Source organism: Paenibacillus sp. CCS19 (assembly GCF_033239625.1).
GTDB lineage: Bacteria > Bacillota > Bacilli > Paenibacillales > Paenibacillaceae > Paenibacillus_T.
Genome location: NZ_BTCK01000010.1, coordinates 57,672 through 115,342, shown reverse-complemented (window position 1 = coordinate 115,342; position 57,671 = coordinate 57,672). Strand labels below are relative to the sequence as shown.

Below are 57,671 nucleotides of genomic sequence, written 5' to 3'. Positions count from 1 at the left end.
GAGACGCCAGTCCATTATGGGGCAAGCTTCTTCTACTCGCAGGCGCGCAATCAATATAAGCTTGGGCGATACGACAGCGCATCTAAGGAGCAAGTGGCGCAGCTAAGAGCGCAGGCGGAGAAGGCATTGAATGACGGTGCGCTCGGTATCTCGTTCAGCCTCGAATACGTGCCAGGGGTCCAGGCATCGGAGATTGTGCCGCTGATGGAATTGGCGCATGAATACAATGTGCCGGTATATTTTCATGCTCGTTACTCCGATATGGAAGAGCCAGGGACGAATATTGATGCGTTGAACGAACTGATAGGCTATGCCCGTCAGACAGGAGCGGCGGTACATATTGATCACATCAACAGCACGGGCGGCACATTCTCGATGAAGCAGTCGCTTGCCCTCGTCGAGAAAGCGCGAGCTGAAGGACTGGATATTACAGCGTGTATCTACCCTTATGATTATTGGGGCACCTATTTGAACTCGGCAAGGTTCGATGAAGGCTGGCAGAGCCGATTCCATATTACGTACAAAGATCTGCAGCTGGCAGGCTCAACGGAGAGGCTGACAGAAGAGTCGTTCGCGCAGTATCAGAGGGAAGGCAAGCTTGCAGTCGCCTATGCGATTCCGCCTGAAGACATCGTTGAATCCATCAAGCCGAGTTATGTAATGATTGGAAGCGACGCGATTCTAGAGCCGGGATTGAACAACCATCCTCGTGCATCGGGCACCTTCGCGCGGACGATTGGGTTATATGCTCGTGAGCGAGGCGTCATTACATTGATGGAAGCAGTCGAGAAAACAAGTCTTCTCCCCGCGCAGCGTCTGGAGAAGGAAGCACCGATGCTTAAGTATAAAGGCAGAATCGCCAAAGGAATGGATGCCGACCTAGTCGTGTTCGATTATAAGACGATCATCGATCAGTCGACGGTTGAGCATCCGGAGTTGTACTCCTCCGGTATTCGATATGTGTTGATCGGCGGTCAGACAGCGCTAGATGATGGCAAGCTGAACCGCAGAGTCCATGTCGGACAGCCTGTTAGGAGTGTGTTCACCCGTGTGGACGGCACAACAAGCGGACAGCTTGATTGGAATAAGAAAGAGTATCCACTACTTTCTTACGATGGACAGCAGTATGTCGATCTATATGCTGCAGCAGAACAAGGTTATAAGATCACCTGGGATAAGATAAAACACACCTTTGACATTAGTGAAAAGGCAGAAGAGCAACAAGCAATTACAGCTGCAGCTGATTCTATAAAACTGGCGAAACAAATGCCCGCGGCTAAGACTTTGATGCTGGAGCGGGGTTATCTAGCAGTGAAGAACGAAGCGAAAGTGCAGCTGTTATCCATTGGGGAGCGGGTATTCGCGCCAGTCGAACCGCTAATGAAAATGCTAAATGTGAGTGTCGCAAATAATGGCATTACTTGGACGGCCACTGACCCGTCCTGACCATAAGCAAGGCTATAAAAACCGATAATCGCGAACAGGCAGGAAACAAGTACCTGTATGCGATTATCGGTTTTTTTGGCTGAACAAGGCTCGTCCGACATATCCTATAGCCATCAAGGTAACAGGGTGTTCAAATGGATTGAAATGTAAATATTTATACATTGATTTGTGATTATTCATAATTGTATAGTGAGAAATGCAGGCTAAATTCGAGGAGTGTAGGCGAATTAATTAGCAATAATTTACTGTAAATATTATATAAATAAATATAACTGAATATTTATCGGAATTATTGTCTATTTATTCAGCAGATGTTGTTCCGTCTCCTTGAAGTACTTGCATCAACGCAACTCCGCAACATCATGCAGTACACTACAGACCATTGGAGGATGTGTGACAATGAAGTTCAAGTTAGGGCTATCATCGCTCGCTGCAGTAATGGCGGTCGTCCTGCTCATCAGCGGATGTACGCCGAAGGATGAGAACAAAGGTACGGAGACTGGGGAGTCTGGTGCTGCTACAAGCAAAGTGTTCCGCATGAACATCTCGACCGAACCACCAACGCTTGACCCGGCACAATCGCAAGACCAAGTATCGTTCACGGTATTGAACGGCCTGTACGAGGGTCTGACTCGTAAAGATGAGAATGGTCAGAACGTACCAGGCATCGCAGAGAAATGGGACATCAGCGAAGATGGCAAAACGTACACGTTCCACCTCCGCACTGATGCAAAATGGAGCAACGGGGATCCGGTAACAGCAGGCGACTTCGAATTCGCGTGGAAACGCGTGCTTGATCCGCAGCTGAAACCCGAGCCAGCATCGTATGCTTACCAACTGTACTACCTCAAGAACGCTGAATCGTACAACACGGGCAAAGGCGCAACGGCTGATGAAGTAGGCGTAAAAGCGACAGATGAGCATACGCTCGTCGTTACGCTCAACTCGCCGACGCCGTACTTCCTGAGCCTGATGTCGTTCCAAACGTTCTTCCCGGTTCACCAATCGGTGAAAGACAATGAAGCATGGGCAGCTAGCGCATCGACGATTATTTCGAACGGTCCGTTCAAAATGGGCGACTGGCAGAAAAACACGTCGATTAAAATCGTACCTAACGAGAACTACTACGCGAAAGATCAAGTGAAGCTTGCTGGCGTAGAATTCTACGAAGTTGCAGACTCTGCAACGGAGCTGAGCATGTATCAAACGGATCAGCTCGACTGGGCAGGCAAACCGACAGGTGAAATCCCAGCCGACCAGCTGGCATCGTTGAAATCGAGCAATCCAGACGAGTTCAACCAAAAAGGTATCGCAAGCATGTACTACTATCTGTTCAACACGACGGAGAAGCCATTCAACAACGAGAAAATCCGTAAGGCTTTCTCGATGGCGATTACGCGTCAAGACATCACAGATAAAGTAACGCGCGCAGGCGAAATTCCAGCGTACGGCGTCGTGCCTCCGGGCATTGCAGGCGAGAAGGAAGAATTCCGTAAGGAAGTATCGGACAAGTACTTCGAAGAGAACTTCGACGAAGCGAAGAAACTGCTTGCTGAAGGCATGGCAGAAGAGGGTATGACGAAACTGCCAGCAATCAAGCTGACGTTCAATACGAATGACAACCATAAGAAGATTGCTCAAGCAATTGCTGATATGTGGCGTAAAAATCTTGGCGTAGAAGTTTCGATCGAGAACCAAGAGTGGGGCGTGTTCCTCGAGAACCGCAACAAGCTGAACTATCAAGTTGCACGTGCAGGTTGGGGCGCTGACTACAATGACCCAATGACGTACATTGACCTGTTCACATCGAAGAGCGGCAATAACAACACAGGCTTCGCAAGCAAAGAGTACGACGATCTTGTAGCGAAAGCATATGCGTCGACAGACCAAAAAGAGCGCATGAGCCTCATGGCTCAAGCTGAGAAGATGCTGATCGACACGCGTGCGATTCTGCCGATCTACTACTACAGCGACGTGTTCCTGGAGAAGAAAGGTTTCAAAGGAATTTTTATCGACTATAAAGGCGATATCGATTACACGCGCGGATACTACGAAGGCTAAGAGGGACGATCACTGATCGGACCATTGATTAGGTCATGTTCAACAGAGCGGGATATGTGCGAGTACTGAGCATATATCCCGCGGCTGTTTGAACGACCATTTTTGGGGAGGCATTGCCCACATGATACGTTACTTGCTGAAGAAGCTGCTCTATATGGTCGTATCTTTATTCGTCCTTGCTTCGGCAACCTTTTTCTTAATGAAAATCATCCCTGGTAATCCATTCATGTCGGAGAAAGAAATTCCGAAGGCGATTCGGGCCATGCTCGAAGCGAAGTATGGATTGGATAAGCCGCTATGGTCGCAATATCTCACGTATATCAACAACCTCATCCATCTTGATCTCGGGATGTCGATGAAGCAGCAGTACACTACTGTCTCTAGCATTATTGGAACCGGTTTCTTGTATTCCCTGCAGCTTGGCATTTTCGCCATCATTCTGTCGGTTACAGCCGGTATCGTGCTTGGTATTATTGCAGCATTGAATCATCGTAAGTTTCTTGATACGTTCACCATTTTCCTTGCCGTATTAGGTGTATCGATTCCGAACTTCGTCGTCGCATCCGGATTGCAGTATTTCTTAGGTGTAAAGCTGCGCTGGTTCGATGTTGCGGGATTGAACGATATCACCGACTATGTAATGCCGACTATCGCGCTGGCGGTGCTCCCGGCTGCATTCATCGCGCGCCTTACGCGTTCGAGCATGCTGGAAGTGCTGACGGCTGACTATATCAAGACCGCTCGTGCGAAAGGGATGTCCGGACGCATCATTCTGTACCGGCATGCGCTTCGCAATGCTATTCTTCCTGTTGTTACCTACATCGGACCGATGACGGCCAACATTATTACGGGTTCCGTTATCGTAGAGCAGATATTTGGTATCGGCGGCCTAGGCAAGTTCTTCGTTAACAGCATTACGAACCGTGACTATACGCTTATTATGGGTCTTACGTTGTTCTACGCTGTCATTCTGATGCTTGCACGTTTCGCTACGGATATTGCTTATGCATTCATTGATCCACGCATTAAGCTGAACAGCAGGAAGGAGGGGTAAGCGATGGCAACGATCGAGACAAAGCAAGGACAAGCCGTTGATGCGCAAGGGCTGACGAAGGCTGATTTTCAGAAGCTGGACCAGTCGGAGAAGAAAGGCGAGCTCGTTGTCCGGGAAAGCATTTCGGCTTGGAAGGACGCATGGCTGCGTCTGCGCTCTAACAAATATGCGATGGCGAGCCTCATCATCCTGCTGATCATCGTATTCATGGCAATCATCGGTCAATCGATCAGCGGTCATGACTATCAGTCGAACGATCTGATGGCAACGAACGAGAAGCCATCTTCGAACCACTGGTTCGGTACCGACGACCTCGGTCGCGATATGTTCGCTAGAACGTGGATGGGTGCAGGCATCTCGCTTCAGGTCGGTTTATATGCAGCACTCGTGGACCTTATTATTGGTGTCATTATTGGCGGTATTATGGGTTACTTCGGCGGCAAGGTCGATGAGATTCTAAACCGTATTTGCGATATTCTTTACTCCATTCCGAACATGCTCATCGTCATCCTGCTCATTGTCGTGCTGGAACCGAGTATGGTTACCATCGTAGTCGCACTTAGTATAACGGGCTGGATCAGCATGGCTTGGATCGTTCGGGGACAGATTATGCAGCTCAAGAATCAGGAGTATGTGCTCGCTTCCCGCTCGCTTGGCGCGAGCGCTGGACGGATCTTGTTCCGGCATCTGATTCCGAACGCGATTGGTCCGATTATCGTTACGCTGACGATGACGGTCCCGAATGCAATCTTCGCGGAAGCATTCCTAAGCTTCCTCGGTCTTGGCGTTCAATCGCCTGCCGCATCGCTCGGCACGATGATCAATGATGCATTGAAAGCCATGACGATCTATCCTTGGCGGATGCTGTTCCCGGCTGTTCTGATCAGCTTGACGATGCTTTGCTTTAATATCTTCGGCGACGGTCTGCGCGACGCGCTTGATCCGAAGATGAAGAAATAAATCGCTGCAAAAGGCAGCTCAAATACAAAGTAGCTCGTGGAGAAACACAAATAAATAACTTTTAGGAGGTGGCAGCCATGGAACGAATATTAGAGGTTAAGGATCTGCGCGTGAACTTCAAAGTTCGCGGCGGAACCGTACAGGCGGTTCGCGGCGTTAACTTCCACGTCAACAAGGGAGAGACGGTCGCAATCGTCGGCGAGTCTGGCTGCGGCAAAAGCGTAACGGCTCAGTCACTCATGCGTCTAGTTCCTTCCCCTCCGGCTGTAACGACAGGTTCCATTACGTTCAAGGGTGAAGAGATTCTGACGAAGTCGCTCCGGCAGATGGAGAGTGTCCGCGGTAAAGAGATGGGCATGATCTTCCAGGATCCGATGACTTCCCTTAACCCAACGCTTACGATCGGCAAACAGATTGCGGAAGGTCTCGTTAAGCACCAAGGCCTGAGCGCGGCAGCAGCGAAGCAGCGTGCGGTCGAGATGCTCAAGCTGGTCGGCATTCCGAATCCGGAATCGCGGGTCAACCAATATCCGCATGAGTTCTCGGGCGGTATGCGTCAACGCGGGATGATCGCAATTGCGCTGGCGTGCAATCCATCGCTCTTGATCGCCGATGAACCGACGACGGCTCTGGACGTGACTGTACAAGCGCAGATCATGAACGTGATGAAGGATCTGCAGGTGAAGTTCGGTACATCGATCATTCTTATTACCCATGACCTTGGCGTTGTTGCTGACGTAGCGGATCGTGTCATCGTTATGTATGCAGGCAAGGTAGTGGAGTCGGGTAAAACCCGTGATATATTCAAAAATCCGAAGCATCCGTACACACGCGGATTGCTTGAGTCGGTACCTCGGCTTGACCAGAAGAAGGACGAGCCGCTTATTCCGATCTACGGCACACCGCCGGATCTGATCAAGCCGCCAGCAGGCTGCGCATTCGCTGCACGATGCAAAGAAGCAATGCGCGTCTGTCTGCCCAACGATCCGGCACTCGTATCGGTAGAGGGTGAAGATCATCGGGCCGCATGCTGGCTCAATCACCCGCTCGCCGGTGAAGGAGGGGAAAGCGCATGAACAGCAGCGCTCCAGCACCATTCGTGAAAACATCGAACAGCGATGCGCTGATCGAAATTCACGATCTGAATAAGCATTTCAATCTCGGCGGGGGACAAATTCTGAAAGCCGTCAGCGATGTGAATTTGAAAATCGGCCGCGGCGAAACGCTTGGCGTCGTCGGCGAATCCGGCTGCGGCAAGTCGACGATGGGACGGACCGTCATGCGTCTATACGAGCCGACTTCCGGTAACGTTATGTTCGACGGCAAATCGCTGTATGATCTGAAGGGTTCGCAAATGAAAGCAGTCCGCCGCGATATGCAGATGATTTTCCAAGATCCGTACGCATCGCTTAACCCGCGGATGACGATTACCGATGTCATCGGGGAAGCGCTCGATATTCATAAACTTGCCGGCAGCCGTGCCGAGCGGAAGAAGAAGGTTGAGTCGCTGCTTGATGTTGTCGGTCTCAACCCGGATCACGCGACGCGTTATCCGCATGAGTTCTCCGGCGGTCAGCGCCAGCGGATCGGTATCGCCCGCGCGCTCGCGGTGCAGCCGAAGTTCATCATCGCCGATGAGCCGATCTCCGCACTGGACGTATCGATCCAAGCGCAAGTCGTGAACTTGATGCAGGACCTTCAGCGGAAGATGGGACTGACGTACTTGTTCATCGCGCATGACCTGTCGATGGTTAAGCATATCAGTGACCGAGTTGCGGTCATGTATCTTGGCCGAGTAGTGGAATTGGCGGAAAGCAGCGAGCTGTACGCGAACCCAGCGCATCCATACACGCAGGCGCTGTTGTCGGCTATTCCGATTCCTGACCCTGATATCGAGGCGGAGCGGGAGCGTGTGGAGCTTAAAGGCGAGCTGCCGAGCCCGATCAATCCGCCAAGCGGCTGCCCGTTCCGTACGCGCTGTCCGCTCGCAACCGAGAAGTGCGCCAAGGATACGCCGGCGCTCGCTGAAGTGAAGAAAGGCCATTTTGCGGCCTGCCATTATGCATCGGTATAATAACCAGCCGATACGGCTTAATATGGCCTGCCTTTAGGCGGCATAACGAAAACACCTTCAAGGATTGCATGTCCATGTCTGATGAAATGGAGATGACCTTGCAGGTGTTTTTATTTTGGACAATAGCAGGTATTGAAGAGGATTCGTCACTTCCATAGGGCAACGCTGCTATTGCCGCTCACTTACCTTCTAATGTGGGGAAAAAAAGTTTCAGGCACTGCCAATCATCATATTCATGTCTAAGTTGCTCGAATATGTACAGATGATGGTCGACATAGGAAAATAAGCAGGTTTGTTTTCGTCGAATGAAGCACAGTCATGACTGTTACTGGCTGAAGCGCCTAGCGGTGCGCCCCATGTGTACGATTTCGGATTTATGCTATAATGAGCTGTAAAGCTTTAGTGAATGCACACCCTGGAGTCTGACGCTTTGATCAAATCCAAGGAAGTATAAGTTTCACTCTATACTTGGACTTGGATTTCTCCCGAATGAAACAAACTGTGCCATTCAAATGGGCGACAGCCGTTTCACCTTGGAAAGTGGAGGAGGTTTCGGTATGCGAGGTACTGAACGCGAAATGGATGTGGCGAAGCGCGCACAAACAATCGACTGGCTGAAGACGGAGATCGTCGATCAGGTGGCTCGGCTGTTTCGGTCGTTGTGGGAGGGAAGTACGGTCAGGCTGACGGACAGTCTGGCGAGTCTGATCTCCAGCTGCTATGTTCTTGGACGGCGCTTAGGAATCTCCTACAAGGAACTCGATGACGCCGTGCTCGCTAAGCTTCGCAGGCTCTCACAGGAAGGCCATACGCTGGAAGACGATTATGGCGATTTATCGCGACTGGAAGATCATATTCGCAAGAGGTGAACGGGTTGAACACCGGCAAACATTCGCTGATCTGGAGCGCAGTACTTCTTCTGCTTATGCTCTCGATGGCTGTGCCCCTACTTAACGTTATTTCCATTCTGTTAATGATGGTTCCTTACGTGGTGCTGTACGCATCACTGTCACGCCGGTCTTTCGTGGTTCATATCGCGATCGTATGGGCCGTATCGTCCTTGCTGCTTGGCTGGGTCGCCCCGCTGCTCGGACTTTTCTTCATCGTACCGTCGGTCATTATGGGGCACTTGATCGTGAAACATTCTCCGCCGGGAAGAGTACTGGTATCCGGTATACTGTCGCTGCTCGGCATTATGCTGCTTGAGCTGCTCTTATTCAATCTAATCTTCGATCTGTCCCTGATCGGCGAGATGGGCAATGAGATACGGGAAATGACGAACACGCTGCACAATGATGGGTTGCTGCCAGCCGAGTGGTCGGCGGACCTGACGGATTCGCTCGTGAAGATGGTTACGCAATCGATTCCGGTTGTCATTATTACGGTATCGTTCCTCTATGCGGCCGTAACGCAATATATTAGCCACGTTGTGCTCAATCGATTAGATATGCGTGTGCCGTCCATGCCGAAGGCGCATGATTGGAAGCTGCCGCGCATCATGGTGTTTTACTATTTGGTCGCTCTAGTGCTTAGCATGATCATTGAGTCGGATGACTCGTTTCTGTCGGTTGCATTGCTGAATCTGGTGCCGCTGCTCAAGCTGGCATTCACGATTCAAACGATTGGCTTCTTCTACTTTATTGCGAAGCAGCGCAGCTGGTCGAAAGCCGTACCGTTCGTAATAGCGGTTGTCGTGTTCATGCTGCCGCCGCTCAGTCTTATTGGTCTGCTGGATACAGCTTTCCCGATTCGGAAGGCGTTCGAGAAACGATGACACAGGAGCGGAGAAGAAATGCCTAAGTTTCTAGTCAAGCGATGGCACGGCATGCACCAGCTATGGGCGTTCGTGCTGCTGCTGCTCCTGTCGGCCGCACTCACCTTCTTCAACTGGGTGATCGGATTGGCAGGACTGATCTTAACGATTGCGGTAGGCATCTACGCCGTCTATGCGGAGCGGGCATTCCGGCGCGACCTGAAATCCTACCTTGGGACGTTGTCCTATCGGGTGAAGAAAGCAGGCAGCGAGGTTATTAGCGAGCTGCCATTTGGTATTATCATTTATGATGATGAGCGTATCGTGGAATGGAACAACGCTTATGCGGCGCGCATTTTTGACCAGGATTCGGTCGTGGGCATGCCGCTCGGGGAATTGTTCCCTTCGAAGAAGGAGAGCAAGAACAGCGAAGGCATCTATGAAGTGACACTTGGCAATCGGGTGTTCGAGCTTAACTTCAAGAGCAAGGAACGAATGGTCTATATCCACGATATTACGCTTATGTGGCAGCTGGCCCGCAAGCATGATGACGAGAAGCTCGCGCTTGGCGTGGTGCTGATGGATAACCTTGATGAAGTGACGCAGGGGATGGACGATCAACAGCGGACGACGCTGTTATCGAAGGTCACAACGGAAATTACCGACTGGGCGCAAAAGTATCACACTTATTTGAAGCGTCTCAGCTCGGACCGTTTCCTCATTATTACCGATCAGAAGACACTGAAGCAGCTGGAGCAAAGCCGCTTCGAGCTGCTTGACGAGGCGCGTGAGATTACGGCAGAGAACAAAATTCCGGTCACGCTCAGCATCGGCTTCGCTGCCGGCGCTGAATCGGTGACGGAGCTTGGTCAGTGGATGCAGACGAGCCTTGATATTGCGCTTGGACGAGGCGGAGACCAGGCGGCTGTGAAGGTTGGCGAACGGCAGTCATTCTACGGCGGCAAGTCCAATGCGGTAGAGAAGCGTACGCGGGTACGCGCCCGCGTCGTCGCGCATGCGCTGCGGGATATGATTCGAGAGAGTAACAATGTCGTCATTATGGGCCATCGCATGCCGGACATGGACGCTCTTGGCGCAGCCATCGGCGTGCTGAAGGCGGCCCAGCTGTTCAATAAGGAAGCCTACATTGTGCTTGAGGGTATCAACCCGGCGATTCAGAGAATGATGGAGATGCTGAAGGAGGACGAGCGCATCATCAAGCGAATCGTCTCGCCGGAGCAGGCGCTTCATCTTGTTGAATCGAAGACGCTGGCAGTCGTTGTGGATACGCATAAAGCATCCATGGTGAAAGAGCCGCGCCTGCTGCAGCAGACCGATCGAATCGTCGTTATCGACCACCATCGCCGGAGCGAGGAGTTTATCTCCAAGTCCGTGCTCGTCTATATGGAGCCTTATGCTTCATCAGCATGTGAGCTCGTAACGGAGCTTCTGCAATACATTCATGAGCGGATATCGCTAGATGTACGTGAAGCAACAGCGCTGCTTGCAGGCATTACGGTTGATACCAAGAGCTTCTCGCTTCGGACAGGTGCCCGCACATTCGAGGCTGCATCGTTCCTGCGTCGCAACGGCGCCGATTCGATGCTCATTCAGCGAATGCTGAAGGAAGATCTTGAGGAGTACATTCTGAAGGCGGATATCATCAAGCATGCAGAGGTACTGTATGACCATATCGCGATTGCGGTGACGGAGCCGGGTCGCAAATATTCGCAGCTTCACATTGCGCAGTCAGCCGACACGCTGCTTAATATGACCGGTATCTACGCTTCGTTCGTCATCAGCGAACGGCCGGATGGTCTGATCGGCGTCAGTGCCCGCTCGCTCGGTGCGATGAACGTACAGGTCGTTATGGAGCGGCTTGGCGGCGGCGGCCACTTGACGAATGCGGCTGCGCAGCTGGAATGCGGCGTGCGGGAAGCATCGGCTCGGCTGCGCAGAATTCTAGAAGAGATCGAAAAGGAAGAGGGGTTATTCGAATGAAGGTTATCTTTCTGCAAGATGTAAAGGGACAAGGCAAGAAGGGCGAGGTTAAAGAAATCTCCGAAGGTTATGCACGCAACTTCCTGCTGCCTAAGGGTCTCGTAAAGGAAGCTTCGGCGGGCAACATTAATACGTTGAAAGCACAGCAGAACTCCGAGCAGAAACGCAAGGATAAAGAGAAGGAAGATGCGCAGGCACTTGGCGTTCGCCTTGCAGAGCTGACGGTTGTCATTAAGGCAAAAGCCGGCGAAGGCGGCCGACTGTTCGGTGCGATTACAAGCAAGCAAATTGCCGAGGCGCTTGAAGCACAGACAGGTGTACGGCTTGATAAACGTAAGATCGAGCTAGCGGATCCGATTCGTACGCTAGGCGTAACCCAGATTCCTGTGAAGCTTCACACGGAAGTGAAGACGACGCTGAAGGTGCAAGCAGCCGAAGAATAACGCTGAATGAAACCTGCCTTATGCAGGCTGTAATAGAAGGACAATCCGCTCGCGGAGTCAGGTGCATGAATGATTAGCGCCGGCCGCGGGCGGCTGTTCGTTTAAAGGGGACTAGAGAACACCATAGACAAGAGCGGAGTGGCTTTGAGCTCCGCTCAAAGACCCTGATGTAGCAGCGGAGTGGCTTTGAGCTCCGCTCAAAGACCCTGATGTAAGGAGTGATATCCCATGAGCATGAACCCGGATCAATTGGCATTTGACCGTATACCGCCGCAAAATCTGGAGGCGGAGCAGGCCATTCTCGGCGCCGTCCTGCTGCAGGGCGAAGCGCTGATTACGGCAATGGAGCGGGTGAAGAGCGACGACTTCTACAGCGCAGCGCATCAGCGCATATTCGAAGCGATGGTCGAGCTGGGCGAAAGCGGTCAGCCGATCGACCTTGTTACGCTGACCGCCTATCTGCAAGACCGTCAGATGCTCGAAGAGGCAGGCGGCATTACGTATCTCGCGAAACTGGCGAATGCTGTTCCAACCGCGGCCAACGTAGAGTACTACGCACAGATCGTCGAAGAGAAATCGATGCTCCGCCGCCTCATTCGTACAGCAACGAACATCGTATCGAGCGGTTATGCGGCAGAGGATGATGTCGGCTCACTGCTGGGCGAAGCCGAGCAGAAAATTCTTGAAATCTCAAACCGTCGTTCTAGCAGCGGCTTTATCTCGATCCGGGATGTGCTCATGGAGGTATTCGAACGGGTCGAGATGCTCTACTCGAATAAGGGCGGTTCATCCGGTATTCCGTCGGGCTTCTCGGACCTCGATAAGATGACTTCAGGCTTTCAACGAAGCGACTTGATCATCGTAGCTGCTCGTCCTTCCGTAGGTAAGACGGCATTCGCGCTTAATATCGCACAGAACGTCGGCGTGCGGGCTAAGGAAACCGTGGCCATCTTCAGTCTCGAGATGAGCGCGGCGCAGCTCTGCCAGCGTATGATTTGCGCCGAGTCGAACGTAGACGCAGGCCGTATGCGGACAGGTTTCCTTGAGGGCGACGATTGGGAAAAGCTGACGATGGCGATCGGCTCGCTGTCGGAGGCGGAGATCTATATCGATGACACGCCAGGTATTACAGTAGCGGACATTCGTGCAAAATGCCGGAGGCTGAAGAAGGAACGCGGACTCGGCATGATTCTGATCGATTACTTGCAGCTCATTCAAGGCCGCGGCAAAGCAGGCGAGAACCGGCAGCAGGAAGTATCCGAAATCTCGCGTACGCTGAAGCAGATCGCCCGTGAGCTCGAAGTGCCGGTTATTGCACTGTCTCAGCTGTCGCGGGGCGTAGAGCAGCGGCAGGACAAGCGTCCGATGATGTCTGACCTTCGGGAATCGGGATCGATCGAGCAGGATGCCGATATCGTTGCGTTCTTATACCGTGACGATTACTACGATAAGGAATCCGAGAAGAAGAACATTATCGAGATCATTATCGCGAAGCAGCGGAATGGTCCGGTCGGTACGGTTGAACTGGCTTTCTTGAAGCAGTTCAATAAGTTCGTCGGTCTTGACCGAACGCATCAAGAACCGGCCTCATAACGACGCCATAGTTACAGTTATATAGGAATTGAAATTGAAACAAGCGGCCCGATGCATGCGATGCATCGGGCTTTTTTTGATTAATAGGCTGTATCCCGCTCATAAAATCAACATCGCCCGCAAATAATAATCCAGAATGCAATTCACTGGACGAAGAGTTGTATTATTTCCGAACATTCGCATAGGCCGCTGTATAATTGTTCGCGTTTTAATTGACTTTGAGCGGTGCGGCTGATACACTAGTCATGCTGCCTTCAGTTCGATTGCGGCCTTGGTTCTGCCTGTCCACATGACTGAAAGCTTACAGGTCGCGGACGAAGGACGAGCTGGGCGTCTGATCGGAGTTGGCAATCAATTTTCGGTGCAAGTCAGCATCGGGCGGGGGTATGATCATGTCTACGGTTGTTGTTGTCGGAACGCAGTGGGGAGACGAAGGGAAAGGCAAGATTACCGATTATTTGGCGGAAGGTGCCGACGTCGTCGCTCGTTACCAAGGCGGTAATAATGCGGGTCATACGATTCTGATCGGTAATAAAAAGTATAAATTGACGATGGTTCCTTCGGGCATCTTCAATGAGAATAAAATTTGTGTCATCGGCAACGGTATGGTAATCAATCCATCGGCTCTTATCGATGAAATTAACTATATTCATGAGAATGGTTTCAAAACGGATAACTTGAAAATTAGCGACCGCGCGCACGTTATTATGCCTTATCACCTCGTGCTTGACGGTCTTGAAGAAGAGCGCAAAGGCGATAACAAAATCGGTACGACGCGCAAAGGTATCGGCCCTGCGTATATGGACAAAGCAGCACGCAACGGTATTCGTATCGCTGATCTGATGGATGCAGAGGAGTTCACGCAGAAAGTGACTCGTCTCATCGCCGAGAAGAACCAAGTGATCCAGCAGGTGTACGGCGGCGAGCCGCTTGACGCTGCATCGATCATCGCAGAATATCTTGTTCACGCAGAGACGCTGCGTCCATACGTAACGGATACTTCCGTTGTACTGAACGACGCAATCGATTCGAACCAGAAAGTACTGTTCGAAGGCGCGCAAGGCGTTATGCTCGACATCGACCAAGGTACGTACCCGTATGTAACTTCGTCGAACCCATCGGCTGGCGGCGTGTGCATCGGCTCCGGCGTAGGTCCATCGAAGATCCAACAAGTTATCGGCGTAGCCAAAGCTTACACGACTCGCGTTGGCGACGGTCCGTTCCCTACGGAACAAGACAATGAAACAGGCGCATGGATCCGCGACCGCGGCCATGAGTACGGTACGGTTACAGGCCGTCCACGCCGTGTCGGCTGGTTCGATACGGTAGTTGTTCGCCACGCTCGCCGCGTGAGCGGTATTACGGGCCTGTCGCTCAACTCGCTGGACGTATTGTCCGGTCTTGAGACGGTTAAGATCTGCGTCGCTTACAAATGCCGCGGCGAAATCATTCACCACTACCCAGCATCCCTGAAACTGATCTCGGAATGCGAAGCGGTGTATGAAGAACTGCCAGGCTGGAGCGAAGATATCTCGAACGCGAAGACGCTCGAGGATCTGCCAGAGAACACGCGCCGCTACGTAGAGCGCGTATCCGAGCTGACGGGCATTCCGATCGCGATCTTCTCGGTCGGCCGTAACCGCGAGCAAACGAACATCGTAACGCCAATCTACAAGTAATTCGTAATTATAAAGAGGAAGGCAATCGAAGCGAAAGCTTTGGTTGCCTTTTTTGTTTGCTCGGGGTTTGTGAAAATATTATGGAAACTAAGACGGGTAAAAGCACACCTGTTGTTTGGTGTTGTATCTATGTCCATAAATAGATGCGGCAAAACGCCACTTAATCCGTTACTAGGCACGAATAGCTGCACTCCGGCTAATAGTAAGTGGTGAAAAGCTCCACTTAATCCTGATTTAGAGCAGTCAATATGGAAATAGGTGTGGTATACCAACGCTTATTTCTTAGTAAGCTCGAGAAAATAGGCTAACTTAAGCAGTACATATTGGCACTCGATCTAAGCATGCCATAGCTTGCCCGCCCTTCTTTCCGAGGCTCCATAGGAGGACCAAGGAGAGAAAATACACTCGAACAAAAGCTGTACCCCACAGGGGCACGCGACTCCCACCACGCAGTAACATATCCGCGTCTCTCTACTTCCCACGTTCCTCGAAGCGGAGGACGTGGGTGAAAAAACAAGCTCGAACAAGAGTTGTGCCCCCAAGGGGCACGCGACTCCTACCACGCAGTAACATATCCGCGTCTCTCTACTTCCCACGTTCCTCGGAGCGGAGGACGTGGGTGAAAAACAAGCTCGAACAAGAGTTGAGCCCCACAGGGGCACGCGACTCTCAGCACGCAGTAACTTAACCGCGCCTCTCTACCCCTTACGTTCCTCATACCGGGGTCCCGGGGTTGGAAACCCCGGGGGTCCTCCCTAGCAGGGAGGATTTAGGTGGGTAGAAAATTTGGTTTAAGCCGTTAAGAAAAATAAAGCAGTTAGATTCTCAAAATAAGGGGTCCCAGGGGACAACGTCCCATGGGGTCCTCCTTAGCAGGAGGATTTAGGCGGTGCAAGTTTACCTTCCTCTCTAGCTGACCATACTGGTTGTAGACAAGCCTAAGAGATAGAGAGTGTCGTCCGTAGGAGCGGTCACAAGAGGATACGGAGGGAATAAGCATGTGGAAAATGTTCGGCTGGGTCGGACGCGCGATAGCTGTCGGTCTGATCGCCAGCTTTTTGTCTATATGGACAACCGGCTATATCGTCAATAGTTACGTAGAGTCGCTGCTGAAGCAGTATAATATGCCGCTGGATGTGCAGCCGTTCGCGCTGTCAGGCGTGTGGGGCAAGCTGTGGGGAGCCGATCCGGTGACGGCCGATAACGCAGGAGTTGCCGATAAGGGCAGTTCTTCGAATGGCGATGATAGCAGCGAAAATGGCACGAACAGCACGAATGGCGTCGGCAACGGTACGGGTTCTTCGACAAATGACGGCAGTACCGGTACGAACGGGACTGGAGATGGAGCGGGTGAAGGGGCGAATGGGACATCAACCGGAGATGATAGTGCCACAGGGAGCAATTCGACAGAGGGGATTGGTGACGATCCAGTTGCTATAGACGCGTTCGGCCAGGATAAAGAAGGCGCAATAACAGGCAGCGGCGGCGGTACAGGACCAAAGACGGAAGCGGGCGGTACAGCGGTTACGACAGAAGAAATGACCGAAGCGAAAAACCAGCTTACTGACGCGGATAAAGACCAATTGTTCGAGTTGCTGGCAACGAAATTGCCGCAGGAAGCGTGGCAAACCATATCCACTTATACGGAGAACGGCTTGACGGATCAAGAGCTGACGAATATCCAGCAAATTGTCGCTCAGTATCTAACGGAGGAACAATATAAGCAGTTTATGGACATTCTGAAAAAATATTAATCCTTTTGTCGAACCGAATTATTTGCTTCCAACTTTTTTACTATGGTACAGTAAAGAGCGTAAACATTCCAAGCGAATGTTACGCTTTATTTGTTTTTAATTCCAAATATATCCAATCTATGCCAACGAGAGTATAAGAGGTTAGAAAAGAGAAGGAGATTGTCATGACCGTTAACAAGGATTCCAAGCCGGGCAATACCGGATTGCAAGCCGTATTACGGTTGTACCGGTATGTTCGGAAAGCAGCAGTATCGCTAGTTAGAGCCCCAGAGGGAGCATCCGGTAACCGATATCGCCGAGTCGCGTTGATTACGGCCGTGGTCGGTGTTGTTGGCGTGCTTGCAGTCGTAGGCGGCAAACAATACGTAGAGGCCAATACGGTAGATTACTATAATGTTAAGATGAACGACCAGCTGGTCGGCACAGTGGACAAGCCCGAGTCGGTAGAAGCTATGCTGCTCAGCAAGGCAGATGAAGTCAAGAAGGCTCACCCAGATGTGAATATGGTACTAGATACAGGCAAAGTGTCCTATGAGCCGGCAAGCGGCTATAAGGCAGAGCCGGAGACGGAAGCGACAATCGCGAAGCTGGAAGGTATGCTTACCTCCTATGCTACGGGCGTTGAAGTGAAGGTCAACGGTAAGGTTGTCGGCGTGGTGAAAGACCGTGAGACGGCCGATCGCATTATGGAGAAGGTAAAGAACAAGTTCACGCCACAGACCAAGGCGAAGTCGTCGGGGCAAGTAACGGCGCTCGCATACAGCGGTGATACGGACACAGGCTCGGATCGCAAGCTGAAGAAAGTCGAAATTATCGATGATATCGATAAGACAGCGGTCAATATTGACCCAACGAAGATCGTGGATGAGGCGACGCTGTATCAGAAACTCGTCGTTGGCAATCTTACAAGTACGAAATATACGGTCCGCGAAGGCGACTGTGTTGGTTGTATAGCAGATAGCATGAATATCTCGAAGCAAGTTATCTATGAGAATAACCCTTGGATCGTAGACGATCTGATCAAGGTCGGCGATGTGCTCGATCTGACGGTGAAGAAACCGGCAGTCACTGTTCGCACGGTGGAGAGCGTATCGGAGGTTGTGACGACTGACCCTCAGGTCGTGTATCGGACGAGTGCAAATATGCGCGTTGGCGAGTCGAAGGTGCTGCAGCAGGGCAGCGGCGGCAAGAAACGTCTGACGTACCGATTGACGAAGGACAACGGTTATCTGATGAGCGAAGAGCTGATCGGATACGAGGTGCTGAAGAAAGGTACACCGAAGATCGTTGTAAAAGGCACGAAGGTTGTACAAGGCGAAGGCTCGGGCGCATTCTCTTGGCCGATCAGCAGTCACACGCTGTCGAGCAGCTTCGGCAGACGTTGGGGCAAACTGCATGAAGGCATCGACTTGGTTGGCAGCAGCACGATTATGGCAGCCGATGATGGTGTCGTTGAATTCGCTGGACAGAAGAGCGGCTACGGCAATTGCGTTATCATCAATCATAAGAATGGTTACAAAACGTTGTACGGGCATATGAAGTCGATCTCTGTGAAGAAGGGCCAGATCCTGGAGAAGGGCGATAAGGTTGGCGTAATGGGCAATACGGGCCATTCGACCGGCACGCATCTTCACTTCGAGATTCAGAAGAACGGCGTCGTTCAGAACCCGCTCAAATATTTGTAAGACTCGTTAGCATCGCATAACCGGCAGAGCGCCGGCATGCGGTGCTTTTTTAATACGAATGGAAGTGTCAACGGGTGGAGGCAGAGCAAAGGACTATTCTGGGCGGAGTCAGCATGTATGGATTGGCGGGGGATAGTTGGCTGAAGGAGCGTTGGATGTGCGAGGCGAACGAGCATTCTTGCATCAGAACAGTAGGTTGGAGCACTTACTTATGGCAGAGGGCTGCGGACGGCGTGATTATCTGCGGGGATAGAGTTGAGTTTAGGAAAGGAATGCGAATGGGACTACACAGCGCTTTTGTCGAGGCCCATGGCATGCTGGGCGATGAGCACTGGCTTCGGTTGGACATCTTGTTGGTCACGGACGACGGGTCTTGCCGACAGCAGACTGCTGCTCTGGCTGAGTGCGGCTGCAAGTACGATGGCTGCGGCTGCGGTCTGGACGAGTCGGTTCTTCCGACGGCGATTCGTTCGGTTCATGAGGAAAGGTCACTCTCGCTTTCAATGGGTTAGATCATTTGTTTGACTGTGTTCATTGTAGAGCACAATGTTCAACAGAGTATGAAACGAATGTTAAATCTAGATTAGAATCGCCATCCAATTGTTTCTCCGATCATGAAAGAGTTTTCATTGGGACTGCAAGGGCGGGTATGGTAAAATGGAACTGTTAGACGTATGAGAAACTATTACGGGCGGGCGGTGAAGCCATGCACGGCAAAATATTAGTAGTTGACGATGAACAGCCGATTGCTGACATCTTGAAATTCAACCTCGAGAAGGAAGGCTACGAGGTCATCTGTGCTTTCGACGGCGGCGAGGCGGTACGTCTCGCTTATGAGGAGCGTCCGGATCTAATGCTGCTCGATTTGATGCTGCCAGTGAAGGATGGCATGGATGTATGCCGCGAAGTAAGAGCGAACCTTCAGCTGCCAATCATTATGCTGACGGCGAAGGATACGGAGCTCGACAAAGTGCTGGGCCTGGAGCTTGGCGCAGACGATTATGTGACGAAGCCGTTCAGCACGCGGGAGCTGCTGGCACGGGTGAAAGCACATTTGCGCAGGCAGAAGAAAGCAAGCGAAGCTGTGGCAGAAGCGCAGACGGCTGCTGCTGACGCGGCTGTTGCGAATGGGGCCGCCGAAGCGGAGCAGAGCAAGAATGGTCTGACGATTTTTAACTTGTTCATTGATACCGACATGTATGTCATCTATAAAGATAACGAACCACTCGACCTCACGCATCGGGAGTACGAGCTTGTCTATTACTTGGCACGCAACAGCGGCAAGGTGATGACACGCGAGCACCTGCTGCAGGCGGTATGGGGATTTGAATATTTCGGCGATGTGCGCACAGTCGATGTGACCGTACGTCGTATTAGAGAGAAAATCGAAGACGATCCGAGCCGACCGGAGTACATTCTGACGCGGCGCGGTCTTGGCTACCTGATGCGCAACCCCAAATCAGGCGGCTTCGGGTTTGCATGAACGGGATTCGGCTGTTCCGTACCGTTCAAGTTAAGCTGATTATTATCTATGTGCTGCTCATTCTTATTGCGATGCAGCTCATAGGTGTCTATTTCATTAGTACGGTCAAGAACTCGCTGACCGAGAGCTTCACAAGCAACCTGAAGGATCAGGCCAACCTGCTGTCCGAGATGGCGGTGCCGACCCTATCAGGCAAGGGAGTAAGCCGGGATGAGAAGACTTCGGATACAGCGGAGCTGAGCAACCTGGTGCGCAACCTGTTCTCCATTAGCGAAGCAGAGATTCAAGTGCTCGACAGCAGCGGCAAAGTTCTCGCGACTTCGGTAGCGTCGCATCAGTCGTACGTAGGCAAGAAGAACACGTCACTGGCGGTTACGCGCGCGCTGCAGTCGATTCGCGATAACGAAGAAGAAATTATCGATGAAGATAATGTTCGGAAGAAAATTATCGCCCAACCGGTCATCTATGAAGGCGGGCGAGTCATCGGCGCTGTCTATATTGTGGCGTCGATGAACGATCTGTACAACACGATGGATCGCGTCAACCGGATCTTCGTTACCGGTACGCTGCTCGCGCTTGGTCTGACAGGCGTGCTCGGCGTTCTGCTGGCGCACACGATTACGAGCCCGATCAAGACGCTGACGCGGTCCGCCGCAGCCATTGCTGAGGGTCGGTTCGATCAGCAAGTAAAGGTGCTCGGCGACGACGAGATCGGCCGATTGAGCGAAGCGTTCAACGATATGACGGATCGACTGCGCGAAGCGCTGTCGGTCAACGAAGAGGAGCGGGACAAGCTCGCGTCTGTCCTTGCGAATATGAGTGACGGTGTCGTGGCTGCCGACCAGAGCGGTCATGTCATCGTCTCTAACCGTCGCGCGCTTGAGCTGCTGGAAGTAGCGGAGTGCGAAGGCGAGCCGCTGACGAAGCTTCTTGGCCTATCGCATGACGATATGATCGAGCTGCAGAAGAGCGGCGGTTCGCGCTTGCTGCATCAAGAGAGCGAGGATGGCGAATGGCTGCTGCGTGTAACGTTCACGCCTGTACATCGCCGCGATAAGGGAACAACGAGTACGATCGTCATTCTTGAGGATGTAACCGAGCAGGAGAAGCTGGAGCAGTCACGCCGCGAGTTCGTCGCGAACGTATCGCATGAGCTGCGCACGCCGCTGACGACAATCAAGAGTTATGCCGAGGCGCTGGACGAAGGCGCGCTTGACGAGCGCCAGCTGGCGGATCGTTTCGTTAACGTTATTCGCAACGAGACGGAACGGATGATTCGTCTCGTGACCGATCTGCTGCATCTGTCGCGATTCGATTCGAATCAGGCGCCGCTGCGGCGGAGTGCGACGAATTTGCCTGATCTGCTCGAGGAAGCGGCGGACCGATTTGCTTTCCAGATGAATCAGAAAGAGATTCAATCCGAGGTGCGCATCGAGGACGGCGTTGGGTACGTCTGGCTCGATCGCGACGGCATCGACCAAGTACTTGATAATCTGCTATCCAATGCAATCAAATATACGCAGGGCGGCGGCAGCATTGTGCTGAGCGTTCGCAGGCCGGATGCACATTCGGTGTCCATCAGCGTCAAGGACGCCGGCATAGGTATTCCGAAGAAGGACATGGGACGCATCTTCGATCGGTTCTATCGGGTCGATAAGGCGCGTTCGCGCAATATGGGCGGTACCGGACTAGGACTTTCTATTGCCCGGGAAATCGTCCGTGCCCACGGCGGGAGTATCTCGCTCGACTCCGAACTGAATGTAGGAACGACGGTAACGTTCACGCTGCCGACGCCTGACATCCGGGAAGGAGGCGAATCGTCATGATCGAGAAGCTGAAGACGGTTATTCTGAGCGTGCTCATTGTGCTTAGTCTGCTGCAGAGCTACTGGCTCGCTTACAGCATGCCGGGTCTCGCAGCGAGAGTCCGCACCGGCATCGATTACGTGAATACGGAGCAGATGGGGCCGGTGGAGCAGATCGAGAACGTTATTTTTCCCGAGTCGATCGTGCTTCATATGGGGCAGTCCCAGCATACGGTGCTGTACCCGCCGACGAACTTCTATGATCTCGTGTTCCGCAAGATTCAAGCGGTCGGTTTCAAGAGCTTCACGCGTTATGCGAAGTCGAGCTATGACTGGAATCAGATCCGCGACAAGAAGAAGGGCGTCGAGCTCCGATTCGACGGTGTCCCGGTAGCGCTGCTCGGCAAGCTGATGAAGCTGGAGGGCGACCTGCTGTTCACGGCGGATCGAATCGATCGGATCTGGATCTACATGGACGAGGATACCGAATTGGTTCACGCGTTCTTGATCAGCTCCGACGGCCGTACCGTCTATGAAGCATCCCGTACCGATATTACGGCGCGCGATGTGGAGGAATATATCGGATTCGGTCAGTACGGGACATCGTATAAGCCGGATGGCGATATTTATTTGCCGGAGATATCGATCGAGGCGGTCGAGGCAGTCGTCGGCTACAAAACGTACACGGCGGAGCAAATGCAGCGCAGCCTGTTCGCTGATCCAGGTACGACGAGGACGCTGGAGAACTTGAATGGCGCATTGATCTTTACGGATGGCAAGCGTGGTCTGCAGATTGAGCAGAATGGCAAATGGGCGAGCTATACGAACCCGGCCGCTCCGCAGACAACGCAGAATGATACAACGGAGAACGTACTCGCTTCGCTGCAATTTATTAATGAGCATGGCGGCTGGGACGGCATGCATCGGTATGTGCCAGTGAACTCGACAACGGATACGGCTGGCGATGATGGGCGGATGGTATTGTTCCAACAGTATTATGGGGCCTATCCGATCGTATCGGACGAGTTGTACAAATTCGGCTATATGCAGTTGCTGCTTCAGCAGGGAATTGTAATGGAGTATGAGCGTTCGCTTATGACGCTGGACAGCGTTGCGCAGCTGAAGACGACGCGCTGGCTGCCAGGCGGAGAGCTTCTAAGGTCGACGCTGCAGGCGATGGACCGCAGAAGCGAGATTCGATCCGTGTACCCTGCCGTACGAGTCAACCCATCGTCGGACGGGCAGAGTCTATCGCTTGAACCTGTCTGGGCAGCTCGTTATGCCGACGGCACACAACGTATCGTTATGAGCGCACAGCCGGCCGGTTATGATGGTGTGGCTGAACGTCACCAATGGCAGCTGGAACAACAACAGAAGAATACAACCGCAAGCACGGACAAAGGGAATAGCGGAGCCGGCGTGACGGGCGGCAGCGGCCGCTCGAATACGTCGGTGAGCGGCTTGTCCGATCTGGAGGACAAGACGGCAGCGGTGGAGACGCCTTAAGGAGGCCAATCCATGCTGCCTAACGTTAAACGGACGTTGAACTTAAGGCGGAAGGTTTGATCATCAGCAATGGGCGCTTCTCAAGTCGGAGGTGACTGCGCATGGATTGGAGCCGCGCGAAGAGCGTGCTCATACTGGCTTTTCTCTTACTGAATGTCGTACTCGGCTATCAGCTGTGGGAGAACGTTAGTGAACGGTTGAATACAGGCCAGAAGCTGGGCGATCTGGACGCGGACACGCTCCGAATGATGAAGGAGCGGGGCATTGGGCTCGCGACATCCGCGAGCATTCCGTCGGAAACGCCGGAGATGCGTGATTTGACCTATCGGTTCAAAAGCACGGGCTTAGCGGAAGAGGTCAAGCTGGACAAGCCGGTGGACAGCCGGATTATTTTCGACGAGAAGGAACTGCTTGCTCAGCTGGGCGGCGTCATTCCTGATCTGGCGGAATATCAGTACGACCAGCTGGCTAGTACGGACAACGTCTTCGTCCTCTACCGGATGGCGGGCGGACGGCCGATGTTCGATGTGAAGCTTGAGCTGTTCTATAGCAATCAGAATCAGAAAATTACAGCCTATCGTCAGACGCAGGTCGAGCTGGTTGATGCCGATGGGTCGGAGGCGCATGAAGTGCTTCCGGCTTCGAAGGCGATCGTGCCGCTCGTGGATAAGTATCTCGAGGAAGGCTCGGTTATTAAAGAAATATCGCTCGGCTATCATGGCCAGCTGTTCAACTCGGAGACCCAGTATGCGGCGCCGTCCTGGCGTGTGCTGCTGGAGAACGGCAAGCCGTTCTATGTCCATGCGATCAGTGCCGAGGTTGTGCAGGAGAAGGCCGAGGATGCAGCAGCTGAACATTAGCATTGGGGAATGCTAGTGGGTTACACCAACTAAGGAAGCAATTGGGCGTGGCCATTATGGCCAGCTGAGAGTAAGGTTAGGTTGTTAGGGGAACGTGGGAGAAGGGACGTAAGAGACGTTATGGGATTTCGATTTACGGTGTTATCCAGCGGGTCGACCGGCAATGCGACTGTCATCCAGAACGATGAGCATACGGTGCTCGTCGACGCGGGATTGAGCGCGAAGCGGATCGACCAGCTGCTGGCGGAGCGCGGGGTGTCAGGCCATAGCATTGATGCCCTGTTCGTGACGCATGAACATTCCGATCATATCAAGGGACTTGGCGCCGTAGCGCGCAAATACAATCTTCCGATCTTCGCTAACGCAGCGACTTGGGAAGCGATGGAGAAGCATGTCGGTACGATCGCGCCGGAGAAGCGGACGATTATGGAATCCGGCGAGACGGTTTCCTTCGGCAATATGCGGGTGACGTCCTATCCGATCTCGCATGATGCGGCTGAACCGGTCGGATATTGTTTTGCCGAGGATGGGTATAAGTTGAGTCTAGCAACAGACCTTGGTTATGTGAGCGATAAGGTGAGACAGGCGATTATCGATTCGGACGTGCTTGTGCTGGAATCGAATCATGATACGGAGATGCTCCGAATGGGACGTTATCCATGGAACATCAAGCGTCGCATTCTAAGCGATGTCGGGCACTTGTCCAACGTTGCGGCGGGCGAAGCGCTCTGCGAGCTGATGACGGATCGGACGAAGCGCGTCTATCTGGCGCATCTTAGTCTCGATCATAATGTTATGGAGCTGGCAAAGCTTACGATCAATGGTATTTTTGAGAACAACGGCATATTCTTTAAAAGAGATGAGGACCCATTGCGCGAAACGTACTATGACCGTGCTACCCCATGGGACGAAGTGAAGCGTCGATAAGCGTCTCCAGCTCGTCATCGAGCAAAGAGGTGCGATTCTCAAGCTCTTCACGGGTAATTAGCCCTCGCTCGACTAGTACATCTAGCAGGACGCCAACGGTTAATAGGATGCGATATTGGTCGCGTCTAAGATCGGCTACAGCGGCATTAAGCTGAACAAAGTCCCAAGCGGGAGATGATTTCTTAGTCATACGAGATTTCACTCCTTCATCTCTATCATTTCGTCTTGCAATCTATTATTATTGTAGTCGCAATTACCGAAAATATTCCTATAAGTATATGTTCAAAAAGTTCGGTTTTCAGCACCGAGAAGATTGCGAGAACCTGAATAGCTTATGCTTACGAAGCAGTTATTTGCTCGCAGGATGGTCATTCGAAGTATCGCAAATAACTTCAAGAGGAACGGAGTGTAGGCCAAACCTACATGATACAAGGTTTCCAGCGGAAACCTGCATCGGAAGCATAATCTCCGGACTCCGAAGGTGAACGCAAGCTTCGACGCCGAATATGCTTCCCGAATCACTTCGTGATCAAAAGCGGACTTTTTGAACAACCATTATAATGAAATTTGTCTTAATGCGCTGCGGTGTATTGAGAGGAGAGATAGATATGAGCTTGTTCGACGACGATTTCTATTCGAGCCGGGTATCCCGGCGGAAAAACCGCTGGATTCAAGAGGATCCGAAGCAGTCGAAGGTGCTGCGGAGCAGGTCCAATTGGTCGAACATGCGGGTGGCTGTGCTATCGTCAACGGTTAGCGCAGCGGCAGCGGTGCTCTTATTCGGCACGCTGTTCTATCACGGAGGCGACAGCTCAGAAAGAGAAGCGACAGCATCATCAGCTGTGACGGCGACACAGACGGCAGATCCTTACGAGAAGACGATTACGGCGGCGGCGAAGGTTCGCCCCATGGTCGTCAGTGTTATAAATGAGCAGTATGGGTTAGGCAGCTTCGATGGCGAGTCGGGCGAAGATACGGAAATGACCGATGATCAGCTGCAGCAAGCGGGCGTTGGTTCCGGCGTTATTTTCGATAAGAAGGATGGCAAGGCGCTCATCGTAACCAATTATCATGTTATTGCAGGTGCAGAACGGGTACAGGTTGCGATGATCGACGGCACTTCGCGCGTGGCGACCATTGTCGGCGGCGACCAGATTACGGACCTTGCCGTGCTCCAGATCGATGACAAGGGCATTGGCGATGTAGCCGAGTTCGGTCAATCGAGCAAGCTGCGCAACGGCGAATGGGTAATGGCAATCGGCAGCCCGCTCGGACTGGACGACTCACTGTCGATGGGCATCATCAGCAAGACGACGCGGGTCATTCCGGTGTCGCTTAACCAGGACGGCAACTATGACTGGGAGCAGGAGTTCATTCAGGTCGATACGTCGATTAACCAAGGCAACAGCGGCGGACCGCTAATCGATCTGGATGGTCACGTGATCGGCATTAACAGTATGAAGATTGCGGACCTGGGCGTTGAAGGCGTCGGCTTCGCTATTCCGATCGACAATGCCAAACCGATTATCGACAGCCTGATCAAATACGGCGTTGTGAAACGCCCTTATCTCGGCGTGTACACGCTGGATCTGGATCAGTATCTCGCGCAGCAGGCGCTTACGAAGCCGAAGGACAGCTTGGATGTTCCGAATTCGGGCGTAGATGGCAATGCAGTAGAGCCTCAGCAGGGCGCTGGCGAAGTTGCGGAAGGCAATTCGGCGGATGATGTTGTGGACGGCACAGGCATTATCATTCCGGATGAAGTAGAGGATGGCGTTATCGTTCTCGAGGCGGTTGGTCCATCGCAGGAAGCGGGTCTGCAGTTCAATGACCTGATCGTGAAGCTCGATAAGACGCCGATCGGCAGCACGATGGAGCTCCGCAAATATCTTTATGAACATAAGAAGATCGGGGATTCGATCGAAATTACGTACTATCGCGACGGCGAGAAGCAGACGGCAAAGCTGCAGTTGTCGGAGAAGAGTAAGGACGACGAGTAATCTAGAGGGGCGGGCGCCGAGAGGCGTCCGTTTTTTGTGTTAGGTGGAGAACAAATCGAAGAGAACCACGTGGATGGTGCAAAATTGGAGCCCCGTACGATGTTTCGATGAACAAGTAAGGGCTGCCCTCTAGGATGAGGTGCAGCCCTTCTTCATTCCGGTTATTCGCTCGCTTGTTCAAGCTCGGCGATCTGGATTTTGTATTGCTCCATCAGTTGTTTGAGTGCGTTCTTGATCGATTGAGCGTCCTTGCTCTCAGCGGCCTTGGCAAGTGCGATCTCCGCTTTGATGAATGTCAGGTCGGGGTCATAGGTCTGAACCGTTACGGTGCCGGCTTCTTGAGCAATGAGCGTCTCAACTGCTGGCTGCGCTTCAACGGCTTCGATGCGGTTGAGCGTAAAGCTGGCATCTTCCTTATCTATGATTGCAATGCTGACAGGCTGAAGGGTTGGCGCAGGGGCGGACTTGGTCGCTTTAACTTCTTCCGAAATCTTAACGGCTTTAGCGGTTTCGGCTGCTGAACCTTTCTTCGTCGATTTGATTACCTCTACAGTCTCGATTAATTTGGCATCAGATGCAACAGGTGCAGGAACGGTGGAGACCGTTTCAATAGCTTCAACAGCTTCATTGGCTGTGAGCGTGGCAGCTGGAGAATGCTTCTGTACCAATTTATCATACTGCGTTAACGTTGACTTCCACTCTTCCACCGTATCGGGTGCATACTTCTCGGCAAGCTCGACCGGTGAAGTGAAGCTTGTGATGACAGGAGCGGCCTGTGCAGATTTGGATGTTGTTGTTATCTTCACAGTGCCTTCAGTTGCTGCTGTCGTGACGCTAAGCTCTTTCCCTGAAACGGGTGCTGACTTGAGTTCGGAGACGGCAATGAGCCTAGGGGCTTCGGCGGTTGTGCTGCTGGTCGTGTTTGCACCGTCTGCGTTAGTCACCGAAGGGAAAGCAACAGCGGACAGCAGGAAAGTGGAGAGAGCGAAACGGCTGATTAGAACTTTGCTTTTCATAAGGGGGATGCACTCCATTCGTGTTTGGCTGATTGTCTTGCGTTATGACTATCACTTTATCGAACAACAATGGCAGCACGTTGGTGACTTTGTGGAAAAACGATGGCAGAGGCCATGTCGTGCCCGCCTGCTTGTTATACTTGAGGGAGTGTAAGACGCGGGTAGAAGGCTGGAGGGATCGATCATGAACGCTAGCGAATACTGCATTGCTGTCGTCGACGATGACATGAATATAAGGGAATTGGTTGAGATTTACCTGCTGCGCGAGGGGTTCTGCACGATTGGCCTCGGCAGCGGCGAAGAAGCGTGGGAGCTGTGGAAGACAAGCCCGCCCGACTTATGGGTGCTCGATATTATGCTGCCAGGCATCGATGGTTACGAGCTGTGCCGACGAATACGGGCTGAAGCAGAAGTGCCGATTATGATGATTTCTGCGCGAGACACAGAAGTGGACAAAATCCTTGGGATCGAGCTCGGCGGTGACGACTATCTGGTGAAGCCGTTCAGTCCCCGCGAGCTGGTAGCTCGGATTAAACGGCAGCTTCAGCGTTGGTACGGAAGCACTCGCCGTTCGGAGGGGCAGGCATCGGAGCGGGACGAGGACCAATTTACTGGGCAGACGAGCCGTATCGAGCTTAATGAACTGGAGTTGGTCTCGGAGGAGCGGCGTGTGTTCTGGTCAGGCGAGGAGATTGACATGACGTATAAGGAATTCGAGATGCTGAAGGTGCTTGCCGAACATCCGAATCGTGCGTTCACGCGAGAGGAGCTGCTGACGCTCGTATGGGGCGAAGACTATTATGGCAGCGACCGGGCGGTCGATCATCTGATCAAGCGCATCCGGAAGAAGATCGAGCATCTGCCTGTTGAAGCGGTGTGGGGTCATGGCTACCGGATGAGAAGCGAAGGGAGCGCGATCTAGGATGAAGCTCGTGCATCAAATTAATTTGGCATTCGGTGCAGCGCTCATTGCCGTGCTGGTGGTAACCGGAGTGCTCATTCACTATGTGCTGCTCGATCATTTCATCGGGACGCAGAAAGCGGATATGAAATCGTATGGCAGTGCGCTTGCCGCAACGATGAGCAGCAAGGCGACGACGAATGCAGGAGTAACGAATGCTGGAACGGTCGCTTCGGGGAATAAACAGAATTCGCCAACGGGGAAGGATACAGAAGCTGCGGCTGAGGGACAATCTTTTAAGAAGGCAGAAACTTCGTCATCGGATCGGACTGAAGCGCAGGAGATCAAGAAGGAACAGGCAACGGTGGTGGCAGAGACGGTCTCGAGCACGCCTGAACTTGTTGCAAGTACGCAAGCAACGATTCCATCAGCAGCCGCAGCAATTGAGGTCATCTTTACGGACAATGAGGGAAATGTGCTGCAGAATGAAAAAGCGAAGGAAACAAAGACGGTTGAAGAAGATACGACTACTGTAGGAACGACGACGTTGACGACTGCGGCTTCGGAGCTGGCCAGCGCGGAGCAGATGCAGAAGCTGTGGACCGGCAACAATTCCAACTACCTATATGAGGTCAATACGCTGCCGCAAGGAACACTAACCTTAGTAACGCCGATGAGCAAAATCAAAGAGATTGAGATGGCGCTGCTGAAGCGGCTGCTTATTATTTTCGTCATTTGCGGCTTGTTCATTCTGCTGTTGAGCCATCTGATCACGCGGAAGCTGGTGAAGCCGCTGATGCGGCTGAAGGACGAGCTGAGTAAAATCAAAGCGCGTCAATTCTCTTCGGTGAACCTCGTGCAGACGGGCGGGGAGATCGGAGCAGTGGCGCAGACGGTATATGAAATGGCTGGCGAGCTGGATCGATCGAGCCGGGTACAGAAGCAATTTTTCCAGAATGCGTCCCATGAATTGAAGTCGCCCTTAATGTCGATCGTCGGCTATTCGGAGGGAATCCGGGATGGCGTGTTCGAGGGAGAGGCGATGCGCAGAGGGCTGGATATCATCATCGGCGAGAGCGGGCGGCTGAAGAAAATCGTGACCGAGATGACGCTGCTGGCTAAGCTGGACGGAGAAGAGGATATCTATCACCCTGCACCTGTGGAGATGACGGAGCTGTTAACGGAGACGGTGGAACGGGTCAACCCGGCAGCGGTAAAGCGCGGTGTGAAGGTTCAAGTGGCAGAAGGCGGGACGGGTGGGCTGGTTGTTCACGCAGATCGGGATAAACTGCTGCAGGCGCTGCTTAATGTGGCGACGAATGCGGTGAGGCATGCGGATACTGAGGTACGGATTCAGACGACTGTACGGGATGGACAAGTGAAGGTGGAAGTGATGGATGACGGGCAAGGCATTGAGGAAGGGCTGCTGCCTTATCTGTTCCATCGGTTCGTGAAAGGCAAGGATGGGGAGACGGGACTTGGCCTCGCGATTGCGAGGGCGATTGTAGAGCGGTGCGGCGGATTTATTACCGCTGGCAATCGGGGCGAAGGCGGCGCAGTTGTCGCGATTGGACTGCCTCAAGTGTCGACAGGTTGAAAATAAGACAAGAGGATGGTTGTCGAGGCGATGGATACGGTATAATAGAATATAGACTTTACAGCAGAGAACGGAGTAATGAACCTATGTACTGTGTTTGCAAAGAACATGTAGAACTCGCACTCGATAAATTCGTCGATGAATATGAAGACGCACCCGATATGGTCAACCTGAAGGACACGGAGTTCTCGGACTGGGACCCGCCGCGCCAATGCGATATGTGTGAAGCGCCAGCTGTGTTCCTAGTGGTGTAGTTAGAACGGCATAAATTGATTTCAGTAAGTTAGCCACGTACGGTGAGAGCCGCGTGGCTTTTGTCATTGCGGTTGGATATGTCTATTCTTTTATTCGTTCATATCGTTAGAGGAGGATATTAGAATAGGGAATCATCGTGGGAGAAAGGACAACCATCCATGCTCGGACCGAATAAGTCTGCAATGAAACAACGTTATTTTCAATATTATTGGGCAGTCAAAGTGTTGTCTTCATCTTCATTCCAGATGCTCTCCGTTGCGATTGGCTGGCAAATGTACGAATTAACGCATGATGCATACAGTCTTGGTCTTGTCGGGCTGGCACAGTTCCTGCCGATTGTACTGTTAACGTTCGTCGTGGGCCATGTGGCGGACCGTTTCGATCGGCGTATCATTGTCGCTATATGCCAACTGACCGAAGGAGCGGTTGCTGTCCTGCTCTTGCTAGGAAGCATAGCAGGTTGGCTGGGAAGGGCAGAAATAATGGCGGCGGCAGCCGTTCTCGGTGCTTGCCGCGCATTCGAGGCCCCTTCGTTCACGGCATTGCTGCCGCAGCTGGTCTCGAAGGAGTTTCTGCAGCAGGCGATATCATGGTCCACCTCGGCGGGGCAAACAGCTCAGATTGTAGGACCTGCGCTTGGCGGGTTGCTCATATCGGCGGGACCAAGCTACGCATACTCGACATCGGCTATCGCTCTACTGGCTGCCGGAACGTTAACCCTGCTCATCCGCGTAGAGCAGAGGGCTCGTATTATCGAGAAAGCTACGCTTAGGTCTGTGTTCTCGGGCTTGGAGTTTATTTTCCGTCGACGGATCATTCTGGGTACGATCTCGCTCGACTTGTTCGCCGTATTGCTGGGCGGGGCGACGGCGCTTCTGCCGATCTTCGCTCGGGATATTCTGCACTCGGGTGCATGGGGGCTGGGTCTGCTGCGTACCGCTCCGGCTGTCGGCGCGTTGTTGATGTCGATCGTCATCGCCAAGTTCCCGCTGAAGCGTGCCGTTGGGCGTACGCTGTTCGGAGCGTTAGCTGTATTCGGTCTGGCAACGATGCTGTTTGCCGTCTCAACTAACTTGGCACTATCGTTATTCGCTTTGCTGTTGATTGGGGGATCCGACGTGGTGAGCGTAGTCATCCGATCATCGCTCGTACAGCTGCATACGCCGGATGAGATGCGAGGACGAGTAAATGCGGTAAACTCCTTGTTCATTGGAACGTCCAATCAGCTAGGGGAGTTCGAGTCAGGAACGTTGGCCGGTCTCATGGGTACCGTGCCAGCCGCATTCATAGGCGGAGTCGGGACGCTTGCGGTCGCTGGTTTATGGATGGTGCTGTTCCCTTCCCTTCGGAAGCTGCAGAGACTTACGGAAAGCAAGGTATAATGTACATATCCGATCGGAGGCAATAACGTCATGCATGTTCAGATTATTACAGTCGGCAAATTGAAGGAATCCTATCTGGTCAAAGGCATAGCCGAGTACGTCAAACGTATGGGTCCTTACGCCAAGATTACCTCTACCGAAGTCGCTGACGAGAAAGCACCTGAAATTCTTAGCGCCGCTGAAGAGCGCCAAGTCGTCACTAAGGAAGGCGAACGTATTCTGGCTCAGATTAAGGATGACGCCCATGTCATCGCCCTTGCAATCGGCGGCGAGCTCTGGTCGTCGGAGGAGCTTGCTGGTCACATGGACAAGCTCGCCACCTACGGGAAGAGCCATGTGGTCTTCGTCATCGGCGGCTCCTTGGGCTTGTCCGAAGCGGTGTTGAAGCGGGCCGACAAGAAGCTGAGCTTCGGCAGGCTGACTTATCCGCATCAGCTGATGCGGCTCATTCTGGTGGAGCAGATTTATCGGGCGTTCCGGATTAATCGGGGGGAACCTTATCACAAGTAGGGCCAAATTTTATTGCGAAGAGCCAGTTTTCTGCTTTCCTAATCTCCAATAACTATTTGAGCTATTGCAGTTCGAAATAGGGTAAACTGATACAGACTATAGGGAATGAGGACTGAAACCATGGATAAAGATGAAGTAATATTGACGCAAGAGGGCTTGGAGCAGATTGAGGAAGAGCTCCGCGAGCTCAAGACGGTCAAGCGCAAGGAGTTAGCGGAGCGGTTGAAAGTGGCGATCAGTTATGGCGATCTTAAAGAAAACAGTGAGTACCATTCTGCCAAGGATGATCAGGCGCACATGGAAACCCGAATTTTGGCTCTGGAGCGGGTATTAAAGCGGGCACGGGTCGTGAATGCGGACAGTGTGGACTTGAATGAAGTCAGCGTAGGTTCTTATGTGATCTTGAATGATATTGAATTCGCCGAGAGGATTGAATACCGCATTGTCGGTCCGGCTGAGGCCAATGTAGCGGAGAACAAAATTTCTTACGAAAGCCCACTCGGAAAGGGTCTCTTGGGCAAAAAGGTAGGGGATATAATTAACGTAGACGCGCCAATGGGCAACCTTCAATATGAGCTGCTCGAAATCAAAATTTGAAAAGTGTTTCATTTCATGATGGTTCAACTTCGCGCTTTGGATGTTACGGTGAACCGTATCACAAGTGAAGCAAAATATTTTAGAGAGCAGTAAGTGGTCTTTCAGTCTAGCCCCCATCGCAAGATGGGGGTTATTTGATATTCAAGTACGGGTTAAACTTCGACAAGGTAAAGCGTCCTCCGATCAGCTTCCAAGATTTCCGTCACTGACAAATAAAGGGTTAATCCAATTGTGAAGGGCTGCTAGGGATCCTGTAAAATTATTTTAATATCCAGGCTAATTGAACCACATTCAGTCATATAAATAGGCGATAGCAGCCCGAACTTGTCGAGGGGGATTTTATACAAGTGATGTTACCGAGTGAAAAGTATTTCGGTAAATTTGAGGCGGTTTTTTTATTTTACGGAGCCATGCCTACAGGTGTTACTGTTTCGGAAACGGGGCGTATTTTCATTTGCTTTCCGAAATGGGGAGACGACGTTAAGTTTACGGTGGCTGAAATCGTTCACGGTACATTACAGCCTTATCCTAGTTTAGACGCCAATGTGGTAAGCCCTTCGAATATCACAACGTCCTTTGTTAGTGTCCAAAGTGTGGTTGCTGATGGAAAAGGAACGCTTTGGGTGCTGGATACGGGAGCGCCTAATTTCTCAGAACCCATCAAGGGTGGAGCGAAGTTAGTCGGTGTAGATTTAAATTCAAATTCCATAAGAAGTGTATATACATTTACGGATGATATTGTCCTGCCAACCACTTATCTGAATGATGTAAGATTTGATTTTCGTGTTGGTAAGGCAGGTTACGCTTATATAACGGATTCGTCTTCCCGAGGTCCTGGTGCCATAATTGTCGTTGATTTAGAAACGGGCTATGCCTGGAGACGGTTAAACGGAGCAAATTCAACCTCGCCCGATCGCTTTTTCTTACCGAAAGTCGAAGGTGAAATCCTGATGAATCGAAACAAAGACGGATCTTCTTCACCGTTCAGATTAGCATCCGATGGCATAGCGATTTCCCCGGACGGCAAGACGTTGTATTTTTGTCCTCTCTCCAGTCGTCATCTGTACTCGATCTCAACGGAAGCCCTAAGAGACCGAACCATATCGGACATGAATTTACAGGATCACGTGAAGTATTGGGGAGAAAAAGGTGCTTCAGATGGAATGATCACCGGTGCAAAAGGAAACGTTTATGCTGGAGACTATGAAAACAATAGTATTCGAAAGATATTGCCGAATGGAATAATGGAAACCATCGCACATGATCCAAGAATTTTATGGCCGGATACTTTTTCTATTGGTCCCGACCAATACTTATATTTCATCGTGAACCAACTACATCGGCAGTCAAGATTTCATTATGGAAATGACCTGCGGCAGAAGCCTTATAGTTTACTCCGCATGAAAATAGACGAATCACCTGCTCCCACCTTTTAGTAAATATTTTGCTTTATAAAGTTGTAATCATCAAATATCGCAATATGTCGTCTACACGACTTTCCTCAAACTCTGTCGGTTGAAATCAAAAGCATGCGATATTATCATCTAATCAAACAGGTATCGTATAAATAATCTGTGACTTATCCTTTGAAAGGAAGGGTCATATTGAACACCAAACCACATAGAATTTTGATATTTGGCGCCGGCGTGATTGGCAGTGTATATGCACTCCGCTTAGCGCAGTCGGGACTAGACGTAACTATACTGGCACGAAGAAAGAGACTGGAGGCGCTGAAAAGGGAAGGACTGAAATATAACGATAATGGAACGAACAGGAAAATATCAATCAAGACGATCGAGAAACTTGATAACGACGACATTTATGATTTTATTCTGGTTCCAGTCAGATATGATCAGGCCGATTCTGCCCTAGCTGCGATCAAGCATAATCGGAGCAAGACCATCGTCACCTTGACCAACACCATTGGATATGACTCTTGGCTTGAAATCGTGGGCGATCGCTTACTTCCGGGATTTCCGGGCGCTGGCGGAGACATCAAAGAAGATGTTCTATATGCCCAATTCGGTTCCGAGAAACATCAAGGAACCATATTCGGTGAAATAAATGGACAGATAACCGAAAGAGTGAAAGAGCTTGCCCATATATTTGAATCGGCGGATTTGCATTATGAAATCCAAAAAGACATTCAGTCATTCCATATTTCGCATACTGCGTTGGCTATCGTCAACAAGCATTTCTATACGAATGATGGAATGATGGATATAGAGACGGCAAGAAGTGTAAGCACGCTTAGTAAGATCGCCGCAGATATCAAACAGAACATTCATCTGGTAGAACAAGCCGGAATTTCGGTAATCCCACCTGAAACGAAAGCGTTGGGAGAATTGCCTGTCAACGATATAATTGATCGTTACCGTCAGATGCTGAGCAATGACTTCATCATTGATGTAAAGCTTGGGAATCATGCCGTCAACCAAAAAGCAGAAATAATGTTATTAGACGAGATGTTTCATAAAATGATATCTGTTCGGTAGGGCGAATTTTATGATCAAATCACTTGTTCTTCAGGCACAATACTCGTGATAATCATTGAACTTTGATTGAATTAATATGGTTTTCGCATTTCTGTAATTACTTCGCTTTCTACACTATTTCAAATGAAAGGCCATCCACATAGGATGGCCTTTCATTTGCCTTTGTGGACAGCGAAACTTACCTCGCCAAAGCTACTGATTGCCAACCTGCTCACGAACCCTGCCGTAATCCTGCCGCAGCAAGACCGATCCAGCCTGCTCCTATGAAGATAAACAGGCGCTCCGTTAATCCGAAATATAGAGGAGCGCCGCTCGAGGCAAAGATGGAGACGATAGAAACCATGAGCAGAAGAAACGAAACGGCCGTTAACCCCGCCAGCCAAACCATGCTCTTCTTCACAGTACTCCATCTCGGGTCGTTGCCCAGCTTTCGGGTCAACAAAGTGACGGCGATGACGAGGAAGATAAAGGATACTATCGCGGCCGCGAAGTGAATCATGCCGCTGGTGGACGGGAGCTTATCCCAGCTTCCGATAGGATCGGTCGGGAAGACGGCCGCAATGAGCAAGGATATACCCCAAAGCGCCAGGCACGTAATGCCTGCGTATCCGAGCTTTCCGCGAGTCCTTCGAACCAGCTCCAGCGACAAAGTCAGCGAACCGAGCCCCAGTGCTGTAAGGCTTGCCGGGAGCAGCCACCCGCCCGGGCCATGCACATAGTAGCTCATGGCATCGTACAGAAAGGTCACTTCTGGTTGCAGCATGTGCAGCAGCACGATAAAGATGGTAAACAGCGTTAGGCCAATACGGGTTGCGAATACGAGTGGAGTGTTAGAAATCATGTATTTTCCTCCTTAAGTGTGTTGATTAGTTGTAACTATAAGCGATAGATGTGTAGAACATTTGGAGACGATCTGTTGTTTTTATGCCGCCGTCTGATCATCGATGTTCATGCTATAATGGTGAAAATCGTTTAGGGGATACGATATGATGTCGACAATTCTGATTGTGGAAGATGAACAGAATATGCGGAATACGATGAGGGGGTTTCTGGAGCAAGAGGGATTTCGGATCTTGATCGCTTCGGACGGGCGGACGGCGATCTACACAACCCGCGCCGAGAAGCCGGAGATCGTCTTGCTTGACTGGATGCTGCCCGGGATGAGTGGCATTGAGGTGTTCGAACGGTTTTATCAGGGGGATTCATCGAATGGCACACGGAGGCAGGATAGAGGTTCGCAATCGAAGGGAAGGCGGCGCCGAATTCGAGGTATTGCTTCCGCTCCCGCCGATCCAATGTTCAACGTGCGGCTAGCCAATCTTCGGATTAGGGGTGTCGCTGCTGCCTAAATCGCGGGCGTTGATGCTTGAAGGGATGCACTGGATCAAAATTCCGAGACTGGGGGGTTAATATGAACCATCTGCTGCTGGCAGACGACGATCCGAATATTAGAGCGTTGGTGCGTTATGTCATGTCCCGTGAAGGATATAGCGTGCATGAGGCTCGTGACGGGGTCGAGGCGGTAAAGGTCATGGAGCATTCGCCTATAGATATCGCGATCATTGATGTGATGATGCCTCATATGGATGGGTTTGAGTTGTGTGAACATATACGGCAGCATTACGACATTCCGATTATTTTGCTCACGGCCAAGGATCAGCTATCGGATAAAGAACAAGGTTATCTAAAGGGAACGGACGACTATGTAACCAAGCCGTTCGAGCCGGAAGAGCTGCTTTTCCGGGTTAAAGCTTTGTTTCGCCGCTATAATCGGGTGGCCGATGACATCATTCGGATGCATCGCATTACGATAGATCGCAAAAACGTAGAAGTGAACGACGGTCAATCAGTTCTCTTGCTTCCGATGAAAGAGTTTGAATTGCTCGCTCAATTGGCGCAGTACCCGGGACGTCTGTTTTCCCGTGACGAGTTGATCCGTCTCGTATGGGGTCAGGATTATGAAGGCGACGATAATACGGTCAATGTACATATCAACAGACTTCGTCAGCGCTTTGCCGATTACGCGGACGACTTTGTTATTCAGACGGTCCGAGGCATCGGCTACAAGATTGTGGTGAGGGACAAATGAAAAGTTTGTACTATCGCGTCATTCTAATCACGTTAGCGGTCATCTTCATTAGCAGCATGCTGGGGTTCCTCGCCTCCAACATTTACTATCACATGAAGCTCAAACCGTATAACGACGAGAAGCTTGTATCCATTGCCGAGAATATGAAGAGTTTTATTGAATTCGATCCTTCAGGTATGGAACCCTATCTTCGCAATGCAGCCGCTCTGGGGTACGAAATATATGTGACGGATGGACAAGCGGAATCGCACTTCTACGGGAGCAGCTTCCGGGGGCAAGATCTAGACAAGAGTGATATCAAGCTCGTTCTTGACGGCAGCATCTATCACGGTGTGGCGCAATATCCGAATAAGCCATTCATTACCGGCTTCTTCGAGAATCGTTTAAGCAATACGGTAGGCGTACCCGTCCATGCATCCGGGAAAACGTTCGCCTTATTCATGCGGCCGGATGTACTGCTGCAGTTCGGCGAGCTCCGCACCTTCTTTGCATTGATCGGATTGTTGACGATCGTTATTAGCATCGTGCTCTTCTTGGTCAGTACTCGTTATATCGTCAAGCCGATAACCCGATTGACCGAAGCGACCAAACGTCTGGCGCAGGGAAACTATAATCTTCGGCTAACGACGGGAAGACGGGATGAGATTGGTCAACTAGCCGAGCATTTCATGACGATGAGCCGAGAACTGGAGCGGGTCGATACGGCACGCCAGCAGTTTGTGTCCAATGTATCGCATGAAATCCAGTCGCCGCTTACTTCCATTCAGGGATTCGCTAAGGTATTGTCGCAAGTCGATTTGTCGCAAGAGGAACGCCTCCAATATGCCTCGATTGTGGAAGCGGAGAGCCGCCACCTCTCCATGCTGAGCAAACAGCTTCTGCTGCTCTCTTCGCTAGAACAGGGAGAAGAGGCGCTGAACAAGAAGAAGTTCTCCTTACGCAGCGATGTCCGTCAAGCCGTAGAAATGCTGCAATGGCAGCTGGAAGAGAACAATCTGCTGCTAAAGCTATCCGTTCCGGAAACCATCTCGGTTCACGGCGATCAAGTGCTTCTTATGCAAGTATGGACCAATTTGCTCAGCAATGCGGTGAACCATATTCCTTCGGGCCGAAGCATCGAAGTGTATGCAGAGGAGATGCCGTCGCATATACGGGTCGTTATTTCGGATTCGGGAGAAGGGATAGCACCGGAGCATTTGCCTTATCTATTCGATCGCTTCTACCGTGTCGATCGCGCACGGGAACGTGATTCGGGTCGAACGGGCTTAGGACTGGCCATTGTGAAGAGAGTTGTGCAACTGCACGAGGGAACGATCGAAGTGAGCAGCGCGCCAGGGGCAGGCACCAGCTTTACGGTGACGCTTCCCAAATTGTAATTTGTTATTTATGCGCCATTTATATTCGCTTCCTACACTGGAGTCATCCAAGAGGAGGGAAGCACAATGTATCTGGCTATTCGAGAAATGAGATTTGCTAAAGTTCGTTATTCGCTGATTGCAATCATTATGCTGCTAGTCGCTTTCCTGGTTCTGTTCGTTACCGGACTTGCGCAAGGGCTCGCTTATGATAACGGGGCATCGATTCAGAATATGGACGCTACGCATTTTATGATGGAGAAGGATTCGAATCATCGCTTCACCCGTTCACAACTCAGCAAAGAAGCAGCGGTACAAGCAGCCTCTATTGCAGGACAAGAGAACGTGCAGCCGCTTAGCATCAGGATGACCACCGTGATGACGGAAGGGACGACTGCCAAGCTGGACGTGACCCTTTTTGGCATGGATCCGGGAGGTTGGTTGATGCCGAAGGCGACCGAAGGCGCAGCAATCACGTCGAGTGCTACCGGGCAAGTGGTTGTAGATCGCAAGCTGAAGGATTCGGGAGTTGGTCTCGGCACGATACTGGTTGATCAGGCTTCCGGCTTAAAATGGACGGTTAGCGGTTTTGTCAGTCATGAATCGTTCAGCCACTCGCCAGTGATTCTGCTGAATCTGCATGACTGGCAGCAACTTCAGGCGAAAACAATTACACGGTCAGGCACAGAGGGAGCCGGAGAGGACAAGATCTATAATGCGATTGCCCTTAAAGCAAATAAGCATCAAGTAGAGCAGCTTGTTACAGCCTTCCCGGATTCAGAGATCGTTACCAAAGCAGAGGCTGTTTCGGCTATCCCTGGGTACAAGGAGGAACAGGGTTCGCTTTGGATGATGATCGTTTTCTTGTTTATCATCTCTTCCTTTGTCCTAGCGGTGTTTTTCTATGTCATCACGATCCAGAAGAGCAGTCAGTTCGGCATTTTGAAGGCCATTGGCACAAGGACGGCTTACCTAATAAGAAGCGTTACCTTTCAAGTGTTGTTATTATCGACAGGGAGTCTTATCGTCAGTATGCTGCTTATTCAAGCGGTCGAAGCTGTCCTGCCTGCTGGAATGCCGTTTCAACTTCAACCCTCTACGCTGGTGTATACTAGCGGCGCCTTTATTGCGATGTCGCTAGCCGGATCATTGCTTTCCATCTGGAAAGTAACCCGAATAGATGCGCTGGATGCGATTGGGAGGAGTGCGGCATGAGACACAGATTGGTGCTGGACAATATTACGCACACATTCGAGGATGGCGGCATGCAGCGAACGGTGCTCGATCATTTAAGCTTGCAAGTATCGGAAGGGGAATTTGTCGCTGTTATGGGGCCCTCCGGATCCGGCAAGAGCACGTTCCTTTCGATAGCGGGCGCGCTCCTAGAGCCGACAAGCGGCGGCGTACTGCTAGATGGAGAACCGGTCGTCGGTAAAGAGAAGCAAGCGTTGTCCGATATGCGGCTGACTAAGATCGGATTTATTTTTCAAAGCGCCAACTTAATTCCGTACTTGAAGGTGGAAGAACAGTTGATGCTGGTCGCCAAGCTGGGGAGCATGAACAAAGTGAAGGCGAATAAACGGATTAGGGAGCTGCTTCATAAGCTGGGCTTAGACCACCGCGGCAGTGCCTATCCCGATAAACTGTCAGGCGGTGAGCGTCAGCGCGTCGCAATCGCAAGAGCGCTTATGAATGATCCGGCCGTACTATTAGCGGACGAACCGACGGCAAGTCTAGATGCCTCTAGAGGAATGGACGTCGTACGGATGATTGCGGGAGAAGCTAAGGAACGAGGAAAGAGTGCCGTTATGGTTACGCATGACGAACGGGTGCTGCCGCTATGTGATCGTGTTCTTTACTTGGAGAACGGTCGTCTGATTGAGAAATCATAAACCGAAGGTTAAGTCGAAGATTGGGTACGATAGATCAACGAGAGGGCTGCCAAGGCAGCCCTTTATTCATTAATCTATACCGCCCAAAGCATGAACCGGCGTTCAGCGATTTCCTAGCGGTGCCCGATTTCGTGCAGCACTAATCAGCATGGGAATGGCAATCATAAGGCTGATCACAACCGGAACAATAGAGCCCTCAAGACCAAACTCTCCCCCTGTAAGAAGTGCAGAACCGTTCACTTTCACAGAATAGAGACCGGGTGTTATATGTCCAGAAACAGGAATGCCGAGCAAGCCTTCTAGTGCATTCCAGCCAAAATGAAGCCCCATGGCAAACCACAGGTTTCGCCGCCATAAGAATGCGGCTCCGAGCAGAACACCTGCTTCAATGGTTATTGCAAAGCCACTCCATAGTGTTGACCCTGTATTCCCAAGATGGGCAACTCCGAAGAATAATGAGGTCACAGCGAGTGCAAGCCATTGACCACCCCACTTGTGAATGGCTTGAAACATAAGTCCGCGAAAGATAAGCTCCTCGACGATGGCCGCGCCTATGGCTGACACAATGGAGGGTAACAGAACAGAACCCATATCTGCAGCACCCGCCCAGTGAAGGGAGTAACCGCCCGCAGCAACAATAATAAAAGTGGACACTAGGATAAAGAGTATCCCTAATAGCAGTCCCAACCCAGCTTCAACTCCTGCGCGTTGTATTGGCAACTCAGGAGTTGACCGGCGAGCTAGGTATTTCATTGTAAGCTTGTAGACCATGATGACAATAAAGCCCTCTGCAAGTGTAATGAGTAGAGAACCAATTGCCTCTGCTTGATCTGCAAGCGTCCGGAATATCGAATCCGCCAGAATAATACCGATGGCACCCGTAATCAGCCAAACGATTGGCAAGCGCCAAAATGAACCCCATCTGCTTAATTTCCCGCTATTGTGCTGCTTCTCCATAAGCCTGTTCTTCATGTCTTGTTTCAGCTCCTCTATTTCACATTTGTATGAGGATAAGTGTAGGGAAAAAAAGTCATAAAGAGAAAGTGCGCTTTGGTCAGTATTTGGTCATAGACTTACGCAAATAAGCCAGCAACTATAATAAGATGCTGGCTTTATGGCTAATGGCCTCTTAGTGATCTAAGATTCCTGAATCTCGGGCCTTACGGGTCGCTTCACGCCTTCCGCTCACATTCAGCTTCGAATAAATCGCTGAAATGTAATTCTTAACCGTTCCTTCACTAAGAAACAACGCCTCGGCGATGTCTTGGTTGCGCATGCCTGAGGCCAGCTTATGCAGCACCTCAATCTCGCGCGTACTGAGCCCGTATTCATTGCTTTTCGGGGCGGAGGTCTGGTTCATGCTTTTAATCATTTTACTTGCCATCTCCTGTGTGATTAAAGTCCCACCCGCGTGAACCACCCTTATGCCCGCAGCCAATTCCCTAGGATGGATGGCCTTGAGCAAATAACCTTCTGCGCCATGGCTTAACGCCGCCAGCACATAGTCTACTTCCCGGTAGGAGGTCAGTATAATCACTTTCGTTACAGGCATCCGCTCTTTAATCTGTGCTGTTGCGGCAACGCCGTCCATCACCGGCATATTGATATCCATCAACACAATATCCGGCTGAAACTGCTCACAATGTCTGACTGCTTCCTCGCCATTCTTGGATACCCCGACGATTTCCAAATCTTCTTCCATGGATAATACGATGCGAAGACTCTCCAGAATCAATTCCTGATCATCGGCAAGCAGCACTTTAATTGTTGCCATGCCTTATCACTCCCTTCAGAGGAATCTCGCACCTGACTTCGGTGGTCACGGAAGCTCCCACTTCAGATGACACGAACAGGCTGCCGCCTAGCTGCTCGACTCGTTGCTGCATGGCAGTCAGACCGAAGCCATATACCAGATTATCAATCGGTTTGCCATTATTTCGAATGGACAATAGCAGAATGGACTCGGAAAACGTAAGCTCCAGTTGCAGATGAGATGCTTTTCCATGCTTTATCGCGTTCGTAAAAGACTCCTGAATGACTCGAAGTATCGTTTGTCGCATTTCAAAACGCATCATCGGCTCTTTCCCCGGCAGACTCAGAGTCACGACTGTTCTCGTGTGCTCCTGGAAACTGGCTGCGAGCGCCTCAACCTGTTGGATAAGATTCGCTTCCTCTTCGTCGCCCATCTCGTGGACAATGCTTCTCATTTCGTCCAGATTGCTCTCCGCCAATGCTCTTAAACGAATTAACCGGTCTTTGACCTCGGCAGGTTTGTGATCCAGAAGGGCAATGGAAGCATCAAGGCTCATAATGAGCGAGATAAAGGAGTGTCCCAGCGTATCGTGAAGCTCCTTGGACATGCGGTTGCGCTCTTCAAGCAGAGTCATTCTCTTAATCTCAGCGGCGTAGTGGGTGAGCAGCTTGTTTTGCTCCTCCACTTCAGCCACCAGTTCATTCTTCTGATAATACGCATTGGCTACGGTGCTTGCCCATATGCCGATGAAGCAGAATAGAAGGTTGTCTGTTCCGATACCAAGGGTATGTTCCCAAGACAATCTCAAATGAGACTGGAAGGTAAAAGGAATCAATGCAACGGCGGGAATGATCCAGAGGGTATGTATCGTCCATAAGTATCCCATTGTAAGACTCGGCAATAAGTAATCCGCCTTTGAAGCGAGATCTGGATGGAGGACCGTATTGACATAATAAGAGCCGCCCAGCAACAGCTCCAATAAACAAAACCAGACTTTGTTCATCCGACGTTGGGGGAACCAGAATACCATGGGAACGATAAACGCTGCCATTAACCAGGTGATGTCCACCCATGTGCGGTTTGAAAACTCAACCTTTGTGAAAAACGGGGACAACAACAAAATATAATGGTAGGAACGAAGAGCGAATATTCCCCAATCCATGAAAGATAGTATTTTTCTCATATCTACCACTTTTCCTATAAAATCGATCAGCGCTAGCAATCCTATGTATCATTATAGCTTTTTTCCAACAATTGTACTTGATGCTTTACATTCAAAACATAGACTGATATGTTTTTCCATAGTTTCGATAGACTAGAAAGGGATGAAGGGTCTTGCGTAATCTAGGAGCAGGAATTAGAGGATTTATATTAGGAGTAGTATGCACATTACTTCTAACAGGCGCTGCCGCGGCATATGCCGCCAATAGTTCCACAATCGAGGTTTACTTTGAGAACCTGCGTTACATGTTTGATGGGGTAGAGAAGAGTCCAACAGGCACGAAAGGTTTTGTTTACGAAGGGACCACCTACGTACCTCTTCGTTTCGTGAGTGAAGCACTAGGAAAAGAAGTTACGTGGGAGGGCGAGGCGAAGACGATCTGGGTGGGTAAGAAGCCTCCGCAATTGATTAAGTTAACCGATCTGCCAGTCCGTGCAGAAGATGAGGCGGGCATGCTAGCCATCAATAACTGGAGCACAGGTGGACATAACACAGCAGCAGAAGCCAGCTTTACGATTAACGGCAAGACCTATAGTAATGGAATCGGCCTGTATTTGCATGATATGCCGTACCCGCCTTATATCCGTACTGGGGGAAATGCTGCCTACAACCTTGCCGGCAAGTATACGCGGTTAACGGGTCTAATCGGAGCAGGCAAGAGCAAGTTTAGCGGTACAGCCGAAGGAACCTTGACCATTGTAGGCGATGGTAAGGAACTGCTCTCGATTTCTGGCATCTCTGCAAGCCTTAGTCCAAAGAATGTCGATGTGGATCTTACAGGGGTTCAGGAATTAAGAATCAATTTTCAATCGGACCGTAACGGCTTAGTTAATATGATATTAGCCGATCCCAAGTTGACTCCGGCAGATCCTGCTTCAGTCAAGCCGGCTCCTGCTAAGACGCCATCGGATATTTATATTGTTACTCGCAATCGCAAGGCTGAATATGTTGCGATTAGAAACAAGAGCGACAAAAACACCGTAGATTTGAAGGGCTGGTCGGTTGTAAGCAGCGATGGCAAAGAGACCTATACCTTTAAGGACAGCTTTACTTTAGGGCCGGACTGTTATGTATTTTTGACTAGCGGCAATGAAGGTAAAAGTGGTATTACAACAGATTTCGAAGAGTATTCTCGTACCCTGATCTGGTCTACCAAGGCAATTTGGAATGATCAGTCCGAAGACAATGCAGAGCTTTACGATGCATCCGGTACGTTGGTAAGCGAGTATAAGTAACTTAACACTAGGGTGAAAAGAAGGGGGGTTCCCAGACAGGGGGAGCCCCTTTCGCTATGTAATCAGCAGAAGGGGCGCTGCCTAAACCATGGCTAGTGGAAGTTTTAGGTAGATTGGATGCCTTCAAATGCACGGTTCACCAGATGCTGCACATAGGAGTCATCTATCTTATCACCGGTCACTAGCAAGCGATAGAAGATCGGTCCATAAATGAGATCGATGCTTATCTCGATGTCGAGGTCTTGCTTCAATTCCTTGCGTTCAATACCTTTCTCCAGCAGGCTTCTTGCTTCCAGTCGGCGGGGGCGGAAATAGCGTGCCCGATAGGCTTCCGCCAATCCGGCATCGAATTGTCCTTGACCCAGCAGCTCCGTAATGATAATGCCTTCCCGACTCGTCATGAACCGGGCCACGTTCGTGGCGTGCATGAGAATATCGTTCAATGCCGAACCCGTATCGGGCAGAGGGAGCCTGGCATTGGCTGCATAAAGGAAACCGTCCATGACCACGGCAGCCTTGTTAGGCCACCATTTATAAATCGTCGCTTTGCTTACTTGCGCGCGCTCAGCGATTTTATCGACTGTAACCGTCTCAAAGCCATGTTCCACTAACAACGCGTAAGATGCGGAAAGGATCGACTTCTGCGCTTCGACATTACGAGGCCGGCCTCTCTTGCTCTCCATCAACATCATCGCCTTTCGCCATTATGTAATGACATCCTAATCTAAACTATACGTCCAGTATACCCTCTCTCAGAAAAAAAGGACATGGAATGCCTATTTACAAAACTAAACGTTCAGTATATGATTACCTTACTAATTAATAAACTAAACGTTCAGTATTTGAATGGAGGCATTCGTATGAGAAGCGAGCCGGTTGGAATTACAATTGCCGATGGAAAAAAGCAAGCAGACGAGAAGAACCTGCCTACATGGCTAATCCTGCTTCTGGCAACCGCGTGCGGTATTATTGTGGCGAATCTTTACTACGCGCAGCCATTGGTAGGCGTCATTCGTTCTTCGGTCGGGATGTCCGCGGGCACTGCTGGCTTGATCGTGACATTGACGCAGATTGGTTACGTTGTCGGATTGCTGTTTGTCGTGCCTATGGGGGATTTGGTTGAAAATCGAAGGTTGGTTGTCGTTTCCCTACTGCTCACAGCAGCTGCTCTTGCAGCCGCTGCAGTGTCGGAACAAGCGGCCTTGTTCCTGTTCGCTTCGTTCGCCATCGGCGTAGGGGCGGTCGCGGCGCAAGTGCTCGTTCCTTATGCATCCTATCTTGCATCCGAATCTTCGCGCGGCCGCGTCGTCGGCAATGTCATGAGCGGCTTGCTGCTTGGAATCATGCTCTCGCGTCCATTGTCGAGTCTGGCAGCTGAATTCTTGGGCTGGCATGCGATATTCGCTTTGTCGGCTGCAGCTGTTGCTGTTCTGGCTATCGTATTAATGAGAGTGCTGCCTGCAAGAAGACCGTCCACAAACACACCTTATACGGCTCTGCTTCGTTCGATGTGGCATTTGCTGCGAACAACTTCTATACTGCGCCGTCGCGCTGCCTATCATGCTTGTGTATTTGCGACGTTCAGCTTGTTCTGGACAACAGTTCCGTTGCTGTTGACAGGTCCGGTTTATCACTTTTCTCAAAAAGGCGTTGCCTTGTTCGCGCTTGTAGGGGTCGCAGGTGCGGTGGCTGCTCCAGTGGCTGGCCGGCTGGCGGATCGAGGCTGGACTCGACCGGCAACATGGATAGCGCTCGCTGCCGTCATCATCTCCGTTCTGCTTCCGCTCTTGGTACGGAGCAGCTCTCCCGTAGGAGTCGGCGTTCTTGTCGTTTCGGCTATCCTATTGGACGCTGGCGTATCCGCCAATCTCGTGCTCGGACAACGGGCGATCTTCTCGCTCAGCCCGGACATCCGTAGTCGTCTGAACGGGCTTTTCATGGCCATTTTCTTTATGGGCGGCGCTGCGGGCTCTGCCTTAGGGGGATGGGCATACGCCTCGGGCGGATGGAGTACGGCGTTGTGGATCGGAATCGTATTTCCGGTCGCGGCCATGCTTTATTTCGCCACTGAGAAGAGGTAAGCAGCTTAGTCAATCCGAACGGAATGGATGCCGCACCAGAAGCTTGGCCGAGGGTTCTTCCTCTGTAACGGGATTCATCGTACACTTAAACGCATTGTCCTAACCTGGGCAGTGCGTTTTTTTGAGTTCGAGCAAATTTCGTTATGGTTCTAGACTTCTCTAATTTGCACTATAAGTAGACAATTTTTAGAAAAGGATATACGCGGATTTTGTCGAATATATAGATGAAAGTCATGAAATAATTAACTTTTAGGAGAATAATATGTTTTTTCGATTGATGTATCATGTTGTTTTACCTTTGTACATCGTTTTTGTAGTTGTTGCTTCCTTTGCAATGGGCAAACAACTTAACAGTATCCTGCTTATTGCATTAGGTATCTTGTTCACCGTAAGCATTGTAGGGGAGAAGGCTTTGTCAAACTGGCCAATGAGGATGACGATTGTGCAGTTTGTTCTATTGCTGTGCTTCCATGAAGTCAGCCAGTTGAACTGGTGCTTTACGATCTACATTATTTTGCTGACCAAGGCGCTCTACCAACATGTCCAAGGGACAATCAAAGCGGTGCTTCTCGGCTTCGGATTTATTGCGCTGTATACGATTATTCGCGCTTCCTATACGCCTATGAATATCTATAGCCTGCTCGCCTCCACTTCGGATTTTCTGACTTCGCTTGCGGTCGTACTGATCATTCAATACATTGTCGAGATGGAGCGACAAAAGAACGCGCTGAAGGAAGCAATGAAAAGGGAAGAGATGATGTTCGAGCAGGAGAAAATGCGGGTGGTGGGGGAACTTGCGGCTGGCCTTGCGCATGAAATCAGAAATCCGCTCGCGTCCCTTCGCGGGCTCCTGCAGCATTCGAAGCAGCGCCAGTACAACATTGAGCCTTGGTATGATCTTATGATGGACGAAACCAGCCGGATGAACAAGCTGACAGTGGAATTTCTGCAGTTCTCTAAACCGGACCCTTCTTCATACCGCATCCACTCTCTCCATGAATGTTTGCAAAAGGTCGTGTATTTAACGGGACCGAAGGCGGCTGATCTGGGGCTGAAGCTTGTGTACGCTGATACTAAGTTGGATGCACAGGTTCGGATCGATATGAGCAAAATGGTGCAAGTGTTCGTAAACATCGTGAATAACGCGCTCGAATCGATGGCTGAGAGCGGTAACAGCACGGTTACGCTGAGGCTGTCAACAGAAGGGACAAGAGTAATTGCTGAAGTGCAGGATAGGGGCAAGGGAATTCAGGAACAGGACATGAAGCAGATCTTTAACCCTTTCTTTACGACGAAGACGGATGGAACGGGCTTGGGACTCTCGATTTGCAAGAAAATCGTTCAGGACCACGGCGGAGATATTGAGGTTCGCAGCAGTCTGGGTCAAGGGACAACCTTCTCCGTTTGTCTACCGACTGTAAGCGAATAGTACTCTACGCAGTGGGATGGCATTATTTGCAATAAAGCGCGCCGGCGCCGTGATAGCGGTATTCAAGAAGGGCACCTCCCAAGGGTGCCCTTTCATTTTATCCGACAGGTCCATTTAAATAGCGGAGCCCGTCAGTTCATTCAACTCGGACTGCAATTGCAGCCTGAGTTCCTCCACGATTGAGAAATCGGTTGCCGCGACATAGTAGGCCTTAATCTGAGAATCGATGGCCTCGGCTTCCGCTAACAGCGAGGTGGCCGCTTTCATTTTCGCAGAGTAACGTTCTTTAATTTCGGCTATTGGAGTTGCATAGGTTTCATCTGTACCTGGAGCTATAGTGAGCGAGTACATATCCAAAATTTCATCGCCGTCCCGGTCAGGAAAGTATTCGTGCGGGGCGGTACTATCGAAGATAGCTGTTCCGAGCGCCGGGAAGATCAACATATCCAGGCTGTTCGGATCAAAGCCGCAATGGAACACCTCGACTTCGATTCCTTTCTGTTCGGCAGCGGCGGCAAGCTTCTTGAGCATTGTCGATTTGCCGGATCCCGGTCTTCCTTTGATGAAAATCCGTCTGTTGAGCCGAGCAGTCAAGCTTTGAATAAAATCGAAAGCGCCCTTCGGAGTCGCAGCCCCGAAGAATAAGTGACGTCCGGCGGTTGGTGCATCGCTTCCATGGCCATCGAATAATTGTTGAATCAAGTCCTGCTTGATCTGGTCGGCCTTTGCGAAATCCATGCTTTCGATATAATACTTTTCCCATTCATCGTGAATGCGCAATGCGGTTAAGAACGTTTCATAGGCTTGCGAATAAGCGCTGACAAGCTTGCCTTTCAGATCCTCGATCGTCTTGGCATGTTCGGGTACGATAAGACTGTAATTAAGCGCTTTGCCAAAATGAATATACTCGATTTCATCCGCCTCATTCTCGGAGATCCCGTCACAAACTCGGCCATCGATAATGCCGATCTTCGATTCCGTTAGAATGATGCCATCCAGTTCATCGGGACGGAGAGGCGAATGGAAGCATTGCACATGCCGGCCTTTATCCAACTGGCTGTCCGCCAGGTTGCGAATAACGGTCGATTTCCCCGTGCCTTGGGGGCCGGAAAGCACGAATATTTTGTTCAGCCCATCGAAGGCTGACTTATGCAGGAAGTGGGCGCCGTGTGCGGTATTGCCTCGAACAAAGTAGTGGGACGATTTTTCCACCAATCTGAACACTCCTTTGTGCCTATTCCGATTCAGCAAGCTTACAGGGTCAGAGATATCGATCGGAATAAGGATGCATGGGATATATGCCTATGCACTTGTATATTCCGCAGCGTAAAAAGTGGTGTTTATATTCTCCCCATTGTTAATCATAAATCGCATGAATCCTTTCCAAACAGGCAGCGCCTGCGCTCTATATATGAATTCCGCAACCGGTCTGAGGCAGATCGACACGATCCAGCGCATTAGGGTAACGAACAAAATTCATGTTCATAAATGGCATTGATCCTGTGCAAGATGCTCTGCGATTGATCTTTAAATTTTAATTCCGCAACCTGCCCTTTCAATAAGAAGACGCCGGTTTCATTCCGGTGCTGCCCAAGTGCGCCTTCATACAGCTTACCGGCACCATGGGTTGGCGGAGAGAAGAACCATTTCATCAACAGGCCGACTACTGGAGGCAATCCGGATTTCTTCCCTTTCCTTAACGTGTTGTTGCCGCCCGGGTCAACGCTGCGAATCTTGATATCATCTTGGGCAAGCTGCGGCGCGATGGCCTGGGTCCATAACGAGAGCGCTAGCTTGGAGGCGGCATAAGGACCAAGCAGCTTGCGGAAGGTCTTGGGGCGCTCCAGACTTTCGATATTCAACTCCTTCGTAAATTTCAGGGCTGAAGATGAGGTGTTAATGACTGTTTTTAAACGGCCGTTTCGTAGGAGATCCTTCAATTCCATCAGAATGATATACGGAACGACAGTCATCAGCTCATAGTGATACTCTCGTCCCTGCTTCGAATAACTGAGCTCGGTGAAGGACCCCCCGGCGTTGTTGAACAATAGATCGATCCGCTGCTCCTTGGATTTGATTACTTCCAAAGCTCGTCTCAAGGCGGCAAAGTCAGCAAGATCTTCCACTTTATAAATGCGAAGCCATCCCCTCTGAACGGCGTCTTGGATCTCCATATCGTCCGACGGAAAGTCGGAGCGGTTCAATGCAACCACCTGCCAGTTGTCCGACAGCAGCTTGCGGGTCAATGCCAATCCGATTCCTGCGTTTGCACCCGTAATCATAGCAATGTTGTCGCGGTGTCCCTTATTCATTGCAGTTTCCTCCCAATACCTAGATATCATTCTTATGAAGCTCACTCTATAACTTGGAGTCGACTTCAAGTCAATATGGAAAAAACCTAGTTTTGTCCAAAGAATAAGGCACTTGACTTGGAGCCGGCACCAAGATGTATAATGCACACAAAAATGGACTCTGGGAGGGAACGGAATGAAGGAAGAGCGGACGTTCTCGATTAAACAAACTGCCACGCAAACCGGCATTTCTGAAGATACGATTCGTTATTATGAGAAGATCGCGCTGCTCCCCCGGGCGGAAAGAAAAGATAACGGACATCGCATCTATCGGCAGGGAGACATCGATACGATTCAACTGATATCTTGTCTGAAAAAAACGGGGATGCCGCTGGAAGAAATGCGGCCTTTTCTGACGGTATCCACGGATGCCGATCCCGCTGAGTTCCCCGAACTGGTGGGGCTCTTAAGGAGCCATCGGGAGAACATCGTCAGCCAAATCGCCTCTCTGCAGCAGGTCGTCGATTTCATCGATATGAAATTGGAGCAGGGGAGGTACCGGAAGAGCTGCTCGGATGAAACGCAGGACGACGCGTCCGGCAGCAGGGGGGAAGAATCCAAGTCCCAATCGGTCTCGACGATTCAGATGAGTTATTTTCCTCTATCCACCGGAAAATCCGCTGGGCTGAACATGGAATAAACAAGGCCATCCCGTTCCTTGCAATCCGAGAGGTCGCCTGGATAAACAAAGAGCCGTCACCAGAAGTGGTGACAGGCTCTTATTGTTGTTGTAATGGTTAGTCCAGTTTAGTGACGAGGATGTCATAATTGCAATTTAACGTTACTGCGCCTTCGTTGTATATCCAAATGCCGTACACCGATTGTTGGCCGGCATTTACAATTGTAAATCCGGAACCGGAGGTTTTCTTTTTGCCTAAAACATCGAAGAAACCGAATACTTTATAATGGCATAAAGCGCGATTCATTCGGCGGAGGATGGACGTATCCATCATAAAATTTCGAAGCGGGTCGGGAAGACGGCGAAACACCTCTTCCATTAAATAATCGAAAATATGATGCTGCCGGCCATCGATTTGATTAATGGAGTCGGCAATGTCAGCGCTCCGGCCCATAGAGATGGCGGCCAGCTGCATGCCGGTAACCCAGCCCTCCGTCCGCTGCATAAGTTCATCGGCTTACTCATTCGTCAGTTCGAAACCATTCATATGACGGAATAAAGCGATAACCTCGTTACATTCGAACATGAGGTCATGCATCGTAATGCGATTCAATTCACCATTCACAAGAAGCTTGGCGATCGGGATGTCCGGCACCGTGCGACTTGCAATAATAAGCCGAACTTGGGAAGGCAAACGCTCCAGCATATAGCTGAGCGAATCATGAATGGAGGGGAGCTCGATACAGTGGTAATCGTCGAGTATAATTATGACCTTGTCAGGCAAAAGCTCCATATCGCGCAGCATCGCTCTCAGGATATGCTCCGTCGGAACCGAAGAGCCCTGATCCAGCAGCGGAAGACTGGACAGACCGAAACCCGGCGAGCACTGGCGGATCGCGGCCGTCACATATCGCCAGAACGAAATCCAATCGTTATCCAGTCGATCTAAATTTCATCCTCGATTAAGGGAATTTTCGTTGGCATTGTTATCTATCCCCATAATATATGAAGCATGAAAGCGGCACAAAAAGAAATTTATGCATAATCGAATGAAGGATTATTTTAAGAATCGCATCCATACTGAAGAATGTAGGACAACTGACCCCATACGTTGTTGACTTTTTCCAGTGGGTCAGCGATTATTGGAAAATGCAATGGTTTTACCGCTACATAAGCGGGTGTTTGTAAGGATAAACCTAACAAGGAGGAAACGAAGTACAATGGAGGCTGCTAATCAAGCTGCTATGAGTGCAGAAGGGCCGGATTTGAGCAAAATCAAACGCGCCCCGATTGTTATCGCACTGATCATCGGCGCATTCGTTGCAATTCTGAACGAAACGCTGCTCGGCAATGCTTTTCCTGATTTGATCAAGGCGTTAAATGTAACGCCCTCTACGATTCAATGGCTGTCCACCGCCTACATGCTGGTGGTTGGCGTGCTCGTGCCGGTAACGGCGATTTTGCAAGAGTGGTTCACGACGCGGCAAATGTTCATCGGCGCGATGACATTTTTCCTAATAGGTACAATTATTGCGGCGTTTGCACCGGGGTTTGAAGTACTGCTGGTAGGGCGTGTCGTACAAGCGCTCGGTACAGGGTTAATGCTGCCGGTTATGATGAACACGATTCTTGCGATTTTCCCGCCTGAGAAACGCGGTGGAGCGATGGGATTGATCGGTCTGGTTATCATGGTCGCTCCGGCGATCGGACCGACGGTATCGGGTCTCATTCTCGATTCGCTTGAATGGCGTTGGTTGTTCTACCTGGTTATTCCGCTTGCGGCCTTCTCGATCATTTTTGCATCTATTTATATGAAGAACGTATCGAGAATTACGAAGCCGAAGGTAGACATCCTGTCGATCATTCTCTCGACGATTGGTTTCGGCGGTGTCGTGTACGGATTCAGTAAGTCAGGTGACCTTGGCTGGAGCGATCCTGAGGTGTATTTGATGGTTGCGGCAGGTGTCCTCGGCATTGTAATCTTTGCTGTTCGTCAAATCATGCTCAAAAGCCCGGTCATGGATATGCGTGCATTCAAATACCCGATGTTCGCTCTCGTTACGATACTGATGCTTGTCATGATGATGACGTTGTTCTCGACGCTGACCCTGCTGCCGCTGTATTTGCAAGGTCCGCTTATGTTGACGGCATTCTCTTCAGGTCTTATTATGCTGCCAGGCGGCATTGTCAACGGGATGATGGCACCGGTAGCCGGCGTTTTGTTCGACAAGCTTGGACCACGTGTACTCGTTATTCCGGGGCTTGCTATCGTGGTTGGCGCGATCTACATGTTCACTGGCATTGATATGGATACGACAAAAGGCTACCTCATCACCGTGCATATCATCATGATGATCGGTATTTCACTTGTGATGATGCCTGCTCAGACGACGGCGCTGAACCAGCTGCCGCGCGCATTGTATCCACATGGCACGGCAATTATGAACACGCTTCAGCAAGTTGCAGGCGCAATTGGCGTGGCGCTGTTCATCAGCATTATGTCCAACGGTACGAAGGACTATCTCGCGACATCCAGCAATCCCGAGGATCCGATTGAATCGTTAAAAGGCATGATCGAGGGCTTGCACAATGCATTCTGGGTAGGTCTGTGCATGGGCATTCTCGCCCTCGTCATCGGTCTGTTCATTCGCCGCACAAGCCCGCCTGAAGGCGAAGAACCGCGCCAAGGCATGGGACATTAAGTTCGTTAGATGAACGACAAGAAGGGATTGACCTTGCAAGACTGCACATAACGCGGTCTTGTAGGTCAATCCCTTCTTTTTTACCCCGCGAGTTCTCCATCAACCGCAATCCGATTGGCGCCGTTCGACTTGGCGAGATACATCGATTGGTCCGCCGTACGCATGAGATCAAGCTCCGACTTGCCCTCTGTCCACAGCGTACAGCCGACACTGGTGGACATGAGCAGCTGCAGCTCTTTGATCTGCATGGGCGACTCTAATTGCTCGGTCAAACGACGAGCGACCTGCATCAGGTCGTCGCGGCCGTTCTTCAGCCATGCCGCCACCACGAACTCATCGCCGCCTACGCGCGCGATCAGATCGGATTCGCGAACAGCCTTCTTGATGCGATTCGCGAATTCTACAAGCACGAGGTCGCCGACTTCATGTCCGTAAGTATCGTTGCACTGCTTGAATTTATTCAAATCGAGGTAGAACAACCCGAATAGGCCTTCACCGCGGCTGGCCCGATTCATCCAGCCTTGGACGCGATCGCTAAAGCCTCTGCGATTCAGCAATCCCGTCAGAATGTCGCGCTCCGTTAATTGAATGAGTTCGCTCTCCAGCTTCTCGCGTCTTTTGATCTCAGCTCTTAGCTGAATCAATAGCTGCTCGTAATCGTTCAGAATCCGAATCTTGTCATCGTAGTTAATTTGCTTGCCCAGCTCCGAACCTAAGGCGAGCGATAACAGCTGCAGCGTCTCGATATCGCGATTGGAGAAAGCATCGGTACGGCTGGAGATAACTTTCAATACGCCAACAGCGTTGCTTGACTCGAACAAGGGAACGCAGACCATGCTCCTTGCGCCGACTTTCAGCGTCGCCGCTTTATCGACGCGGTCGTCCTGCTGCGTATCCGCCGAATACAGGATTTCCTTCTCCGTTACGCACAAGCCGGACAAGCTGCCGTTCTTATTGATTCGAATGCCGAGATGAGGGTGCAAGGTGCCGCTGACGGCGGCATAAACCATTTCATCGCCGGCCAGCATTTCGATGGTAGAACCGTCGGCATCCGTTAATAGGCACATTCGATCGCAGATCGTCTGCATGAACTGCTTCAAATCAAAGTTAGACAACAGCATCTGCTGTTGGACTTCCATTATGACTTCAAGGTGACGGTTCTCAAACATCGTCCTAATTCCCCCATGCTTAGCGTCGTAATCTGTCGAATATCATTAGGTTACATGCTAGCACTTTTAACTAAGTTTGTCAGCCGCGCCTTGAAAGCGGGGGATACTAGAGACGTATAATCACTCACATTTTTATACGACCATCAGCTTTCTCCGCGCATCATGCAAATTTGATTGGTAAATACTGTCCCTTGTTATGTTATAATAACTGGAATATAAGCGATTCAGATGGATTTGTTGAGACTATTATGTTCTAAGAGGAGGTTATGCTCGTGGCCCGATTCGTCAATGACTTAGCGATTCGCTCTATGCAAAGTTTGTCCTATGGACAACGGCGGTAATTTGTATAGAGCTGGAAGTGGTTATCCGCCATTGCTATGACCGGGTTAGCCGGTTGGTGTTCGTAGGCAGACTTTGCTCCCTTAAGATTTATTATTTTAAGGAGCGGAGCTACTATGAAATATATAAACGCAGAGCAACTCTTCCCGGAGGAGCTGCTGATCGAGATTCAGAAGTATGTGCACGGGGAACTGGTTTATATCCCGAAGCCGAAAGGGCAGCATAAGAAATGGGGCGAGAATTCAGGCAGCCGCAAACAACTGCTGCTTCGCAACGCCGAGATTCGCAGCCGTTTTCGCGCTGGGGATTCCATCGACCAGCTCGCAGATTGTTTTTTCCTATCGTCGTGCAGTATTAAGAAGATCATATACACCAAACAGCAGACATAAATTCGAGCCGCATCGTTACATACGATGCGGCTTATTTGATGTGACGGAACCGTTAGTACATGTTTCTTCTTTGTCTGGTCGGAAGAAACTCGACTAGTATTGCTTTGTCCTTTGATAATTGCAGATGGAGTGTTACGATAAGCCTTACAGAGGGCAAGCTGAAAGGTTGTAGTTCTTAGAATAGGACAGACAGGAGCGATAGGATGGGTAATACCGATAAGTTCGAAATGATTGCAAGCACGTACGACACGCCTGAAAGAATTCATATTGCGAAGATATCCTCGGACGCGATTCGTCGATATATGGATGATGCCACAACCAAGAGCGCGATTGATTTTGGCTGCGGCACGGGCCTTGTCGGCATGAATCTGGTCAACGAGTTTCAATCGATGCTGTTTCTCGACACATCACCGAATATGATCCGTCAGATTCAGCAGAAGATCAACGATGCCGGCATTCAGAACGCGGATACGTTGTGCTTCGATTTCGAGACGGATGATTTATCGGATCTGCGTGCGGACTATATTATGATGGCTCAAGTTCTGCTGCATATTAAAGATGTCGATTTCGTTCTGGCGAGATTGTTCAATGTTCTTCAGGATGGCGGACATCTTGTTATCGTCGACTTCGATAAGAATGACAAGGTCGTCTCGGATTTCGTTCATAACGGATTCCATCAAGAAGAGCTCAGAGATCGGATGTCGAGAATCGGCTATCGGGATATTCAGTCAGAAACGATTTATACCGGGGACAAAATCTTCATGGGCCAAGAGGCTTCGATGTTTGTTCTTGATGCTCGGAAATCATAAACCATAACAAGAAAGCACGAGGGATGGAAATGGCATACACCGTTGATTTTAACAATGTGTCGACAGTTGGCTTGGAGTCATCGCCTGTAGCAGATGCGCTGGCTGGGCTGCGTGCGAATGAGGCGCGATATTTTATGAACAAATACAAGCATGCGTTTACGGTTGTTCCGGCTAGCGAGAGCCAGGAAAACCTTGATTATGTGAACCGGATTCTGAAGGAAGAGCGGAATATCGAGTTCGCGGCGAAGCCGCTGGAGACGTCGCGTTTTCAAGTGGAGAACATCGATTGGACTTACGTGTTCTATAAGGATGGTCTTTCGGCCAACGTTTTGTACACGATCGATAACCCTAAGAAGCGGGCTGTCGGCTTTAAGCTGTCTGAAGGAATGGAAGTGCCGAAG

The 57,671-nt window shown here is 50.8% G+C and carries 54 protein-coding genes (2 of these 54 cut by a window edge); 41 read left to right on the top strand and 13 right to left on the bottom strand.

From position 1 onward, the window contains the following. The 14 genes from SBI19_RS09930 to SBI19_RS09865 all read left to right on the top strand — a co-directional run. Nucleotides 1–1,446: the 3' portion of an amidohydrolase family protein gene (locus tag SBI19_RS09930; protein WP_317967539.1), read on the top strand. It extends 591 nt beyond the left edge of the window; only the last 1,446 of its 2,037 coding nucleotides appear in the window; its start codon lies beyond the left edge, outside the window; it ends in the stop codon at nt 1,444–1,446. Between the two features lie 399 nt (nt 1,447–1,845). Then, the gene (locus tag SBI19_RS09925; protein ID WP_317967537.1) at nt 1,846–3,507 is read left to right on the top strand and encodes a peptide ABC transporter substrate-binding protein; all 1,662 of its coding nucleotides are present in this window, start codon (nt 1,846–1,848) and stop codon (nt 3,505–3,507) included. Nucleotides 3,508–3,628: 121 nt separating this feature from the next. Then, on the top strand, nt 3,629–4,561 hold the full coding sequence (locus tag SBI19_RS09920) for an ABC transporter permease (RefSeq protein ID WP_317967535.1): 933 nt from the start codon (nt 3,629–3,631) through the stop codon (nt 4,559–4,561). 3 nt (nt 4,562–4,564) lie between these two features. After that, complete coding sequence (locus SBI19_RS09915; RefSeq protein WP_317967533.1) at nt 4,565–5,521, top strand: ABC transporter permease; 957 nt, start codon at nt 4,565–4,567, stop codon at nt 5,519–5,521. Between the two features lie 77 nt (nt 5,522–5,598). After that, nucleotides 5,599–6,597, top strand: coding sequence for an ABC transporter ATP-binding protein (locus tag SBI19_RS09910; protein WP_317967531.1), 999 nt, complete (start codon nt 5,599–5,601; stop codon nt 6,595–6,597). Continuing rightward, nucleotides 6,594–7,595, top strand: a complete 1,002-nt coding sequence (locus SBI19_RS09905) for an ABC transporter ATP-binding protein (protein ID WP_317967529.1) — start codon at nt 6,594–6,596, stop codon at nt 7,593–7,595. The genes SBI19_RS09910 and SBI19_RS09905 overlap by 4 nt, the downstream gene beginning before the upstream one ends. Nucleotides 7,596–8,152: 557 nt before the next feature. Continuing rightward, nucleotides 8,153–8,464, top strand: a complete 312-nt coding sequence (locus SBI19_RS09900; RefSeq protein WP_317967527.1) for a MazG-like family protein — start codon at nt 8,153–8,155, stop codon at nt 8,462–8,464. A gap of 5 nt (nt 8,465–8,469) precedes the next feature. Then, on the top strand, nt 8,470–9,369 hold the full coding sequence (locus tag SBI19_RS09895) for a DUF2232 domain-containing protein (RefSeq protein WP_317967525.1): 900 nt from the start codon (nt 8,470–8,472) through the stop codon (nt 9,367–9,369). An 18-nt stretch (nt 9,370–9,387) separates the two neighbouring features. Continuing rightward, a complete protein-coding gene (locus SBI19_RS09890; RefSeq protein ID WP_317967523.1) occupies nt 9,388–11,349 on the top strand; it encodes a DHH family phosphoesterase in 1,962 nt (653 codons plus the stop codon). Next, nucleotides 11,346–11,792 carry a 50S ribosomal protein L9 gene (rplI, locus tag SBI19_RS09885; RefSeq protein WP_191204621.1) on the top strand — a complete coding sequence of 149 codons (447 nt, stop codon included), beginning with the start codon at nt 11,346–11,348 and terminating at the stop codon, nt 11,790–11,792. Before SBI19_RS09890 ends, rplI begins: the two co-directional genes overlap by 4 nt. A 228-nt stretch (nt 11,793–12,020) precedes the next feature. Beyond that, nucleotides 12,021–13,385, top strand: a complete 1,365-nt coding sequence (gene dnaB / locus SBI19_RS09880) for a replicative DNA helicase (RefSeq protein WP_317967520.1) — start codon at nt 12,021–12,023, stop codon at nt 13,383–13,385. Nucleotides 13,386–13,777: 392 nt separating this feature from the next. Then, complete coding sequence (locus SBI19_RS09875) at nt 13,778–15,064, top strand: adenylosuccinate synthase (protein WP_317967518.1); 1,287 nt, start codon at nt 13,778–13,780, stop codon at nt 15,062–15,064. 998 nt (nt 15,065–16,062) lie between these two features. Continuing rightward, entirely contained in the window at nt 16,063–16,818 is a 756-nt protein-coding gene (locus SBI19_RS09870) for a hypothetical protein (RefSeq protein WP_317967516.1), read from the top strand. 164 nt (nt 16,819–16,982) lie between these two features. Continuing rightward, entirely contained in the window at nt 16,983–18,503 is a 1,521-nt protein-coding gene (locus SBI19_RS09865) for a M23 family metallopeptidase (RefSeq protein WP_317967514.1), read from the top strand. 284 nt (nt 18,504–18,787) lie between these two features. On the opposite strand, the gene SBI19_RS09860 is transcribed toward SBI19_RS09865, so the two are convergent. Continuing rightward, nucleotides 18,788–18,982 carry a hypothetical protein gene (locus SBI19_RS09860; protein ID WP_317967512.1) on the bottom strand — a complete coding sequence of 65 codons (195 nt, stop codon included), beginning with the start codon at nt 18,980–18,982 and terminating at the stop codon, nt 18,788–18,790. A 227-nt stretch (nt 18,983–19,209) separates the two neighbouring features. Here SBI19_RS09860 and yycF point away from each other — a divergent pair, with 227 nt between their 5' ends. The 5 genes from yycF to SBI19_RS09835 all read left to right on the top strand — a co-directional run bounded on the left by yycF (nt 19,210) and on the right by SBI19_RS09835 (nt 25,083). Next, nucleotides 19,210–19,986, top strand: coding sequence for a response regulator YycF (gene yycF, locus SBI19_RS09855; protein ID WP_317967510.1), 777 nt, complete (start codon nt 19,210–19,212; stop codon nt 19,984–19,986). Further along, a complete protein-coding gene (walK, locus tag SBI19_RS09850) occupies nt 19,983–21,812 on the top strand; it encodes a cell wall metabolism sensor histidine kinase WalK (protein ID WP_317967508.1) in 1,830 nt (609 codons plus the stop codon). The genes yycF and walK overlap by 4 nt, the downstream gene beginning before the upstream one ends. Then, entirely contained in the window at nt 21,809–23,296 is a 1,488-nt protein-coding gene (locus SBI19_RS09845) for a YycH family regulatory protein (protein ID WP_317967506.1), read from the top strand. The genes walK and SBI19_RS09845 overlap by 4 nt, the downstream gene beginning before the upstream one ends. A gap of 101 nt (nt 23,297–23,397) precedes the next feature. Beyond that, nucleotides 23,398–24,156, top strand: a complete 759-nt coding sequence (gene yycI / locus SBI19_RS09840; protein WP_317967504.1) for a two-component system regulatory protein YycI — start codon at nt 23,398–23,400, stop codon at nt 24,154–24,156. A gap of 120 nt (nt 24,157–24,276) precedes the next feature. Further along, nucleotides 24,277–25,083 (top strand): MBL fold metallo-hydrolase, encoded by an 807-nt coding sequence (locus tag SBI19_RS09835; protein WP_317967502.1) that lies wholly within the window; start codon nt 24,277–24,279, stop codon nt 25,081–25,083. On the opposite strand, the gene SBI19_RS09830 is transcribed toward SBI19_RS09835, so the two are convergent. Next, complete coding sequence (locus SBI19_RS09830) at nt 25,052–25,273, bottom strand: hypothetical protein (protein WP_317967500.1); 222 nt, start codon at nt 25,271–25,273, stop codon at nt 25,052–25,054. The two genes, SBI19_RS09835 and SBI19_RS09830, sit on opposite strands and share 32 nt — an antisense overlap. A gap of 418 nt (nt 25,274–25,691) precedes the next feature. Here SBI19_RS09830 and SBI19_RS09825 point away from each other — a divergent pair, with 418 nt between their 5' ends. Beyond that, nucleotides 25,692–27,083 (top strand): S1C family serine protease, encoded by a 1,392-nt coding sequence (locus tag SBI19_RS09825; RefSeq protein WP_317967498.1) that lies wholly within the window; start codon nt 25,692–25,694, stop codon nt 27,081–27,083. Nucleotides 27,084–27,244: 161 nt separating this feature from the next. On the opposite strand, the gene SBI19_RS09820 is transcribed toward SBI19_RS09825, so the two are convergent. After that, a complete protein-coding gene (locus SBI19_RS09820; RefSeq protein ID WP_317967496.1) occupies nt 27,245–28,099 on the bottom strand; it encodes a hypothetical protein in 855 nt (284 codons plus the stop codon). 184 nt (nt 28,100–28,283) lie between these two features. On the opposite strand from SBI19_RS09820, the gene SBI19_RS09815 reads away from it, so the two are divergent. The 8 genes from SBI19_RS09815 (at nt 28,284) to SBI19_RS09780 (ending at nt 35,836) form a co-directional block, all read left to right on the top strand. Further along, entirely contained in the window at nt 28,284–29,021 is a 738-nt protein-coding gene (locus SBI19_RS09815) for a response regulator transcription factor (RefSeq protein ID WP_317967494.1), read from the top strand. A gap of 1 nt (nt 29,022) precedes the next feature. After that, nucleotides 29,023–30,597 (top strand): sensor histidine kinase, encoded by a 1,575-nt coding sequence (locus SBI19_RS09810; protein ID WP_317967492.1) that lies wholly within the window; start codon nt 29,023–29,025, stop codon nt 30,595–30,597. Between the two features lie 86 nt (nt 30,598–30,683). After that, nucleotides 30,684–30,851 carry a CxxH/CxxC protein gene (locus SBI19_RS09805; protein WP_317967490.1) on the top strand — a complete coding sequence of 56 codons (168 nt, stop codon included), beginning with the start codon at nt 30,684–30,686 and terminating at the stop codon, nt 30,849–30,851. 159 nt (nt 30,852–31,010) lie between these two features. Beyond that, nucleotides 31,011–32,234 (top strand): MFS transporter, encoded by a 1,224-nt coding sequence (locus SBI19_RS09800; RefSeq protein WP_317967488.1) that lies wholly within the window; start codon nt 31,011–31,013, stop codon nt 32,232–32,234. Between the two features lie 30 nt (nt 32,235–32,264). After that, entirely contained in the window at nt 32,265–32,744 is a 480-nt protein-coding gene (gene rlmH, locus SBI19_RS09795; RefSeq protein ID WP_317967486.1) for a 23S rRNA (pseudouridine(1915)-N(3))-methyltransferase RlmH, read from the top strand. Between the two features lie 120 nt (nt 32,745–32,864). Then, nucleotides 32,865–33,341, top strand: a complete 477-nt coding sequence (gene greA, locus SBI19_RS09790) for a transcription elongation factor GreA (protein ID WP_317967484.1) — start codon at nt 32,865–32,867, stop codon at nt 33,339–33,341. 350 nt (nt 33,342–33,691) lie between these two features. After that, nucleotides 33,692–34,777 (top strand): L-dopachrome tautomerase-related protein, encoded by a 1,086-nt coding sequence (locus SBI19_RS09785; RefSeq protein ID WP_317967602.1) that lies wholly within the window; start codon nt 33,692–33,694, stop codon nt 34,775–34,777. Between the two features lie 168 nt (nt 34,778–34,945). Further along, nucleotides 34,946–35,836, top strand: a complete 891-nt coding sequence (locus tag SBI19_RS09780; protein WP_317967482.1) for a ketopantoate reductase family protein — start codon at nt 34,946–34,948, stop codon at nt 35,834–35,836. Between the two features lie 211 nt (nt 35,837–36,047). Here the strand turns inward: SBI19_RS09780 and SBI19_RS09775 are convergent, their stop codons facing one another. After that, entirely contained in the window at nt 36,048–36,677 is a 630-nt protein-coding gene (locus tag SBI19_RS09775) for a DUF998 domain-containing protein (RefSeq protein ID WP_317967480.1), read from the bottom strand. 145 nt (nt 36,678–36,822) lie between these two features. On the opposite strand from SBI19_RS09775, the gene SBI19_RS09770 reads away from it, so the two are divergent. The 5 genes from SBI19_RS09770 (at nt 36,823) to SBI19_RS09750 (ending at nt 41,172) form a co-directional block, all read left to right on the top strand. Continuing rightward, nucleotides 36,823–37,185, top strand: a complete 363-nt coding sequence (locus SBI19_RS09770; protein ID WP_317967478.1) for a response regulator — start codon at nt 36,823–36,825, stop codon at nt 37,183–37,185. Between the two features lie 62 nt (nt 37,186–37,247). Next, nucleotides 37,248–37,925 (top strand): response regulator transcription factor, encoded by a 678-nt coding sequence (locus tag SBI19_RS09765; protein WP_317967476.1) that lies wholly within the window; start codon nt 37,248–37,250, stop codon nt 37,923–37,925. Continuing rightward, the gene (locus tag SBI19_RS09760; protein WP_317967474.1) at nt 37,922–39,301 is read left to right on the top strand and encodes a sensor histidine kinase; all 1,380 of its coding nucleotides are present in this window, start codon (nt 37,922–37,924) and stop codon (nt 39,299–39,301) included. Before SBI19_RS09765 ends, SBI19_RS09760 begins: the two co-directional genes overlap by 4 nt. Nucleotides 39,302–39,367: 66 nt before the next feature. Beyond that, entirely contained in the window at nt 39,368–40,495 is a 1,128-nt protein-coding gene (locus SBI19_RS09755) for an ABC transporter permease (RefSeq protein WP_317967472.1), read from the top strand. Further along, nucleotides 40,492–41,172 (top strand): ABC transporter ATP-binding protein, encoded by a 681-nt coding sequence (locus tag SBI19_RS09750; RefSeq protein ID WP_317967470.1) that lies wholly within the window; start codon nt 40,492–40,494, stop codon nt 41,170–41,172. The genes SBI19_RS09755 and SBI19_RS09750 overlap by 4 nt, the downstream gene beginning before the upstream one ends. Nucleotides 41,173–41,274: 102 nt before the next feature. Here the strand turns inward: SBI19_RS09750 and SBI19_RS09745 are convergent, their stop codons facing one another. The 3 genes from SBI19_RS09745 to SBI19_RS09735 all read right to left on the bottom strand — a co-directional run bounded on the left by SBI19_RS09745 (nt 41,275) and on the right by SBI19_RS09735 (nt 44,108). Then, nucleotides 41,275–42,144, bottom strand: coding sequence for a CPBP family intramembrane glutamic endopeptidase (locus SBI19_RS09745; protein ID WP_317967468.1), 870 nt, complete (start codon nt 42,142–42,144; stop codon nt 41,275–41,277). Between the two features lie 157 nt (nt 42,145–42,301). After that, nucleotides 42,302–42,946: a response regulator gene (locus SBI19_RS09740; protein WP_317967466.1), complete on the bottom strand. Its 645-nt coding sequence runs from the start codon at nt 42,944–42,946 to the stop codon at nt 42,302–42,304. Further along, a complete protein-coding gene (locus SBI19_RS09735) occupies nt 42,933–44,108 on the bottom strand; it encodes a sensor histidine kinase (RefSeq protein ID WP_317967464.1) in 1,176 nt (391 codons plus the stop codon). Before SBI19_RS09735 ends, SBI19_RS09740 begins: the two co-directional genes overlap by 14 nt. 152 nt (nt 44,109–44,260) lie before the next feature. Here SBI19_RS09735 and SBI19_RS09730 point away from each other — a divergent pair, with 152 nt between their 5' ends. Then, nucleotides 44,261–45,382: a lamin tail domain-containing protein gene (locus SBI19_RS09730; protein WP_317967462.1), complete on the top strand. Its 1,122-nt coding sequence runs from the start codon at nt 44,261–44,263 to the stop codon at nt 45,380–45,382. A gap of 104 nt (nt 45,383–45,486) precedes the next feature. Here the strand turns inward: SBI19_RS09730 and SBI19_RS09725 are convergent, their stop codons facing one another. Next, nucleotides 45,487–46,065 carry a TetR/AcrR family transcriptional regulator gene (locus tag SBI19_RS09725; RefSeq protein WP_317967460.1) on the bottom strand — a complete coding sequence of 193 codons (579 nt, stop codon included), beginning with the start codon at nt 46,063–46,065 and terminating at the stop codon, nt 45,487–45,489. Between the two features lie 204 nt (nt 46,066–46,269). Here SBI19_RS09725 and SBI19_RS09720 point away from each other — a divergent pair, with 204 nt between their 5' ends. Beyond that, a complete protein-coding gene (locus SBI19_RS09720) occupies nt 46,270–47,463 on the top strand; it encodes an MFS transporter (RefSeq protein WP_317967599.1) in 1,194 nt (397 codons plus the stop codon). A 412-nt stretch (nt 47,464–47,875) separates the two neighbouring features. Then, the gene (locus SBI19_RS09715; protein ID WP_317967458.1) at nt 47,876–48,892 is read left to right on the top strand and encodes a two-component system sensor histidine kinase NtrB; all 1,017 of its coding nucleotides are present in this window, start codon (nt 47,876–47,878) and stop codon (nt 48,890–48,892) included. A 114-nt stretch (nt 48,893–49,006) separates the two neighbouring features. Here the strand turns inward: SBI19_RS09715 and SBI19_RS09710 are convergent, their stop codons facing one another. Together SBI19_RS09710 and SBI19_RS09705 are read right to left on the bottom strand one after the other, a co-directional pair. After that, the gene (locus SBI19_RS09710) at nt 49,007–50,107 is read right to left on the bottom strand and encodes a PRK06851 family protein (protein ID WP_483312264.1); all 1,101 of its coding nucleotides are present in this window, start codon (nt 50,105–50,107) and stop codon (nt 49,007–49,009) included. Nucleotides 50,108–50,349: 242 nt separating this feature from the next. Then, on the bottom strand, nt 50,350–51,204 hold the full coding sequence (locus SBI19_RS09705; RefSeq protein WP_317967454.1) for an SDR family NAD(P)-dependent oxidoreductase: 855 nt from the start codon (nt 51,202–51,204) through the stop codon (nt 50,350–50,352). A gap of 175 nt (nt 51,205–51,379) precedes the next feature. On the opposite strand from SBI19_RS09705, the gene SBI19_RS09700 reads away from it, so the two are divergent. Next, a complete protein-coding gene (locus tag SBI19_RS09700; RefSeq protein WP_317967452.1) occupies nt 51,380–51,883 on the top strand; it encodes a MerR family transcriptional regulator in 504 nt (167 codons plus the stop codon). Between the two features lie 97 nt (nt 51,884–51,980). Here SBI19_RS09700 and SBI19_RS09695 read toward each other — a convergent pair whose 3' ends face one another. Then, entirely contained in the window at nt 51,981–52,337 is a 357-nt protein-coding gene (locus SBI19_RS09695) for a winged helix-turn-helix domain-containing protein (protein ID WP_317967450.1), read from the bottom strand. Nucleotides 52,338–52,379: 42 nt separating this feature from the next. After that, a complete protein-coding gene (locus tag SBI19_RS09690; protein WP_317967448.1) occupies nt 52,380–52,769 on the bottom strand; it encodes a hypothetical protein in 390 nt (129 codons plus the stop codon). 337 nt (nt 52,770–53,106) lie between these two features. On the opposite strand from SBI19_RS09690, the gene SBI19_RS09685 reads away from it, so the two are divergent. Further along, entirely contained in the window at nt 53,107–54,564 is a 1,458-nt protein-coding gene (locus tag SBI19_RS09685) for a DHA2 family efflux MFS transporter permease subunit (RefSeq protein WP_483312267.1), read from the top strand. Between the two features lie 80 nt (nt 54,565–54,644). On the opposite strand, the gene SBI19_RS09680 is transcribed toward SBI19_RS09685, so the two are convergent. After that, on the bottom strand, nt 54,645–55,733 hold the full coding sequence (locus SBI19_RS09680) for a sensor domain-containing diguanylate cyclase (protein WP_317967444.1): 1,089 nt from the start codon (nt 55,731–55,733) through the stop codon (nt 54,645–54,647). A 455-nt stretch (nt 55,734–56,188) separates the two neighbouring features. Between SBI19_RS09680 and SBI19_RS09675 the strand changes: the two genes are divergently transcribed. From SBI19_RS09675 to SBI19_RS09665, 3 genes are all read left to right on the top strand, one after another. Then, nucleotides 56,189–56,461: a CD3324 family protein gene (locus tag SBI19_RS09675; protein WP_317967442.1), complete on the top strand. Its 273-nt coding sequence runs from the start codon at nt 56,189–56,191 to the stop codon at nt 56,459–56,461. Nucleotides 56,462–56,664: 203 nt separating this feature from the next. Beyond that, nucleotides 56,665–57,270 carry a class I SAM-dependent methyltransferase gene (locus SBI19_RS09670; RefSeq protein ID WP_317967440.1) on the top strand — a complete coding sequence of 202 codons (606 nt, stop codon included), beginning with the start codon at nt 56,665–56,667 and terminating at the stop codon, nt 57,268–57,270. Nucleotides 57,271–57,299: 29 nt separating this feature from the next. Beyond that, a protein-coding gene (locus SBI19_RS09665) for a phage tail protein (RefSeq protein WP_317967438.1) crosses the window boundary here: on the top strand, nt 57,300–57,671 show its 5' portion. The gene runs 93 nt beyond the window's last position; only the first 372 of its 465 coding nucleotides appear in the window; the start codon lies at nt 57,300–57,302; the stop codon falls past the right edge of the window.

Bases quoted from the DNA above. Each gene is read 5' to 3' on its own strand.
- SBI19_RS09925 (WP_317967537.1), top strand. From the start codon at position 1,846: ATGAAGTTCAAGTTAGGGCTATCATCGCTCGCTGCAGTAATGGCGGTC.
- SBI19_RS09920 (WP_317967535.1), top strand. From the start codon at position 3,629: ATGATACGTTACTTGCTGAAGAAGCTGCTCTATATGGTCGTATCTTTA.
- SBI19_RS09915 (WP_317967533.1), top strand. From the start codon at position 4,565: ATGGCAACGATCGAGACAAAGCAAGGACAAGCCGTTGATGCGCAAGGG.
- SBI19_RS09910 (WP_317967531.1), top strand. From the start codon at position 5,599: ATGGAACGAATATTAGAGGTTAAGGATCTGCGCGTGAACTTCAAAGTT.
- SBI19_RS09905 (WP_317967529.1), top strand. From the start codon at position 6,594: ATGAACAGCAGCGCTCCAGCACCATTCGTGAAAACATCGAACAGCGAT.
- SBI19_RS09900 (WP_317967527.1), top strand. From the start codon at position 8,153: ATGCGAGGTACTGAACGCGAAATGGATGTGGCGAAGCGCGCACAAACA.
- SBI19_RS09890 (WP_317967523.1), top strand. From the start codon at position 9,388: ATGCCTAAGTTTCTAGTCAAGCGATGGCACGGCATGCACCAGCTATGG.
- rplI (WP_191204621.1), top strand. From the start codon at position 11,346: ATGAAGGTTATCTTTCTGCAAGATGTAAAGGGACAAGGCAAGAAGGGC.
- dnaB (WP_317967520.1), top strand. From the start codon at position 12,021: ATGAGCATGAACCCGGATCAATTGGCATTTGACCGTATACCGCCGCAA.
- SBI19_RS09875 (WP_317967518.1), top strand. From the start codon at position 13,778: ATGTCTACGGTTGTTGTTGTCGGAACGCAGTGGGGAGACGAAGGGAAA.
- SBI19_RS09870 (WP_317967516.1), top strand. From the start codon at position 16,063: ATGTGGAAAATGTTCGGCTGGGTCGGACGCGCGATAGCTGTCGGTCTG.
- SBI19_RS09865 (WP_317967514.1), top strand. From the start codon at position 16,983: ATGACCGTTAACAAGGATTCCAAGCCGGGCAATACCGGATTGCAAGCC.
- SBI19_RS09860 (WP_317967512.1), bottom strand. From the start codon at position 18,982: ATGAACCGAACGAATCGCCGTCGGAAGAACCGACTCGTCCAGACCGCA.
- yycF (WP_317967510.1), top strand. From the start codon at position 19,210: ATGCACGGCAAAATATTAGTAGTTGACGATGAACAGCCGATTGCTGAC.
- walK (WP_317967508.1), top strand. From the start codon at position 19,983: ATGAACGGGATTCGGCTGTTCCGTACCGTTCAAGTTAAGCTGATTATT.
- SBI19_RS09845 (WP_317967506.1), top strand. From the start codon at position 21,809: ATGATCGAGAAGCTGAAGACGGTTATTCTGAGCGTGCTCATTGTGCTT.
- yycI (WP_317967504.1), top strand. From the start codon at position 23,398: ATGGATTGGAGCCGCGCGAAGAGCGTGCTCATACTGGCTTTTCTCTTA.
- SBI19_RS09835 (WP_317967502.1), top strand. From the start codon at position 24,277: ATGGGATTTCGATTTACGGTGTTATCCAGCGGGTCGACCGGCAATGCG.
- SBI19_RS09830 (WP_317967500.1), bottom strand. From the start codon at position 25,273: ATGACTAAGAAATCATCTCCCGCTTGGGACTTTGTTCAGCTTAATGCC.
- SBI19_RS09825 (WP_317967498.1), top strand. From the start codon at position 25,692: ATGAGCTTGTTCGACGACGATTTCTATTCGAGCCGGGTATCCCGGCGG.
- SBI19_RS09820 (WP_317967496.1), bottom strand. From the start codon at position 28,099: ATGAAAAGCAAAGTTCTAATCAGCCGTTTCGCTCTCTCCACTTTCCTG.
- SBI19_RS09815 (WP_317967494.1), top strand. From the start codon at position 28,284: ATGAACGCTAGCGAATACTGCATTGCTGTCGTCGACGATGACATGAAT.
- SBI19_RS09810 (WP_317967492.1), top strand. From the start codon at position 29,023: ATGAAGCTCGTGCATCAAATTAATTTGGCATTCGGTGCAGCGCTCATT.
- SBI19_RS09805 (WP_317967490.1), top strand. From the start codon at position 30,684: ATGTACTGTGTTTGCAAAGAACATGTAGAACTCGCACTCGATAAATTC.
- SBI19_RS09800 (WP_317967488.1), top strand. From the start codon at position 31,011: ATGCTCGGACCGAATAAGTCTGCAATGAAACAACGTTATTTTCAATAT.
- rlmH (WP_317967486.1), top strand. From the start codon at position 32,265: ATGCATGTTCAGATTATTACAGTCGGCAAATTGAAGGAATCCTATCTG.
- greA (WP_317967484.1), top strand. From the start codon at position 32,865: ATGGATAAAGATGAAGTAATATTGACGCAAGAGGGCTTGGAGCAGATT.
- SBI19_RS09785 (WP_317967602.1), top strand. From the start codon at position 33,692: ATGTTACCGAGTGAAAAGTATTTCGGTAAATTTGAGGCGGTTTTTTTA.
- SBI19_RS09775 (WP_317967480.1), bottom strand. From the start codon at position 36,677: ATGATTTCTAACACTCCACTCGTATTCGCAACCCGTATTGGCCTAACG.
- SBI19_RS09770 (WP_317967478.1), top strand. From the start codon at position 36,823: ATGATGTCGACAATTCTGATTGTGGAAGATGAACAGAATATGCGGAAT.
- SBI19_RS09765 (WP_317967476.1), top strand. From the start codon at position 37,248: ATGAACCATCTGCTGCTGGCAGACGACGATCCGAATATTAGAGCGTTG.
- SBI19_RS09760 (WP_317967474.1), top strand. From the start codon at position 37,922: ATGAAAAGTTTGTACTATCGCGTCATTCTAATCACGTTAGCGGTCATC.
- SBI19_RS09755 (WP_317967472.1), top strand. From the start codon at position 39,368: ATGTATCTGGCTATTCGAGAAATGAGATTTGCTAAAGTTCGTTATTCG.
- SBI19_RS09750 (WP_317967470.1), top strand. From the start codon at position 40,492: ATGAGACACAGATTGGTGCTGGACAATATTACGCACACATTCGAGGAT.
- SBI19_RS09745 (WP_317967468.1), bottom strand. From the start codon at position 42,144: ATGAAGAACAGGCTTATGGAGAAGCAGCACAATAGCGGGAAATTAAGC.
- SBI19_RS09740 (WP_317967466.1), bottom strand. From the start codon at position 42,946: ATGGCAACAATTAAAGTGCTGCTTGCCGATGATCAGGAATTGATTCTG.
- SBI19_RS09735 (WP_317967464.1), bottom strand. From the start codon at position 44,108: ATGAGAAAAATACTATCTTTCATGGATTGGGGAATATTCGCTCTTCGT.
- SBI19_RS09725 (WP_317967460.1), bottom strand. From the start codon at position 46,065: ATGGAGAGCAAGAGAGGCCGGCCTCGTAATGTCGAAGCGCAGAAGTCG.
- SBI19_RS09705 (WP_317967454.1), bottom strand. From the start codon at position 51,204: ATGAATAAGGGACACCGCGACAACATTGCTATGATTACGGGTGCAAAC.
- SBI19_RS09700 (WP_317967452.1), top strand. From the start codon at position 51,380: ATGAAGGAAGAGCGGACGTTCTCGATTAAACAAACTGCCACGCAAACC.
- SBI19_RS09695 (WP_317967450.1), bottom strand. From the start codon at position 52,337: ATGCAGCTGGCCGCCATCTCTATGGGCCGGAGCGCTGACATTGCCGAC.
- SBI19_RS09685 (WP_483312267.1), top strand. From the start codon at position 53,107: ATGAGTGCAGAAGGGCCGGATTTGAGCAAAATCAAACGCGCCCCGATT.
- SBI19_RS09680 (WP_317967444.1), bottom strand. From the start codon at position 55,733: ATGTTTGAGAACCGTCACCTTGAAGTCATAATGGAAGTCCAACAGCAG.
- SBI19_RS09675 (WP_317967442.1), top strand. From the start codon at position 56,189: ATGAAATATATAAACGCAGAGCAACTCTTCCCGGAGGAGCTGCTGATC.
- SBI19_RS09670 (WP_317967440.1), top strand. From the start codon at position 56,665: ATGGGTAATACCGATAAGTTCGAAATGATTGCAAGCACGTACGACACG.